Origin of the sequence: Streptomyces sp. NPDC005761, from assembly GCF_040630635.1 — a bacterium.
Taxonomy (GTDB): Bacteria; Actinomycetota; Actinomycetes; order Streptomycetales; family Streptomycetaceae; genus Streptomyces.
Genome location: NZ_JBEXXX010000021.1, coordinates 56,287 through 113,957, shown reverse-complemented (window position 1 = coordinate 113,957; position 57,671 = coordinate 56,287). Strand labels below are relative to the sequence as shown.

Sequence of the window (57,671 nt, the reverse complement as noted above, 5' to 3'; positions counted from 1 at the left end):
CCGGTGAGGTGCCCGAGCACCAGTCCCCAGGCGCCCTGGACCAGGGTGTTGAGTGTGAGCCGGTGGACGCGGGCCGTCTCTCGGATCCGGTGCGTCGTGGCGGCGTCCAGGTCGAGGACGAGGGTTTCGGGCAGCTCGGCGGAGGCGGCCGCACCCGCTTTGCCAGGCCCCGCGAGCAGGGTGGGGGCCTCGATTCCGGCCAGGGCGGTGGACCAGGCCGCCAGAGCGGCGGCGCGGTCCTGCTGCGCCAGCCAGTGGAGGTAGGTGCGATAGGGAGTGACGCGCGGCAGAGCGCTGTCATCGCCGTCCGAGGCGTACAGCTCGAACAGCTCCCGCACGAGGAGCGGCATCGACCAGCCGTCGAAGAGAAGGTGATGGCTCGTCATGACGAGGCGGTGGCGCCGGGGCGCGGTGCGCAGCAGCGTGAACCGCATCAGCGGCGGAGTGGTCAGGTCGAAGCGGCGGGTACGGTCGGCGGCGAGGAAGGCGGTGAGGCGTTCCTCCGTCGTGCCGGTGCCTTCCGTAGCGGTCAGGTCCAGTTCCTCCAGGGGAACGGGAACCTCGGCGGCGACAGCCTGTACGGCTTCGTCCAGATCCTCGTGGAGGAAACCGACCCGCAGGTTGGCGTGGCGGCGCAGCAGGCTGCCGATGGCGGCACGCAGGGCCCGGACGCCGACGACGCCTTCCAGTTCGAAGACGAACTGTGCGGTGTAGACGTCGACGGCGTGGGAGTCGTACAGGGCGTGGAAGTGCATGCCGGCCTGGAGCGGCGTCAGCGGCAGTACGTCCTCGAGTCGGAACCCGGTCACTTGCGTCCACCCCACTTGTTCTGCAGTCGGTCGATCTGTGCCTGGTCGAGAGAGACCAGAGGAAGGTCGGACGGCGTGTAGCCACCCGCATCGGGTCGTTGCGCGTGTTCCGCGATGGCGCGCAGCGCGCGGATGAACGCCTCGGACAGGGCACCTACGTCCTCCTCCTTGAGGAGGTCACTGGGCCAGGTCCAGCGGGTCACCAGACGCGGGCCGTCCGGGAGGTCCTCGGTGTGTGCGTTGATGTCGATGACGTGGTGCACGGGCATGTCCGGGTCCTGACTCCGTGGCTGGCCGCCGTCGAGCAGGACGTCCCAGTCGGCGCCTTCGGCGTTGCCCGCGGGATCCTGCGAAGAGACGTATCTTCCGAGGTAGTTGAAGCCGATCTGGGGTGCGGCCGCCGTGGCCAGCCGGGAACGTGTCGCCGGGTTGAGGTGGCGCAGCATTCCGTGGCCGACGCCGTGGTCGGGCACCGCACGCAGTTGCTCCTTGACGTGTTTGACGGCGCGTTCGACGAGAGCGGCGTCGAAGCGTCGGGGGTCGCGGGCGTCGAGAGGGCCGGGATCGAGCCGGACCGGGTAGAGGCTGGTGAACCAGCCGACCGTACGGGAGAGGTCGAGGTGGTCGGCGATCTGCTCACGGCCGTGGCCCTCCAGGTCGAGGAGCACGGCGGTGTCCTGCGGCCGGGGCTCGTCCCGGCGCGCGGCACGTTCCGTCCGCCAGGAGCAGACGGCGAGGGCCAGACCGGTGAGCAGGACGTCGTCCACGCCGGCGTGGAAGACGCCGGGGACAGTGGTGAGCAGAGATTTCGCCCAGGTGGCGGGCAGGTGCGTGACCAGGGTGCGCGTCCCGTCGGCGGTGTCCAGGTGCGGGTCGAGCGGCCGGTATCCCAGCTGGGGATCCGGGGTGCTCAGCACGCTCTGCCACAGCGGGAGCTCGGCTTCGCGTGCGGCGCCGCGAGCCTGGGACGCGAGCAGGTGCGCCCACGCTCTGTACGGCGTCGTGGCGGGGGGCAGCGCGGCGGCCGGGGCGGGGCGCTCGCCGCTGTCCGCGGCTTCCGTGACCGTCTGCCACGCGCGGGCCAGGTCGGCGGCGAGGATGCGCCAGGAGACCGCGTCGACGGCCAGGTGGTGCACGACGAGCAGCAGGCGCCCGCGGGTGTGCGGCCCGGCGTCGCCCCAGACGGCCTCGATCACGTTCCCGTGCGCCGGCCTCAGACGGCTGCGCGCCTGTTCGCCCGCCTCGGTGAGGGCGGCACGGGCGGCCGCCGCGTCGAGGCCGGCGATGCCGACGCGGGTGAAGCGGTGGCGGGCCTCCACCGCGCCGGGTGGCAGGGCTTCGAGGACGGGTTCGCCGTCGGCCGAGCGGCCGACTCGCAGCCGGAGCATGTCGTGGTGGTCGATGAGCAGTTGGAGGGCGGCGACGAGTGTGTCTCCGTCGGCGCCCGCGGGCGTGCGCAACACCCCGGACTGGTTGTAGCCGTCCGTGCTGCCGGGCCGCTCCAGGAGCCAGGCGGCGATGGGAGTAGGCGGCATCTCGCCGGTGCCCTGTTCGGCCGGCCCCTCGGCATCCTGGCCGAGTGCGGTGGCGACGGCCGCGAGGGCCTCGGGGGTGCGGTGGACGAAGACGTCGCGCGGGGTGATCCCGATCCCCGCCTCGCGGACGCGGCTGACGAGTTGGATGGAGAGGATGCTGTCGCCGCCGAGAGCGAAGAAGTCGTCGTCCGTGCGGACGGCCGGGCTGAGCAGGACGGAGGCGAACACGTCGCACAGAACGCGCTCCTGGGCGGTGCGGGGCTGCCCGCCGGGCCTGGTGGCGGCGGGGCGCTCCGGGGCGGGCAGGGCGCTGCGGTCGATCTTGCCGTTGGGCAGGAGCGGCAGCGCGTCCAGGGTGACGAAGGCGGCCGGCACCATGTACGGCGGCAGCGCCGATGTCAGCCGGGTGCGCAGTTCCCTGTCTGCCGGGCCTGCGTCGCGACTGTCGGGAACCGTGTAGGCAACCAGGCGCCGCTCGCCGGGCCGGTCCTCGCGGACGGCTGCGCAGGCGGCGGTGATGCCGTCGAGTGCGGTGAGGGCGGCTTCGATCTCGCCGAGCTCCATCCGGAAGCCGTGCAGCTTGACCTGGTCGTCCGCGCGGGAGACATAGGTGAGCAGGCCGTCGGCATCCCGTCGGACGAGGTCGCCGGTGCGGTACATGCGACTGCCTGCGGGGCCGTAGGGGTCGGCGACGAACCGGGCGGCGGTCAGGCCGGGGCGCCCCAGGTAGCCGCGGGCAAGGCCATCGCCCGCGACATGGAGCTCGCCGGTGACGCCCGGCGGCACCGGCCGGAGCCCGGCGTCCAGTACGTAGGCACGGGTGTTGTCCACGGGGCGGCCGAGCGGCACTCCCCCGCCCCCCGCGACGGCGTCCTTCTCCCCGCTGCGGTGATGGTGGGCGGTGGCGTCGATCGTCGTCTCGGTCGGGCCGTACAGGTTGTGCACCTCGACCCGCCAGTCCCGTCCGGCGCGCGCAGCCAGGGACCGGGTCAGGGGTTCGCCGCCGCACAGGACCGCCCGCAGGGTCGCGGGCACCTCGTCGGGGTCGGTCTCGCTCAGGATGAGCGAGAGGTGCGAGGGCACGAACTGCACCAGGGTCGCGCCGGCTTCGCGCATGCGGGCCAGCAGTCCGGCCGGGTCGTGGTTGAGCGCGGGCGGCACGGGGCATGTCGAGCCGCCGTGCAGCAGCGGCAGCCAGGTCTCCCAGACCGAGGCGTCGAAGCTCGGCGAGGTACGTGCCAGGACGCGGTCCTCGTCGGTGAGGCCGAGGTGGCCGGCCATCCACGCCATGTGGTTGACCAAGGACGCGTGGGTGACGACGACGCCCTTGGGCCGGCCGGTGGAACCCGAGGTGTAGATGACGTACGCGGCGTCGAGCGGATCCGGCGCGGCGACGGGCGGCGCTGCGCGCCGGGTGGACCATGCGGCCCGGTCGTCGAGTGCGAGGCAGGGTACGGAGGGTACGTGGCGCGCGGCGCGGGCAGTGCCGTGGGTGAGGAGCAGCGCCGGGCGGGCGTCGTCCAGCATGTAGGTGATCCGTGCCTGGGGGTATTCGAGGTCGACGGGCAGGTAGGCGGCCCCCGCCTTGACCACCGCGAGCATCGCGACGACCTGGTCGGCAGTGCCCTCCAGGGCAAGGGCGACGAGGTCACCGCGCCCGATGCCCCGGTCGTGCAGGTGGTGCGCCAAGTCGTCGGACAGAGCGTCCAGTTCAGCGAAGGTGAGCAGGCTCGATCCGTCCCGTACGGCGACCGCCGCGGGCGTTCTGGCGGACCGGGCGCGGAACGCCTCGGCCGCCGTGCACGCCGCGACGGGCCGGACCGGGCCGTGCGCGGCCCGTTCCAGGCTCTCCTGTTCCGTCTCGTCCAGCACGCCGACCGTGTGGACGCGCCGGCCGGGGCCGGCGGCGAGCGCGGAGAGCAGACGGGTGAGGCGCGCGGCCAGGGCGTGCGCGGTGGTGTGGGCGAACAACTCGGTGGAGAACTCGAGGACTCCGCCGAGTCCTGCGGGCCGGCCTGCGTCGTCGCGGGTCTCGGTGAAGGTGAAAGTCAGGTCGAACTTGCTGATCCCGGTGTGTACGGGCTGTTCCGTCACCGTGAGTCCGCGCAGACCGACGGTGGTGTCCGCCTGGTTCTGGAGGACCAGCATGGTCTGGAAGAGCGGGTGGTGGTTCTGCGCCCGTACCGGGCTGATGGCGTCCACCAGCCGCTCGAACGGCACGTCCTGGTGGGCATAGGCAGCCAGGTCGAACTCCCTCACCCGGTCTATCACTTCGGTGAAGGTGGGGTCCCCGCTCAGGTCGGTGCGCAGGACGAGGGTGTTGACGAAGAAGCCGACCAGGTCGTCGAGGGCTTCGTCGGTGCGTCCGGCCACGGCCGTGCCGAGCGGGATGTCCTCACCGGCGCCGTGCCGGGACAGGAGAACCGACAGGGCCGCCTGGAGCACCATGAAGAGGCTGCATCCGCGGGCTCGGGCAAGATCCGCGAGTGCGCGGTGGGTGTCCGCGTCGACGGGGAAGGCGAACGCGTCGCCGCGGTACTCGGTGACAGCGGGCCGCGGCCGGTCGTACGGCAGGGCGAGCAGGTCGGGGGCGCCGGCGAGTGCGGTGCGCCAGAAGTCCAGCTGGCGGGCGGCCTGGCTGGTGGGGTCGTCCTCGGATCCGAGCAGTGTGCGCTGCCACAGGGTGTAGTCGGCGTACTGGACGGCGAGTTCCGTCCAGGAGGGTTCCTCGCCATCGGCGCGCGCCCGGTAGGCGTCGCCGAGGTCGCGGGCGAGCGGGGCGAGGGACCAGCCGTCGCCCGCGATGTGGTGGACGAGCAGCACGAGAACGTGGGCCTCGGCGCCGAGCCGCAGCAACCGGGCCCGCACGGGCAGGCCGGCACTCACGTCGAAGGTGTGCGCCACCTGGGCGTTGACCTCTTCGTCGAGGCGGTCGGGGTCGGTGTCGCGGGGCGTCAGGTCGAGGTCGGCGCTCCCTGCGTCAAGGACCAGCTGGCGCGCCACGCCGTCGGTCTCCGGGAAGACGGTACGCAGGCTCTCGTGGCGTTCGACGACATCCCCGAGGGCGCTCTGCAGGGCGTCCGCGTCGAGCGGCCCGTCCAGGCGGAGCACCATCGGCACGTTGTACGTGGCGCTGGGCCCTTCGAACCGGTTGAGGAACCACAGCCGCTGCTGGGCGAAGGACAGCGGCAGCGGATCGGGCCTCCGCGGGGCCCGCTCCAGCGGGGCCCTGGCCTCTTCGGCGCCTTGCACAACGGCGGCGAGCGCGGCGGGAGTGGGGTGTTCGAAGACCGCCCTCACCTGCACCTCCACGGCCAGCGCGGCACGGATGCGTGCGGCGAGCCGGGTGGCGAGCAGGGAATGGCCGCCCAGGGCGAAGAAGTCGTCGTCGGCGCCCACCCCGTCCAGGCCGAGCACGTCGGCGAAGAGGGCGCACACGATCTCCTCGAGCGCGGTGCGGGCGGCACGCCCGCGGACCGGAGCATGCTGCGCGGGCACCGGCAGAGCGCGCTGGTCCACCTTGCCGTTGAGGGTCAGCGGAAGCGCCTCGATCAGGACGAACGCGGTGGGCACCATGTAGGCGGGCAGGGACCGGCCGACAGCCCGGGCGAGATCGGCGGGCTCGGGTCGCGCCCCGTCGGCGGGCACGACGTACGCCACGAGCCGCCGGTCACCGGGTGCATCCTCGCGGACGACGGCGAGGGAGTCGGCGACGCCGTCGCAGCAGGCCAGCACGCCCTCGATCTCACCGAGTTCGATGCGGTACCCGCGCAGCTTCACCTGGTTGTCCGCGCGGGAGACGTAGGCGATCTGCCCGTCACCCGTCCACCGGACGAGGTCCCCGGTGCGGTACATGCGCCCGCCCTCCGCGTCGAACGGGTCGGCCACGAAGCGCGCGGCGGTCAGGCCCGGAAGACCGGTGTACCCCCGCGCCACGCCGCGGCCGGCGAGGTAGAGCTCTCCCACCACCCCCGGCGGGACCGGGTTCAGGGATCCGTCGAGGACGTACCCCCGCATGCCGTCCAGGGGCCGTCCGATGGGCGGCGGGCCCGAGGGCAGGCCGGCCGCCACGTCGTAACGGGTGGCGAAGGTGGTCGTTTCGGTGGGTCCGTAGACATGGAGGACGCGCACGTCCGGCGCTGCGCCTGCCACGCGCTGCATCGCGTCCGGGGAGGCCAGTTCACCCCCGGCGCAGACGAGCCGGAGCCCGGCGAAGGCGCCCGGATCGGTCTCGGCGATCACGTTGAACAGGGCTGTCGTCAGGAAGACCGCGGTCACACCGTGCTCCTGGACGGCATCGTCGAGGCTGGCGGCCTCCAGGACGCCGTCCGGCGCGACCACGACCCTGCCGCCCCGCAGCAGCGGGGCCCAGATCTCGAACGTGGAGGCGTCGAAGACGTACGCCGAGTGCATCAGCACCGCATCGGCTGCGCCGCCCTGCCAGGCCGAGTCGGCCGTCAGCGCCACCACGTCGGCGTGCGTGACCCCGACGCCCTTGGGCAGACCGGTCGAGCCGGAGGTGAACATCACGTAGGCGAGAGTCCCGGGGCCCGGGACAGCGGCGGGGGCGCCAGGACGGTCCGGCGCGCCCCGCAGGATCCGGCCGAGCCGGTCCACGACGACGACCGGTACCTTCCGTGCCATCTCGGCCACCCACGGGGAGGCGAAGGCGTCCTCGTCGACGACGAGGACGCGCACGGCCGCCACCCCGGCGACCTGTTCGAGCCGCTCCGCGGGCCAGCGTGCGTCCAGCGGGACGTAGGCGCCGGCCGCGCGGACCGCACCGAGCGATACCGATACGACAGACGGCGACCGGGTGAGCAGGACGCCGACCGCCGACTCGGGGGCGATGCCGAGGCCCGTCAGGGCGCGGGCCAGGTCGGTGGAGATCCGGTCGAGTTCGGCGTATGTGAGGGCCGCGCCGTCGCCTGCCACCGCCACCGCCCGCGGTGTGCGGTGGGCCTGGGCCGCGAAGAGGGCGGGCAGCGTGGAGTCGTCGGAGGCGGGCAGGCCGCCGCCGGATCCCCAGTGGGTGACACGGCCATGCTCGCTCCGCGTCATGAGGTCGTAGCGCGAGACGGGCAGAGCGGGCTCGGCGGACGCCTGCTCCAGGAGCCGGATCAGTCGGTCCGCGAGTGCCTCGACGGTGGAGCGGTCGAAGAGGGCTGTGGCGTACTCGATTCCGACGCTGAGACCTGCCGCGCCCGGCCCCTCGGCGAAGGCGAAGGTCAGATCGAACTTGCTCAGCCCGTTGTGGACGAGCCGGTCCACCACCGTGAGGCCCGGCAGGTCGGGGCGGGCGGTCTCCTGGTTCTGGAGGACCAGCATGGTCTGGAACAACGGATGGTGGTTGCGTGCCCGGACCGGGTTGACGCTCTCGACGAGGCGCTCGAAGGGAACATCCTGGTTTGCATAGGCGGCGAGATCGAACTCCCTCACCCGTTGGAGCAGTTCGAGGAAGGTCGGGTTGCCGGACAGGTCCGTGCGCAGGACGAGCGTGTTGACGAAGAAGCCGACCAGGTCCTCCAGCGCCTCATCCGTACGGCCGGCGACGGGCGAGCCGAGCGGGATGTCTTCGCCCGCGCCGTGGCGGTGCAGCAAGGTGGCCACCGCGGCCTGGAGCACCATGAACAGGCTGCTGCCGGACTCACGTGCCAGACGCAGGAGTTGGGCGTACAGGGCAGGCGGCACGTCGAGGGTGTGGACGGCTCCCCTCGGGTCGGTGACGGCCGGGCGAGGACGGTCCAGTGGCAGGTCGATCAACCCGGGAAGGCCCGTGAGGGCGGTATGCCAGTGGTCGAGCTGCCGGCGCAGGACGCTGTGCGGTGCGATCCCGTCGCCCAGGACGGTGTGCTGCCAGAGGGTGTAGTCGGCGTACTGGAGCGGGGTACCGGCAGCGGCTTCGAGCTCCCGGCCGGTGAGGCGGGCCTCGTAGGCCTCGCCGAGGTGACGGGCGAGCGGGGCGAGGGACCAGCCGTCGCCCGCGATGTGGTGCAGGACGAGCACGAGGGCGTGGTGCCCGGGTGCGGAACGCAGCAACAGGGCCCGCAGCGGCGGGTCCGTGACGACGTCGAACGGCTCTCGCACGGCGTCCAGGACGGCCGCCTCCAGGTCGGCGGGCGCCGTGGTCACGACCGGCAGGTGAGGCGTCACTTCGTCGGCCGGAAGAATCATCTGGTGCGGCACGCCGTCCCGTTCGGGGAACACGGTGCGCAGTGCCTCGTGCCGCTCCATGACATCGCGCAGGGCGGCGCGCAGGGCGTCCGTGTCCAGGGCGCCGTCGAGTTCGAGGACGAGGGGGATGTTGTAGGCCGAGCTGGGGCCTTCGAGCCTGTTCAGGAACCACAGGCGCTGCTGGGCGAACGACAGCGGCATCGGATCGGGCCGCTGTGCGGCGGGCGACACCGGCGGGTGGGCTGGGCCCTGCAGGTCGAGGACGCGGGCCAGGCCCGCGACGGTCGGGTGTTCGAAGAGGGTGCGGACGGCGATCTCGACGCCCAGGACGGCCCGGACGCGGCTCACGACCCGCATGGCGAGGAGCGAGTGCCCGCCGAGGTCGAAGAAGCTCTCGTGCGGGTTCACCAGAGGCTGCTGCAGGACGTCGGCGAAGATGCCGGCGAGCAGGCTCTCCGGGAGGGTGTGCCGCTCCGCTCCGTCGACGGATTCGGGACGCTCCGACGGCTCCGGAAGGGCCCGCCGGTCCACCTTGCCGTTGGGCAGGAGGGGAAGGCCGTCCAGGATGACGACGGTGCCGGGCACCATGTAGTGAGGCAGGCTCTCGGCAAGGGCGTCGCGCAGGGTGACGGGGCGCAGGGCCGGGTCGCCGGTGACGGCGTAGGCGACGAGGTGGCGCCCGCCGGCCTCGGCCTCGTGGATCACTGCGCAGGCGGCCGTGATGCCGGGGTGTGCCAGGAGTGCGGCCTCCACCTCGCCCAGCTCGATCCGGAAGCCGCGAAGTTTGACCTGGTCGTCGGCGCGTGCCACGTGGTCGAGCAAGCCATGACGATTCCACCGCACGAGGTCGCCCGTGCGGTACATGCGGGCTCCCGTGCCGTCGAACGGGTCGGCGACGAACCGTGCGGCGGTCAGACCCGGCCGGTCCAGATAGCCGTGGGCGAGATTGGGGCCCGCCAGGTACAGCTCACCGGTGACACCGGCCGGCACGGGACGCAGCCGGCCGTCGAGGACGTAGGCGCGCATGGTGTCGACGGGGCGGCCGATCGGCACCGTCTCGTACGGCTCGACGGCCATCTGCCCGCTGTTCTCCCGGCCGGCCACGCGGTGGACGGTCGCGTCGATGGTCGCCTCGGTCGGCCCGTAGAGGTTGTGCACCTCTGTCCGCCACAGCTCGGCGACGTCGTCGGCGAGGGCGCGCGGCAGCGGCTCGCCGCCGCACAGCACGGCACGCAGGCCGGGCAGCGGCGCGGCATGGGCCGCCTCGGAGAGGACGAGAGTCAGGTGAGAGGGCACGAACTGGGCGATGGAGACGCCGAACCGGCTCATCCAGGTGACCAGGGCGCGGGGTTCCGTGTTCGCGCCGTCCGGCAGCACACAGACTTCTGCGCCGTGCATCAGCGGGAGCCACAACTCCCACACGGAGGCGTCGAAACTGGAGGAGGTCCGTGCGAGGACCCGGTCCTGCGAAGTGATCGTCAGGTGCCGTGCCATCCAGGCCATGTGATTGGCCAGGGCCGCGTGCGACACGATCACACCCTTGGGACGGCCGGTGGACCCCGAGGTGTAGATGACGTAGGCGGGGTCGGCCGGGCTGGGTGGCCCCGGAAGCGGCCCGGTGGGCCCGGTGGGCCGGGCCGCCCGGCCGTCGAGGGCAAGCCACGGGATGTCGCAGGTGGGCAGGCCCGCGTGGATGTCGCCGGTGGTGAGCAGCAGGACGGGACGGGCGTCGTCGAGCATGTGGCGGATCCGGGCGGGCGGGTACTGCGGGTCGACGGGCAGATACGCGGCGCCTGCCCGAAGCACGGCCAGCATGGCGACGAGGGTGTCCACGGACGGCGGTGCGGCGATGGCCACCCTGGTCCCGCGGCCCGCGCCGCGCGCACACAGGACGTGGGCGAGGGCGTCGGCGCGAGCGTCGAGCTCGGCATAGGTGAGCCGTGAGTGCGCGTCGCGCACGGCGACGGCGTGGGGAGTACGCACGGACTGCTCCCGGACCTCTTCGGGGGCGGTTCGGGCGGGCAGCGGCTTCTCCGCGCCACTCCCCTGGGCCAGGAGGTTCTCCCGCTCCTCCGGGGACAGCGGGTCCAGGTCGCCGATGGGCCGGCCGGGGTCGGTCACGGCCAGGGTGACGACGCGGGCGAAAGCGCGGCACAGGGCGCGGGCGGTGGCGGCGTCGAACAGGTCGGTGGCGTATTCCAGGTATCCACCGATGCCTCCGGCGCCGTTCCGGGTCTCCGCGGGGGAACGCCCTGCCGGGTCACTGGTTCCGCCGGGTCCGGGGACCTCTGCGGGCCTTCCGACCGGTCTCTCCGCGGCCTCGGTGCCGTCGGTGAGAGCGGTGACTTCGGTGAGCGAGAACGTCAGGTCGAACTTGCTGCCCCCGCGGTGCTGCGACCTGTCGTGGACGGTGACACCGGGCAGGTCGAGGACCGCCCGCTGCTGGTTCTGAAGGACCAGCATGGTCTGGAAGAGGGGGTGGTGGTCACTGGACCGCTCGGGGTTGAGGGCCTCCACGACCCGTTCGAACGGTATGTCGCCGTTGCTGAGAGCAGCGATGTCGAATGCCTTGACCTGGTCGACCAGGTCGCGGAACGTCGGGTCCCCGGACAGGTCAGCACGCAGGACGACCGTGTTGACGAAGAACCCGACCAGATCGTCGAGTGCCTCCTCGGTGCGCCCGGCCACTGCGGTCCCGAGAGAGATGTCGGTGCCCGCGCCGTGCGCCTGCAGTGTCACGGCAAGTGCGGCCTGGAGCACCATGAATGGGGTGCAGCCGGCGGTACGGGCGAACTGGATGAGCGCGGCGTGCGTGGGAGCGGGCAGTTCGAAGGGAACGGCGGCGCCCTGATGGCTGGGCACGGCGGGCCGGGGCCGGTCGAGCGGCAGGTCCAGCAGGTCGGGAGCACCGTGCAGGGCGCCCTCCCAGAAGGCGAGCTGGGATGCGGCCAGACTGTCCGGGTCTCCGGCGTCGCCGAGCAGTCGGCGCTGCCAGAGGCTGTAGTCGGCGTACTGCACGCGCAGCGGGGCCCAGTCGGGCGTGCCCGTGCGCCCGCTTCTGGCGCGGTAGGCGGCGCCCAGATCACGGCTGAGCGGGTCGAGGGACCAGCCGTCGGCCACGACATGGTGGAGAACGAGGGCCAGGACGTGGCGGGCGGGGCCCAGGCGGAGCAGATGGGCGCGGACCGCGAGGTCGGCCGTGAGGTCGAAGGGCCTGGTGGTCAGGCGGCGCAGCGTTTCGTCGGCCCAGGTGTGGGCGGTCTCCTCGGCCGGGGGGTGCTCGACGACGAGAGGGACGAGCGCTGCGGCGGCGTCCGCGTCAAGGACTACCTGACGGGCGATGCCGTCGTGTTCGTCGAAGACGGTGCGCAGGCTTTCGTGGCGTGCAACCACGTCGGCCAGGGCACCGCGCAGCGCATCCGTGTCCAGAGGGCCGTCGAGTTCGAGAACGAGCGGAACGTTGTACGTGTCACCGGGGCCCTCGGCCCGGTTGAGGAACCAGAGGCGCTGTTGCGCGAAGGACAGGGGTACCGCCTCGGGCCGTGGCTGCGGAGAGAGGACGGGCCGGGCCCCCGCGGTGGAGTCCAGGACCGCGGCCAGTGCGGCGACCGTCGGGTGATCGAAGAGCGTGCCCAGGCCGAGCTCGGCGCCCAGGGCGGCCCGCACCCGGCCGATGAGGCGCGTGGCAAGGAGTGAGTGGCCGCCCAGGGAGAAGAAGTTGTCATCGACTCCGACCGCGGTCACGCCCAGGATGTCGGCGAAGAGACCGGCCAGGACCTCCTCGTAGGCGGTGCGCGGTGCGCGGCCCGTGGTGGCGACGGCGCGGGGGGCAGGCAGGGCAGGGCGGTCGATCTTGCCGTTCGCGTTCAGGGGCAGCGCGTCAAGGGTGACGAACGCGGAGGGCACCATGTACGCGGGCAGGGTGCGCCCGGCACGGCGGGCCAGGGCGGAGCCGTCCGGCCTGGCGCCCGGAGCGGGCACGACATAGGCCACGAGCCGACGGTCCCCGGGTATGTCCTCACGGACGACGACGCAGGCGCCGTGCACGTCCGGGTCGGTGAGCAGAACCCTCTCGGTCTCGGCCGGTTCGATGCGGAAACCGCGGAGTTTGATCTGTCCGTCCGCACGCCCTACGTACTCGATGTGGCCGCCCGCGGTCCAGCGCACGAGGTCGCCGGTGCGGTACATACGGCCACCTCCTGTGTCGTACGGGTCGGCGACGAACCGGGTGGCGGTCGGCGCGGGACTCCCCTGGTAGCCGCGGGCGACGCCCTGACCGCTCACGTACAGCTCCCCCACCACGCCGGGCGGCACCAGGGCGAGGGAGTCGTCCAGCACGTAAAGGCTCATCCCGTCGAGGGCCCGGCCGATGGGCGGCACGCCCGCGGTGCCGGCGGCGACCGGGTGGCGGGTGGTGAACGTCGTGGTCTCCGTGGGGCCGTACACATGCAGGACGAGCGTCGCGGGGGCCGCGGCGGCCACCCGCTGCATCAGCCCGGGGGACGCGGCCTCACCACCCGCGGCGACCATGCGCAGCCCGGCGAACGCCTTCGGGTCCGCCTCGGCCACCATGTTGAACAGCGCCGTTGTCAGGAAGAGCGCGGTGACACCGTGCCGGTGCACCATGTCGTGGAGCGTCCGGGCGTCCACGACACCGCTGGGCGCGACAACCACGCGGCCGCCGTTCAGCAGCGGCACCCAGATCTCGAACGTGGAGGCGTCGAAGACGTACGCCGAGTGCATCAGCACCGCGTCGCAGACACCGTCCGTCCAGGTGCTGTCGGCCGCCAGCGCGAGAACATCGGCGTGGGTGACGCCCACGCCCTTGGGCAGGCCGGTGGAGCCGGAGGTGAACATCACGTAGGCGAGTCGGTCGCCGCGTGTCACGCGGGGCAGCGGGCCCGGCCGTGGCGGAGCGCCACGTAAGATCCCGCCCAGAGCGTCGACGACGATCAGCGGCAGTTCGGCGGCCGTCTCCTGCACCCAGGCCGCACCGGCCGTGGCCTCATCGACCACCAGGGCACGGACGTGCGCAGCCTCGGCGACGCGGTCGAGCCGTTCCGTCGGCCAGGCAGGGTCCATCGGTACGTACGCCGCTCCCGCGCCACCGGCGCCGAGCGTGGCGGACACCACCGCCGCCGAACGGCCTACGAGGACGCCGACGCCGTCCTCGGCACCGACACCCCAGCCCGCCAGAGCACCCGCCAGAGCCTTCGCCGTCCGCGCCAGCTCCTGGTACGAGAGCGTGGCGGCGCCGTCCACCACCGCGGGCGCATCCGGCGTCCGGCGTGCCTGCGCGCCGAACGCCTCCGTCAGGGTCGCGGCCGCGCCCTCCGCCGGGAGCGCGGAGCCACGCCCCTGCGCACGGAGGGCCGTTGCGGTGGTCTCGTCGAGGTACGGCAGGTCCCCCAGGGGGGTGTCGGAGTCCGCGCCGGCCAGAGCCGCCAAGAAGGAGACGACGGCCTGCTGGTGCAACCGCACGTCCTCGGCACGGTACAGCTCCGGGTTGGCGTCGAAGCCGATCAACGGCCCCGTGCCCTCGGCCCGTTCGGAGACGAAGAAGGACAGGTCGTCGACGGGGCCGATGGACAGCACACGGGAGGCGCCGGGGCTGCCGGCGAAGTCGAGGTCGTAGTCGTAGCCCATGATGTTGACGACGACAGCGCTGAGGCGGGCCGCGTCGTCGGCCATGTTGAGTTCACGGGCGAGCTGTTCACGGGAGAAGCGACGGTGGCGCAGGGCCGCGCGCATCTCTGCGGCGACGGCGCGGACGAGCGTGCCGACAGTCATGTCGGAGGTGACGCCCAGGCGCAGCGGCAGGATGTTGGCGGTCATGCCGACGATGTGCCGCAGTCCGCCGTGCCGTCCGTTGGAGGCGAGGCCCACGGTGACTTCCCGCACCCCGGTGACCCGACCGACGTAGGCGGCAACCGCGCTGACGAGGACGGCGCTCCACGTGGTGCGGTTGGCGGCGGCGAGCCGACGCAGACTGTCGAAGACGGCGACGGGCAGCGTCTCACCGGTGTGCAGCCTGACATCCGGCCCATCGGAGGCCGCCGGCGGAAGAGCGCCGGTACGCCGCCGGATGAGCGCCCGGCCACCGTGCGCGTCCGCTTCGTCCCCGGCCGAGTCCTCTCCGCGGTCGGCGGCCCGGTCCGCGAACCGGCCTGTCCAGTAGTCACGGTCGGCCTCGTACCGGTCCGATCCGCGATAGGCGATCTCGTCGGCGACGAGATCGCGCAGGGGCGCGGCGGGCAACTCGGCCTGGGCGAGGTTCTCGCCTCGCACGGCACGTCCGTAGAGATCGGCCACGGTGCGGGCGAAGACGGCACCGCCGAGGCCGTCGACGACTATGTGGTGGAAGCGCACGTACCAGTAGTGCAGTCGGCGGCCGAGACGCAGCAGCGCGAAGTGGTGGTGCGGGGCATCGAGCCTGTGGACGGCGGCCATGTCGTCGGCCAGGTAGCGCTCGGCCTCGGCGACGGGATCGTCGGCCAGGGACAGGTCGACCACGCGGAGCCGGCTGATTCCGGCCTGGGATCGACGGACGACATGCTGGCGGACGGTCTCGTCGCTGACGACGAACTCCACGTTGAGGCTGTCGCACAGAGCAACAGCCCGGTCCAATGCCGCGGCGAACAACCCTTCGTCGAGGCCTCCGCGGATCTCGAAGCACTCTCCGATGTTGTATTTCGGACTGTCCGGATCCACCAGTTGTCCGTACCAGACACCCTGTTGAGCCTCAGTGATCCCAAAGGATTCTTCGGGAACCGTGTGCGAGGAGGGGAGGGAGTCGTTTTCGCGCATTCCGAGTCACACCTTTGGGGAGAGGTCTTTCGGGGGCGGGGGGACGAAGAACGCCGACCGAAGCCGGGCACGCCGACGCAGCGCCCGTCCCGGGCAGCGGGCCGGCTTAATCGCGGGGGTGCATCCGGCGTCCATGGCAGCAGGAAGGCAGCACCGGAATCCTTGCCGCCTCAGGCTCCCGGCAAGGCACTTCGTCGTCTTCACGAATCACCGACGAACGACGCGGCGGTCCGCCAATGATTCACGACAGCCAGAGAAAGCGATATGAGAAAACCAGGGGCGGGACATGACCGATTACCACTCCCGTCTGATCGATTCTGCTCACATGAGAGCGAACCCGATCAGACAGAAGCGTCCGAGCTCGACCATCACCCCGTAGGAAGAGGCGATATCCCGCCGCCCCTGCAACCCTTACCCGGTGCCGGATTCCATCGCCCGCACCAGACTGGTGGGCCGCATGTCCGTCCAGGCGGCCTCGATCGCATCCAGGCACTCCTGGCGCGACCCCTCCGGTCCGCCCACACTCCAGCCGCCCGGGATGTCGATGTGCGCCGGCCACAGCGAGTACTGACCCTCGCCATTCACCAGCGTCACGAACCGTCCCGACTCGTCATCGAAAGGATTGCTCACTACCGCCCCCTGACTTGTACTCACACTATCTACGACATGTTCATCAGCGGTTTTCAGGCAAGCTGGCGCGAATCAATTCTCAGCACCCCGCCACCGAGCCATCCACTCCTTGCGGTGCACTCTCGGCCACGCATGGCGGGAATGCATCAGTCCTTGAGATATCGACGTCACACCAACGGACCTAGGACACTTTCCCCGGATCCGCCCGAACACTCCAAACAATAGAGGACCCCCGATGACCAAAGATGCGAACTCAGTCCATTACTTACGAGTAGCCAATGGGGTGACGAGGAAGCGGGTCGCCCGAGACATATGCCAACTCGCCCTCGACACAAATATCCGGCCACCCCATGCCCTTCTTGTGCGCGTATCACTGAATTCGACCCGCTCAAATCCGGATAGCGCCGGCGTACGCCAGCGGACTCTGGGACATGGACAGATCGCGCCGCGCCCCCATGCGCCGGTCAAGCGCCCCGCCTCATTCCCGCCGGACCGGGCCGGCCCGGGCCCGGTGACGACAGCAGCTGGCTCCATGGCGCAAGCCGGTCCGGCACTGCCGAAGGCCGACAGGGCGGAGCCACGGGCTGCCGTCCGGGACGACGGTGACGGAGGGGAACGTGGAGACGGCATGGCAGCGACCCAGCCGCGAGAGAACAGCGGCCGCTCCCGCAACGGCACCCTCGCGAAGGGCGGGCTGACCGACATCGGCCCGGTGGGGACAGCAGCGCCCCGCGACCGCGGCGGCAGGTTCGAGCCGAGGACTGCCATGAGAGGTCAGCCGCCGTGCAGACCCCACGAATCGAGGCCGCCGTAGATGTGAGCCTCGAGGCATTGAGGTGCGTCGAGGCCGACGGCCTCGCCGCGGTAGAGGGCGATGAGTGTGTCCTCGCCCCGCCACCAGGTGTCAGTCAGGCCCTGCACTTCGGACACCTGCTCGTACCCGCCCAAGTCCAGGGACTCGACGGCTCTGCCGGTGGTCCTCGTGATGGTCTTGGCCCAGCGTCGCGCGTGGGTGGCCAAAGCCAGCGATTCCACCCAGCCGTCCGTACTGGCATGCAGCGGCGCCCAACGGGAGCCGTGGATCCCGAACTCGCCGCCAGGGCCGATCATGAACCCGTAGGCCATCGACACCCGACAGTCACCGGCCGGAATCCACCAGCCCTCCACTGCCGAGCCCTCGGGAACGTCCGCATCGAGGATGCGGGGGCCGCTCTCGTAAAACGGGGCCGGAGGCAGCGCGAGACCGCCCCAGCGGTCCTGAAAGGCAGAGGCACGATCGATCTCCGCGGCTGGGATGCCGCGTCTGATCCACGCGTCGCGGCGGCGTCCGACACCCTGCCGGGGAACGCGAATTCCCTCTACTTCCACGAACCTCTTGGCCCTGCTGGTCAGACCGTCAGGCGCGACCGGGATAGGCGATACGGGAGTGGTGGCCGTCATGGTGCCGAAGTCTAGGGGCGGGGCTCACCTCACCCCGGCGAGGGTCCCGCCCGCTGTCTCGAGGTCCAGGAATCGCGCGCGGGGACAACTCATGTGCTCGTGGGCCGACCATGGCGCTCAGTCAGGCTTCGCCACTGGGCTCGGCATCGAGGCTCTTGCTCCAACCGACCGGGATGCAGCCACGGCACGATTCGCTTCGCGAAGGCCATGGCCACGGCCACGGCTGACGTAGGGCCGATCTCCGGGGCTGACCTCGCCGTGCCCCCACGTTCCCCGAGCCGCCACCGGAAGCAGCGGTCCCGGACTCCGGTACGCGGCGACGCGCACGAGCAGCGCACGGGCAACCGCTCGCCGGGCCACTACCGGCCCACCGACAAGATCCTCGCCTTCCTCGACCACCTGAGACCGCGATCGGCCTGGCTGCGGGGCGAGCCTCGGCTCGACGAAACGCAGTCAGTCCTCCCACGGCCACCGGCTGAAGTGCCACCAGCGACCGCGCGGTGAAACGGTGTGCCTCAAGGCCGGGTGATCGAGGATTCTGTCGTCCAGGAGCCCGACGATGCGGGCGAGCTCGCGCGCGGACTTCAAGGACAGGGCGTGTACGGCGAGCTCCAGGAGCTCCCGCCATTCGTCCGGCTCCGGTGGGCAGCAGGACGGTTCACCGCAGCCCGTGCGAACGTCAGGCGCACGCCGTCGCGGCGTACGCGCCACTTCACTCCAGGCAGCCAGGGCTTTGCCCAGGTCACCTGGCGCGAAGCGAGTTCGCTCCAAGCGGATGATCTCAGCCTGTGTCGATCCGGAAACCTGACCGATCTTCGAATATCGTCCACGCTCCCCCGCGAACCTCCGGCGGGCCGAGCGCAGGTCCGACGGACGCCTACGCGGCATGGCCCTTTCGTTGCACTGTCACGGCACCAGTGTGTCAGAGGCCGAGCAGTCAGTCCGCAGCAGGAGGCCGCGACTGTGACGGACGAGCAATCCCCTCACCGGCTGCAGCCAGCAGCGCTGACCCTCGCTAGGCGCAGTCGCGGTCTCCCCATCTGCCTCCGCCAATGCAGAAAGGAATGGACACCCCCTCGTCGGCAGCCGCGACCAACTCGTTCCCGAAACGGGCTGCCGGCACGTAGCGGACGCGGACGTCGCGCCTTGCGACCTCCGCGCCCAGGGCGATTGGTGGCTGCGACTTGCCGGTGCCGCGGCTCGCAGGCTTGCCCCGGTCGCGTTCACGAGGGTGTTGACGATGGCCGGGCCGATGCGGGGTTGGCGTCGAAGCCGACCGCCCTCAGGCAAGTGTCCCGCGGAGAGGACGCGGCCTCGACCGGGCGTTCGGAGCGCCAACCGGCCCGGTCGTCGCACTCGGCCGGCAGCAGTTCGCCGCCAGGAGAACACGTGCCTATGGACGCAACGAAGTCCTCCTAGGGCAGCATCGAGCAACGTGTGCCCTGTCGTGTGTACGGTCGTTCCATGAGCGCCAGTGGACAACCCGGGGCAGAGGAGATTGAGGAGCACTTCCTCGCAGTCCTGGATGGACGTCTGAGCCGGGACGAGGTGGATCGGTGGGCGGGAGAATGGATGGCCGTCGACGATCTCGTGTGGGATGACTTGGCGTGGTGGGCGCTCGATCGCCTCAGCGGCATTGACCTCCCTGCCGGGCCGGACGGCAGCTTCCTGCACGATGAGAAACAGATCCGCGAGTGGTTGCGCGAACTGCGTCTTCGCCGGCCACTGCGCTGAACTCGCGTCATCGGAGGGCTTGTGCAACGTGGCGAAGTCTGGTGGGTCCAGTTCGACGAGCGGAAGTTGGTCGTACTGCTGTCGGGAGACGACACGTCCGGGATCCGGGTGATGCAGGTCGTCGCTCCGGCGGGCGCCGACATCAGCGGTCTGGGCATCGAAGTGACGGTCGGCGCCGGTGAAGGGCTGCCGTTCGATGGCGTGCTGCGGCTCGCGTTCCCGCGTCCAGGCTTCACCCCTTGCACGTGGCTGACCACTGTTTCCCGTGACGACCTGATAGAGCGGGCGGCCGTCCTGTCCTCCGTGAAGCTCGGAGAGATTGACGATGCCCTCCGACTCGCTGACCAAGCGCAGGAGCGGACCCCGGCAACGACCGCGAAGCTCAGCGAGATAAGGGACGCCCTCCGTCGCGGTGAACTCGGGTAGACGGAGAAGGAGCCGACGCCCTCGAGGCGTGGGCTGTCTCGGGCGAGATGATCGACGCCGGCTACCCGTCTCCTCGGCGCCCCTCACCATCGAGGCGCCCCTCACCATCGAGATCACGATCTACGGCTGGAATACTAGTCGGTTGAGCTGATCATGTGCCGGCGCGCGTGGAGCGCACGAACCTGCTCGCTGAGCTCCGCTTCTGGCCCTGCCACCTCGACGGACGGAGCAACCGCGCTGACGGGCAGCGGTGCCACCGGCCCCGCAGGGATGCCCCATTCGCGATGCCACTGGGTGAGTTGTTGGCTGCTGCTGGCGTATACGATCCGTCCCAGACCGACCCAGGCGTGCGCAGCAGCGCACATCGGACAATGCTCGCCTGACGTGTAAACCGTCGCCTGCGCGCGCTCCGAGGGGGAGAGATGCTGCGCAGCCCATCGGGCGATCTCAAACTCCGGATGCCGTGTGTGGTCACCGCCGGCGACTCGGTTTCGGTCTGCGAACCTCTGCTCGCCCTTCGCGTCGACGAGGATCGAGCCGAACGGCTCATCACCGGCATCCAACGCCTCGCGGGCCAGATCGATACAACGGAGCAGGTGTCGGTGGTCCTCGTCGGTGAGCGCACTCTCCAAGGTCATACTCCACTTCATCATGCTTCAACCGTCGAGGTCGCGTCCGGGCCGCGCCAGGGCCTGTTGAGAACGTGCTGGCGAGTGAGGTCCGGGCGTGCACAGGGGGTGTCGTCGTCAGGGCAACAACCGTGCTGCCGGGCCCGGACATGACCCCGGCCGGCGGTGGGGGCGGAAGTGGTTGCGGCGAGAGACCGGTCGGGCCGGGTTCCTCCGTGACCGCCCGCCGAAGCCGAGTGAAGACGGGCGGGCGGGGTGGGACGGGGAGGCGCGCGGCCGTGCTGTGCACGCGTCCGCCACTGCTTGCGCCAGAACAGCCAGCAGCGCGTTGCGCATACTTTCAACGAACTTTCTTCACACGATAGTCACATGTTTCGGTATGCTCCAGCACGCTCCATCCGCACCATTGAGGGGGGAATCCTCATGAACGCCCGTCACACCCTTGCCACCGCCGCGGCTTCCGCTTCGGTCATCGCGCTCGGCCTCATAGCCGCCGCTCCCGCGCAGGCTGCCGAGTACTCCTCCGCTCTGAAGATCAAGGGCGTGCAGTACGACGCTCCGGGCAAGGACTCCAACAAGTGCTCGGGTGGCAACACCAAGAGCGAGTACCTGACGATCAAGAACTACTCGCGCACCGCGACCGTCAACCTCAAGGGTTACGTCGTCAAGGACGCCGTCGGCAACAAGTTCGTCTTCAAGGCGTCCCACTACCTGCAGCCCGGCGACTACGTCAGCCTGCGCGGCGCACACGGCACCGATTCCGACGCCAAGAACGTCGTCTACCGCCAGAACTGCAACTTCATCTGGAACAACGACAAGGACACCATCTACCTGTACAAGCCCACCGGCGCCCGCGCCGACGTCCACACCTACACCAAGAAGTCCAACGACCGTGACGGCAACGGCTACATCACCTACCACGGCTGAACCACCGGCACCCAGCGTCACGGAGCTTGGGCACGTGCCTGCATCGGAGAGTTTCGACAGCGGCCTCCAGCCCAAGCTCCGCAACACAAAGGGACGGCGCAGAAGCCGTGCCGCGGCCGCACATGGGGTGGTGCCCGCGCCGCGATGGCCGGCTATGTGGTGGGTCCCCGCGGAGTGGTGATGACCAGTCCCGCCGAAGTCGAGAGTGTGGCGGGCCCGGGCGCCTGCGGCATACGCGAGCCCGGCTTCGGCAATGGGACCGGGACAGGCCGGCCGCGGCGTCCTTCTCGTAACCGTCGCGATCTGGTTCACCGCGCTGGCGCGCAGTCGACTCCGGTCCTGACGCTCACCCATCGGCGGCCTTCGGACCGGTGGGACGTCGCGACGGCGACGTCAGCAGTGTCCTCTGCGTCGGGACGGTCGACGGCGTTGAGGATGGCCTCGGTGCCGTGAGTGCCGACCATGTCGACGAGCGGCTGGAGGTTGCCTCCGACGGGGTCGTTCTGCGTAAATCTGCACATCGCCCCAGGTGGAGAGCCTGGCCAGGCTTGCGGGAACCGCTAGAGACGTGTCGCAGTCCGGACCAGGTCGGCGACGGCTCTGGACCGGCTGTGCGGCGGCCAGGCGATCACGGTGGTGACTGTCGGCGCGTCCAGCACGGGCACGGCGGCGAGATCACCGTGCAACTGGGCCCGGCACGACTCCGGTGAGACCGCACAAGCACGGCCGAGCGCGACGAGTTGCAACAGCTGCGCGTGGTCCCGGACCTGCGGGCCCGGGCCGGGCGGATAGGTGCCGTCGGGGTCGGGCCAGCGCGGCAGGGGCAGGCCCGGCAGCCCGGTGATGTCGGCCATGTACACATGGGTCCGGACGGTGAGGGGATGCCCGGCAGGCAGGACCACAACCTGGCCCTCCGTGCTGAGCTCCTCGGTGTGGAAACCGGCCGTCGAGTCGAACGGCCGGTGCAGCAGCGCCACGTCGGCCCGTCCTTCGCGCAGGAACCGTTCCTGCTCGGCCGGGCCGCACAGGACCACTTCAACAGGGACCGCGCCGGGTTCGGTGGCGTAGGCGTCGAGCAGTTTCGCCAGCAGTTCTCTGGACGCGCTGGCTTTCGTGACCAGGACCAGGCCGGGACGGTCGCTCGCAGAAAGGGCTGCACGACGGGTCCGCCGTTCGGCGGCGTCGACCGCGTCGAGGGCCGCCCGGCCCTCTACCAACAGCACCGAGCCGGCCTCGGTCAGCGTGACGGTGCGGCTGGTCCGATCCAGCAGCGCCGCACCGAGCCGGCGTTCGAGCTGCTGAATTGCCCGTGACAAGGGCGGCTGCGCCATTCCGAGCCGTTGCGCGGCGCGCCCGAAGTGCAGTTCTTCAGCGACGGTGACGAAGTATCGCAGTTCCCGGGTCTCCATGACGCGCCACGGTATCCCGGATCAATACCCTGAAGGTATCGTCGATCACCCGATCGGTCTTGGACCCCCGCCGGGACCCGAGGGCAGCATGGTCCCCATGAGCGAACGAACGATTGCGCTGGTCACCGGCGCCAACAAAGGAATCGGCTACGAGATCGCCGCGGGCCTGGGCGCCCTCGGCTGGCGCGTCGGCGTCGGCGCCCGCGACGACGAGCGCCGTGCGGCCGCGGTGGAGAGACTGCGAGCGCGCGGCGTCGAGGCGTTCGGCGTACCGCTGGACGTGACCGACGACACGAGCGTGAGTGCCGCCGCGCGACTGGTCGAGGAAAGAGCCGGGCGCCTCGACGTGCTCGTCAACAACGCCGCCATCACCGGCGGCATGCCGCAGGAACCCACCAGGGTCGATCCCGCCACCATGAGGGCGGTCATGGAGACCAACGTGATCGGCGTCATCCGCGTCACCAACGCGATGATGCCGCTGCTGCGCCGCTCCGCCTCACCGCGGATCGTGAACATGTCCAGCAGCGTCGGCTCCCTCACCCGACAGTCAGGAACCGCCGCCGAGCAGACGACGGGTCCGGTGGCCGTGGCCTACGCACCGTCGAAGACCTTCCTGAACGCCGTCACCCTCCAGTACGCCCGGGAGTTGCTCGGCACGAACATCCTGATCAACGCCGGCTGCCCCGGCTACGTCGCGACCGACCTCAACGGCTTCCGCGGGGTGCGCACCCCCGAACAAGGGGCGGAGATCGCCATCAAACTCGCGACCCTGCCCGACGACGGCCCGACCGGCGAGTTCTTCGAGGACTCCGGTGTGGTGCCCTGGTGATGAGCGCGGCGGTCGTCACCCACCGGACACGTGGCAATTCACTGCAGGTTGCAAGCAGCGTGACCATTGGGTTCCGACAAGCGTGACCTGCAGGGTCCGAATTGCAGAATCTCCTCACCCTCATGGTTCCCACTACCGCTTAGCGGCACAGCATCGCGTCGCCGAACCCCATCCCTGCCGGCGCCGAACCCGCCGGACCCGACCGGCCGGGTCTCCTGCCGCGACATGAACTCCCGACCGACCGGTCCTCCCCCGCCGTCGCAGCCTCCCCGTCCATCACGTTGAGGGCAGCGTGACCACGCGCACCGGACGGACGTCACGTCGCCGAGGTACCTGGCCGCGCAGCGAGGCCGGAGCACCCACAGACACGCCGCCGGGCATACCGCCACCACCGTCGTCCTCGCAGCAGTGCACGGCTTCTCGAGCTGTGGGCGGCGAGGACGACGTCCGCGATGGCCAACCGGCGGGCGGCTGTGGGAAATCGCTGTCCGATCACCGCCGCACGGTGATAGACATCCGGCGTGGAAAAGAATCTTGAGTTCCCTGACCTGCTGCAACTGATCGATGAACGGTCGACCGCCTTTCGCGCCGCTGTCGCCGCCGCGCCCAGTCTCGACGCACCGGTGCCGACCTGCCCAGGGTGGACGCTGTTCGACATGGCGAAGCACCTGGGTGGGGGAGACCGTTTCTGGGCCGCCATCGTCGGCGCGGGACCTGCCGACGCTCCCCCGGCCGAGGCCGCCGCCGCGCGCACCGCTCTGGAAGTGCCGCGGGAGCGTGAGGCCCTGCTGGCCTGGATGGCCGCCTCGACGCAGGTTCTGCTGAGCGCCCTGCGGGAGGCGGGCCCGGATGCCGGCTGCTGGGCGTGGTGGAGTGCCCTGCAGACGCCGCGGACCTCTGGCGGAGTCGCCCGGCACCGGGTCCAGGAGAGCGCAATGCACACCTACGACGCCCAACTCGCCGCGGGCGCCCCGCAGCCGCTGCCGGCCGAGGTCGCCCTCGACGGTGTCGAGGAGTTCCTGTTCACCTGCGTGGCGACGCCCAGCGCCTGGCCGCACAAGCCCACGACCTTCGACTTCCACAGCGCCGAGGGCCGTTCCTGGCGCCTCACCGCCGACGGCGACGGCGCACGCTCCACCCGCATCCCCGCGCCCACTGCCACGACCAGCGAGGACTCTGACGCAGCCGGCGTCTCCATCCATGGCACAGCCGGTGAGTTGGTCATCTACCTGTACGACCGAATCCCGGCCGATTCCCTGCACGTTGACGGAGACCCAGGGCTGCTCGACCTGCTCCGCGCCTGGGAACCGGAGGAGTAGGACGTGGCGGCGGCGGTTGGCCGCGCATCGAGCCGGTAGGACGCGACTCTTCGCCAGGCTCGTCAGGCGCGGCACCGGGCTCGAACCCGAGAAGCGGCCTCGGGGCGTCACCAAGCCCCGCACGAGGGGGCTGACGGCGCATCATGCCCTTGTCCAGCGGTGGCCGCGCGACTGCCGGTTGCCGGTCGCACTTCGTCGAGGGCGGTTGCTCCCGGCATCGAGGTCACCTCCCCTTCACCGCACACCCCGTACGCCGTCAGCGCCCAGGAGACTGTCGAGTACCTGCGGATGCTGGCACTGGAGCGCCTGATCGGCCCTCTCTGCCCCGACGGACCACCGGGACATGACCTCGCCCCGCACCCCACCACTGAGGAGCGACCCGATGCCCGCTCTCAGCGAAGTCGCGTACGGCCTGAGCCCTTCAGTTGGCCACTGCGCGTCCCGGTCGGCCGGCCTGCTGTTCAAAGCCGGCGTCGCGGGGTCGGTGGCGCAGCCAAGGCGCAAGCTGGACGATGCCCCACACGATCTCGACAGTGAGGAACGGCCACAGGATTCGCGAGGCACCTTCGGCCAGTGCGTACGCCATCCACGCGGAGAACAGGATACGCGCGACACCGTCGAACAATCCGTGCACAGGCAGCACCCGGACGATGCGCAGGGTGGCCCAGACAACGACGACCGAGCCCATCAAATTCGCGTACAGGGTCTGCCACGGCTCGGGTTCGGGCAGCATGCCCCACCCGAGTCTGTCGCCCAGCGACGACAGGGCGCCGTGCACCAGGGCGTAGGTCCACGGTGTCACGAAACCCGCGGTGACCGCGAGGTCGTACCAGGCGCTGGCGCGTACGACCTGAAGATAGGCGGGACGTGCGGGGGCGGAGAGACGGATCATGGATGAGGCTCCTGTTCGTCAGAGGGCTGACCGACACCTGACGCTAAACAGTGGAGTACGGTCCAAGGTCAAGTCCGTCATCCGAAAGAAGGGGGCGCTGGGGTATGCGCATCGGTGAGCTGGCCGCGCAGACGGGGATGACCAGGGACACGCTTCGGTTCTACGAGAAGATGGGACTTATCGCAGGTCGGCGCCTGGCCAACGGCTATCGAGACTTCGCCCCCGGGACGGTGGCCTGGCTGCACTACGTGCGGACCGCACAGACACTCGGATTCTCTCTGGCGGAGATCGCACAGACCGGCGAGAAGCTGAGCGGGGCACCGGACGTCGCGGAGGCGCTGTCCGCGCTGTTCGAGGAAAAGATCCAGCTCGTCGACGCACGCATGGCCCAACTCGCAGCCCTGCGCGCCGACCTTGCCGAGCGCGTCGGCACCGGCTGTCCGTTGCGGGCCGGTCAGCGGACCGATCGCAGGCCGTAGGCAGCGGCCGTCACGGTGTGCCGCCGCAGTGACAGCGGCACACCGCACCCAGGCCGCCCGGTGGCGACGGTGCGCCGGGGCGAGCCACACAGCGCGCGGCTGCCTGGCCGCCGCTCCCCCTCCCGACTGCCATGGCAACGTCGTCGACTGCCTGGCCTCCAGCCCGTCGTGTCAAGCAGCAGCCCGCCCACGAGCCCGTCGTACGCGTGGCTCTGGAGACGGGCTGACAGACCGGTGTCGCCTCGGCTCGTTCCAGGGCTGGTAGCCGACCTCGTCGATGACTAGGAGACCGGGCCCCAGGTAGGCCTCGGAGCTAGCCGCCAGACGCCCCGGCGGCCTCGGCGGCCCTGAGGCTGCGGTCCATGTCGTCGAGACGGGTGAAGTATCGAGTAGCGGCCCAGCAGGCCGCGACAGCCAGGGTGACGGAGATGTGCGTCTTGCTGACTCCTGGCGGCCCATGCACCGTCGCCCGTCACCCGAGCCTCCCCGACCTTCTCGAGCACACCGCAGCCCCAACCGGAAACCCAGGCCGTGGGGAATATCAGCGGTCCGAGCAGAGTGCCCCTCGCCCGTGGATCAGTTGACGAAGTCGCTCTTGTAGAAGACGCTGGCCTCGAAGTGGTCGGTGTCGGTGCTCTGCCTGGAGGAGTAGCCGAAGGCGAGACGTGGGGCACCCGAGGCCATCCAGATGGCCATGCCCTGGGCCTCGCGGCCGTTGAGGGAGGCACCGGCGCCCGTCGCGAACTTGTCGTAGTACGTGCCGCCGGTGGCGTTCAGGTCGAGGGTCACGAGGTACGAGGTCCGGTTCGGGCCTCCGTACAGGAGGTACGCGAACCGACCGCACAGCGCTATGCCCTGGAAGAGGTCGGCGTCGGTCAGGCCGAGTTCGTCGTTGTTCGGGATCGCGCGCTCGGCGATCCGGTTGCCCTGGCCCAGCCGTCCCGCGACGGCGTCCGCCATCGAGAACACCGCGATACGCCAGACGCGGTCGGCCGGCTCCTGCGTCGCGTAGCGGATGAGGAGGCGGTTGGCGTACGGGTCGATCGCAGGCCGCGGGAGCTTGGCGAAACTGTCGAACGTCGGGGTCCGGTTCCAGATGGGGGTGACCGGGTCCGTGTACTTCAGAACCATCCCGTCCGCGTACCGGAAGCGCGCGAGCGTCTCACCCGCCCCGTTGTCGTCGGAGTCGCCGCCCTCGATCCACAGGTAGGGCAGCGCGCCGGCGCCGGCCGGCTCCACGCCCATGGAGGAGCCGTGGCCGAACCCCTGGATCGTCGAGGCGCCCAGGACGTTGCCGGCCAGGTCCGTCCGGGAGATCCACAGGTCACCGTTGTGACCCGCGCTGGTACCAACCCGGTGCTGGGCGAAGTACATCTGGGCGTTGACGTGGTCGTAGGCGAAGGACTGCATCGCCCAGTACGGCTGGTGGAGGGTGGCCCTGAGAACCGGGTTCCCACCGTTGCCGGCCAGGACGAAGTGCGGGGAGACGAGAGGGTCCCCGGCAGCTGCGGGGGACGCCGCGATCAGCGGGGCCCCGACGCCCGCCGCGAGCGCCGCGAAGCCACCGCCCGCGCGAAGAAGCTGCCGTCTGCTCCATCCCCGACCGCTGACATCGTCCATGCGTGTGTCGCTCATGGCGCTCCACTCCCCACCCCGCGGGCCCGGTCATTCCGGGCTCGGACAACTGAGTGTATCGGTAACGGAGTTGGCAGAGACCGGAGGGCTTCCTGCAGAGATTCCCGACCTCAAGTGGCATTCTTCTCGTCGCTGTCGCGAGGCGGCGCGTAGGTTCTGTCCGGTCGATCATGTGCGGAGCCAGATGACGAGTGCTGCTGCGGTGACGGTGCCGAGGTAGATGTATCCGCGCTTGTCGTAGCGGGTCGCCACGGCTCTTCGCGATGTTGCTGGCGAAGAACGGTGCTCTGGCCCGACGCAGACACATTCTTTGCCGTGATGCCCGGCTGATTCGGCTTGGACCGCACCGGCCTTCAGCGTTACTGACCTTGAAGTCGTCTTGTCGTAGGGGCTGACGGTTGGTGATCGTCGCGGTATGCCGGAGGTATGAGGTATCCGCAGGGTGGGGGTCTGACCGCGGAGAGGCAAGCATTTCGCGAGCGGGTCCGGATGGAAGCGGTCGCCATGTTCGCCGACGGACGTGGCAGTACGGAGATCGCGAAGGAGTTACGGGTCAGCGTCCGGTCGGTTCAGCGGTGGCGGCGGTCCTGGCGGGAGGCTGGCCAGGACGCGGTCCGTTCCCGCGGCCCGGTGTCCCGTCCGAAGCTGAATGACCGACTGTTCGCGGTGCTCGAGGAGGAGTTGGCCAAGGGACCGGTCGCTCACGGCTGGCCGGACCAGCGGTGGACGCTCGCCCGGATCAAGACGCTGATCGGCCGACGGTTCCACCAGTCCATGACGCTGTCGGGGATCTCCCAGATGCTGCGGCGCCGTGGCTGGAGCCATCAGGTTCCGGCCCGTCGTGCCGTCGAGCGCGACGAGGCAGCCGTCGCCGGCTGGGTGAAGGAGGTGTGGCCGCACCTGGAACCACCGCGGCGGCGCTCGGGGCCTGGATCGTCTTCGAAGACGAGGCCGGATTCTCGATGACGCCGCCGACCTCACGCACGTGGGGCAGACGCGGATCCACCCCGGTCATCCGCGTCCGGGGCCGTTCCCAGCGTCGCTTCTCCGTCGCAGCCCTGTGCTGCTACCAGCCCGGCGAACGATCCCGCCCGATCTACCGGCCCAAACGGCATACCGACCACAAGAGCGGCGGCCGCAAGAGCTCGCCTGGACCGAGTACCGCGACCTCCTCATCGCCGCCCACCAGCAGCTCGACGGACCCATCGTCCTCATATGGGACAACCTGAACGTCCAAAGACCGCCGCATGCGGGCCTTCAACTGGATCACCGCCTACCACCTGCCGCCTTACGCACCCGACCTCAACCCCTTCGAAGGCATCTGGTCAGTACTCCGTCGGACCACCCAGGCCAACACCGCCTTCACCGACCCCGACCACCTCATCCGCCGGCTACGGCACGGCCTCCGCCAGATCCAATACCGCAGCGACATCATCGACGGATGTCTCACCGGGACCGGCCTCACACTGACGACACCACGCCTAGAACCTCAGTAGTGACCCGGGTTCCGCCACATCACCCGTTCGATCCGGTCTTCACACTGATGAAGCATTCCCAGATCAGTCCTCCGGTCGTTACAGATGCTGCCGCGTGTGCCGCGGCATCTGACGGACAGAGAGGACACCATGAGGGTCAAGCGTTTTACTCGCGCCATCGCCGCGACCGTCGCCCTGGCCGCCTTCGGTCTTGTTGCCCCCGCCGCCGCGTCGGCCGATGACGGGGACACCGCCGAGGTCGGCAGTTACTGCAGTCCCTGGGAGGGGTTCTACGGCGACGGCCGCACCACGTACACCGATCTCCGCACCTGCGTCGATGTCCTCAACCGCCAGGGTGCATACCACTTCACCATCGAAACCAAGAGGACCACCTACCGGGATTGGGGAATCTGGTACTCCGCCAGCGAGAACTACCCGGCCGGCGCGAGTGCAACGGTCCGCATCAAGCCGACCCCAGGGCAGGAGGGTCCTTCAGAGGGACGCTTCAAACTCTGGACGCTGGTGTCCCCCAGCTACCGCACCAGCCTGGGCGCCATGAACGAAGCGATCACGTGCGGGACCTACCGCCTCGACGTGCACTACGAGCAGACCGGCCCCTACTACGGGGACGACCGCCTGCTCACCGCCGTGCGTTCCTTCGACAACTTCGTCATCCCCTGCTCCTGAAACCGGGCAGCCGCCGAGGCATCTGACCTCCGCGCCCGGAAGGGACCTGCGTGCCGGGCGAGGGCCCCCGGCGACCCCGGCTCGCCACGAGTGTCCGAGCGCAGGGCCGGCCGACTCGCCGGCCGGGCCCCGGCAACGTGCTGATGGGCACGGGCGATGGTGGAGTCGACCGCGACGCCCCAGTCGGGGTCGCCTTCGGTGTCGGCCTAGGTGTGTTGTCCGGGGACGTTGGTGACACACCTGGGTTCTCTCCGGTCGATCATGTGACTTTCGCTTGTCCTGGTCGTTGGTTCGGGTATGGCGCGGGGTGACCTGACAGATGCCGAGTGGGAACGGCTGCGACCGTTCCTGCCGGTCAGCAACAGGCGTTGTGGCCGGTGACGGGACCACCGGCAGGTGATCGACGGGATCCTTCACCGCGTGCGGACCGGCGTGCACTGGCGCGACCTGCCCGAGCGGTTCGGCCCGTGGAAGACGGTCTACGAGCGCCACCGGCTGTGGTCCGCGGACGGAACGTGGGAGCGCCTGCTCCAGCAGTTCCAGGCTGAGGCGGACGCGGCCGGTGAGATCGATTGGGACGTCTCGGTGGACTCCACGATCGTCCGGGCACATCAGCACGCGGCCGGCGCTCGCAACGATCCGCCGCCGGCCCTTTCCCCAAAGAGGGCTGGGGCGGCAGAACACCAGGACGAGACGCCGTGGCAGTGCCTCGTCGCCCACCTGGCGGAGGTGGTGCTGGAGGCGAGGGCCTGGGCCGCTCGCGGGGTGGGTTCACCAGCAAGTCCACCTGAGCGCGGATGGCCGCTGCCGCCCGCTGTCCCTCGTCCTCACCGCGGGACAGCGAGCCGACTGCTCGCAGTTCGAGCTTGTGCTGGAGAAGATTCGTGTCCCCCGCACCGGTCCGGGCAGACCTCGGAAGAAGCCGGACGGCGTGGCCTGCGACAAGGCTTACAGCAATGGCCCCTGCCGCAACTACCTGCGCAGACGCGGCATCCGGCACACGATCCCGGAGAAGACAGACAGCCGGGCCGCCCGCCTACGCAAGGGCTCACGCGGGGGACGGCCTCCAGGCTTCGACAAGGACCGCTACAGGAAGCGCAACACCGTCGAACGGGCCATCAACAAGCTCAAGCACGCCCGAGCCGTCGCGACCCGCTACGACAAGCGCGGATACATCTACCTCGGCACCGTCACCGCAGCAGCACTCGTCATCTGGCTCCGCACATGATCGACCGGACAGAACCTAGACTAGTCGGCTGCGACCTCACGCTCCCCTATAGCGAGCGAGTGGTGGGCAGGCGGGGAAGTTGGCCCGCCGCCGTTTCGAGGCGATGGGGTTCGCTTTTCTCGGGAGGCCGCGCTGCGGCGACGTCGCCGTAACCGGCTCCGAGGTCTACGGCGGCTGGGCCCGCGTGATCCTGCGCGTCCTGGGAGCGGCAAGCGCCTCTTCCATCATGGTCTGCCGGCCAGACGCAGGGTGCGGCACGCTTCGCCTTCCTGCGGATGGTCTCTGACAGGGGCCGCTGAGGTCTCATGGTAGCGAAGCACTACTGGTGTGGGGACGTGGAGGTTCCGCCAAGCGTTCCAGCGGACTCGATCATGTCGCGTGCGGCAAGGACGAGTGAGGCGTTGTCATCGGCGGCGGTCCCGTCGGGCAAGTGGAGCACGTCTTCCAAGCCGATGCGCATATACAGGTCGTGGGAGGAGGCCATGAGCAGGACAGGCCACGAGGCGGGTCCTTCGCCGTGGAGGAGGAGGGGTGCTTCAGCGGCCGGTGAGAGTTCGCTGATGAGTCCGGCCGCCGTGGCTGCGGCAGTCCGCGGATCAGAATCGGTGACCTCCGCCAGGATGCGCAGCACCCGATGGGCCCGGGGCCAGGCAAGGAATCGTTGCGCCGCCCGGGTTCCGGAGTAGATGCCGGCTTCGATGCCGATCCCACGCTCCAGCAGTGCTGCTGCGACTTCGTCGGCCCCGTCCTCGTGCCAGTTCACTGAGGCGTGGTCGGGAAGGACGGTCCAGGAGCGGATCTGGGCAGCACGCTGAGCGGGGTCGGGGAGGGTCCAGGCGCCGGTGGTGACGCCGACGGGGATGTTCGAGACCGCTGCTCGGACGGCGGTGACCGCCGCCGCCACGATGTGCGGTTCCAGAGTGTCTTCACCTTCCGGGGTCTTGGCATGGAGATGGATGTCCTGCGCGCCCGCCGCGACCGCGGCCCGGGCAGCACGCGCCAATTCCGCCGGAGATATCGGGAGCACGGGGCACTCGGTGCGGGTCCGCGCACCGTTCAGACAGACTTGCAGCATGTGCGTGATCTTCGCAGACCGCACTGGCCGCACGGCAGTACCCGCCCCGGCTTGTGACACGGTGCGGGTGCCGATGCGGACCTCGGAACCGTCCTCCGGCACTGCGCCACCGGCTTTGATACCCGGTCCCTCCGCGGAACGTTGCAGTTCGACGAGCGCCAGGAGGCTTTCACTCGGCTCGATGCCGACGGCGACGGCTCGATCGGCCTCCAGGAAAGTGATGGAGGGTCCGACCCGCATCCGTTCCAGCACAGACCCGAAGGCTGTGGCGGTCTGGGCACTTTTCGGCGTGCGGTACGGCCCCGGCACATGGCGGTGGTGTCGAGGCCGCTGATGCTCGAGGCTCGCCGGCGGGGCGTGCCTGTCAGCAGTCCGCTCCACCCTGACCGCGGCGACCCGTTGGGCGTGCTTGAGGTGGTACATCGCAGGGGCAGGTGGGTGCCGTCGGATCCGGTCATGATGTCGCGGGCGCCGGGCCAGGTGTAGGTCTGCTGGGCGCTGTCTCCGACCAGGACGACTTGCGCGTGAGCTTTGGCCTGGGGGTGGCGGCTGCCATCCGCCTGAGATTTCAGCCGTACGCGATGACCGCAGTCCGCTATGCCGCGTCGGCAGAATCGTGACAGAGGGAACTGGCAAGTCCCTATGGGTAATGCGCCCTTATGCACTGAGGTCGCGCCGGTGCACTGAGACACCGAGTTCTTCACGCGTCTGGTCCTGGCCTGCAGAGTTCGCCGTTGCGTCGATGCCGGTGGCGACCACGGCTCCCGTCGAGCCGACCCGCTCGGCCAGCCCCAGGGGTACGGAGAGAGAGCCGGCGCCGAGGCGCTGCGCCGTATGGTCCGGGCGCTGCGGCCAGGCGGCCGACTGCTCCTGGAGCTGCCGACACCGACGATTGTGACGTTGCTGATCTGCTTGAGTTCGATCACACCGGCCGCGGGCCTGGAACGAGAGCCGGCCGGTGATGGTCTTCGACCACCCGGACACGGGCGTGGCCCTCGCGCCGCGCCCGGCTTCGTCACGTTCCACCACAACCTGTAGCCGACTCCTCACCCGCGTCGACGCGGACGCCTTGAAGCAGGCAGTAGGGGCCTGGCCAGCAGATCGTCAGAATGGGCCCGATGGCCTGGTCCGGTGAAGGTAGCCGGGTCGTCAATGCGCGGCGCCGCCCGCGCCAGGCCGTGTCTGACAACGGCGGGCGGGCTCGCGGAGCCAAGGTATGAGCGAGGCGAGCTGAACTCCCGCTTCGTAGCGCGTGGTCAGTTCATCGAAGCGGGCAGCGATTGCGCAGAACTGTCTGAGGCGGGCGAAGCAGCACACGACCACGATGCGGTCGTGTGAAGGTCGCGGTCGAAGGCAGGCGGTCTGCCGCATGCCTGTCCGCGTCATTGCGGCATGTGCGTGGTCGCGGGGCCGTGCAGGTGTTACGCGTTCTGCTGTGGCGGTACGGCCGGTTGGGGCTCGGGAGCGGTGGGCTCAGGCAGGGCGCGGAAGAGCAGCCAGCTCAATGCGGGCATGGCGATCAGGGGTGTCAGGGCGGTCTGCAGGGAGGTGGTGTCGGCCAGGCGTCCGATCAGAGGGCTGATCAGGCCGCCGATGCTGACGGTGAGGCCGAGGGTGACGCCGCTGGCGGTGCCGATGCGGGAGGGCAGGTAGTCCTGGGCGAGGGTGACCTGCAGCGAGAAGGGGACGTAGAGGCCGGCGGAGGCAAGGGCCACGAAGAAGAACAGGGCCGGGCCGGGCGTGCAGATCACTCCGGCGACGGCGACGATCGAGACCAGGTAGGACCAGCGCGAGACACGGACCCGGTCGTAACGGTTGGCCAGGGAACCACCGAGGAGCGAGCCGACGGCGCCGCCCAGGAACAGCAGGAACAGAGCCGCGGTCCCCGCGGTGGTGCCGCCGTGCATGCGCTGCTGGGCATAGAGGGAGATGAAGGTGCTCAGACCGGTGAAGACGATGGAGCGGAAGACTACGGCCAAGGAGAGTTTCACGAACGAAAACACGTCGTCGGGGCCGGTGACCGGCGTCGATGGGGAGACCCCGACCTGACTGCGACTCAGCATCTGGAGCACCGGCACGCAGAGCGCGGCGCCTGCCAGGGCGGGCAGCACCAGCACGGGCGTCCAGCTCAGGGAGCCGTGCCCGATTGCGACCGACACCATGATCGGGGCGAATGCGAAGCCGATGTTGCCGCCCAGGGAGAACCAGCTCATCGCGCTGTGGCTGCCCCGGCTGACGAGCCGGGCCGCGCGGGCGGACTCGGGGTGGTAGGCGGCGACCCCGAGCCCGGAGATCGCGACGAAGCCCAGGGTGAGCCCGTAGGAGCCGCTCAGACCGCTCAGCGCGATGCCTATGCCGCTGAGCAGCGTACTGACCGGCAGCAGCCACGGCATCGCCCATCGGTCGGTGAGCGCGCCGAACACCGGCTGGGCCACCGACGACAGCAGGGACGCGGCCAGCACGATGCCGGAGGCGACGGCGTAGCTGTAGTGGCGGTCGGCAACAAAGAACGGGATCAGCGCCGCGACGGCGCCCTGGTAGATGTCGACGCAGGCATGCCCCACGGACAGCAGAGAGATCGTTGTATTCCTTCGCACCCGACCATGCTGGAAGAGGCGACAGCTGTCCCGCTTTCGATAGATTGCCAGATGATGAAGGAAATCCGCCACGAGTCCGTTGCGCCGACCCGGACCCAGCGTCTTGCGTCCGGCGGCGAGATCGACACGCACCGCCACGACGATCACCAGATCGTCTACGCCAGCCAGGGCACCATCGCCGTCACCACTGACGCCGGCTCATGGATCGCTCCAGCCACCCGTGCGCTCTGGATTCCTGCAGGCACTGTCCACCACCACCAGGCCCACGGTGAACTCGACCTCCACCTCGTCGGTCTGCCCGTCACCGAGAATCCCCTCGGCCTCGACACCCCGGCCGTCCTGACCGTCAGCCCTCTACTGCGCGAACTGATTGTTGCCTACACACGCGACCCCGAGGACGACAGCCCGTCCCACCTGCGTCTGCGCGCCGTCATGCTCGACCAGCTCAGGATCTCCCTCGAGCAGCCGCTGTACCTGCCCACCCCCACCAGCCCTCTGCTCCGTGAACTGCACGACATCCTGCGTGCCGACCCGGCGGACAACCGTTCCCTCGACGACCTCGGCCGGCAGATCGGCGCCAGCGCCCGCACCCTCTCCCGCCGCCTCCACGACGACCTGGGCCTCACCTACCCCCAATGGCGCACCCAGGTCAGGCTCCACCACGCACTGATCCTCCTCGCCGACAACAGCCCCGTCACCACCGTGGCCCTCCGATGCGGCTGGTCATCCGCGAGCACCTTCATCGACGTATTCCGCCGCACGTTCGGACACACCCCAGGCAGCCGCCCCCCCACTCTGACGTACGGCCCAGCCGACTCACAGGTCGTCAAGATCCGTTGTCAGACTGGGCCTAGCGGACGGAGAATCCATCCTGGCCGCGTGTGATCACGTCAGCGGCCTGGTGCTTGTTCAGATGGTCGTCGGCAAGAAGCCCGACGAGATCACCCGTTTCCAGCCCCTCCTGGGCGCCCTGCCCGACCGGGTGGGGACCGTAGTGACCAGCGACGCACTGCATACCCGGCCCGCCCGCCCATAGGACAACGCGGGAGAGAGCGTATCCACCCTCTCCCTTCAGCCGGTTGAACCGCTGCTGGCGCGTACGTCCAAGCGGTGAGGGATCACGATGTCGAGGGGCGGCACCGCCGAGGCGGGGCTGTAGATCCGGTCCGCGAGGCATTGCAGAACCCGCTCGGCGATCTGCGGCTTGTCCGGGACCACAGTGGTCAGGGGCGGATTGGCGTACCGTCCGTCCTCGATCCCGTCGAATCCCACCACGGCGAGGTCCTGCGGGACGCGAACGCCTCGCGCGATGGCGATGTGAAGCGCGCCCAGAGCAAGTTCGTCACTGAAGGCGAAGACGGCGTCCGGCCGGTTGTCCGCGTCCAGGAGAGCGGTCATCGCCTCCGCTCCGTCCTTGCGGTGCAGCGTTGTCACCGACTGTTCCAGGGTGGGGTCCGGTTCCAGCCCGGCGCGACGCAGTGCCTGTCGGTAGCCTGCCAGCCGCTGCCGGGCGGTCTCGTTGCGCAGGTGGGGTTGCGCGCCGATCGCGGCGATTCGCCTGCGCCCGGTTCGTAGCAGGTGCGTCGTGGCTTCATCGGCGGCGAGGACGTTGTCAACGGCGACCCGGTCCGCGAGCCCACGCGCCTGCTGCTCGCCGAGCAGCACGACCGGCACATCCCGTGAACGGCCGGTCAGCTCCTCCGGGCCGAGCGACCACGGGCTGATGATGAGACCGTCGACCAGACGACCGCCGGTGCCGTCCAGCAGCCTTCTCTCCGCCTCCCGGTCTCCGAAGGTCTGATCGATGACGACGGTCCACGAGCGCTGCTGGGCGGCCTCGACGATCAGCCCGGCGAGTTCGCCGAAGTAGGGCGAGTGGAGCTCCGGGATGGCCAGGCCGATCAGGCCGGTACGGCCGGCACGCAGGTTACGGGCGGCGACGTTGGGGCGATAGCCCAGTTCGTCCAGGGCCACCTGGACCCGCGCACGCGTCTCCTCCGCCACGGCCCCCGAGCCACTGACCACGTTGGAAACGGTTCGCGTAGATACCCCGGCGAGGGCGGCGACATCCTTCAGACGGCTGCTCACGGTCCACATCCTCCCACGTGACGATCACGGAAACCAGAATCCTGAGACAGCTATTGCAACGTCGCATTCATCGTTGCAGCATGGACGCAGTCATCGAAGCGCAAGGAGGCGCAACATGAGCGCGCAGATCTTCCCGGGCATCGCCGTCAGCGAACTGGACGTCGACGTGTCACCGGACACGGAGGCCCTCTACAGGGACGGCATCACCGCACGTAAGGGAGCCTTCACCAAGGCGTGGGCGGATCAGCTCGGCGAGGACGTGGACAAGGCGTTCAAGGACGCCTTGAGCCGCCCCGGCGGCGCCGTCGGCCGTGGCCCCAACCGGTTCTACGTCGAGATCCACCCCGAGCAGATCAGGGGCTTCGTGGAGCTGGTGGAGCATCCCTGGGTACGTTCCCTCTGCGCCGCTACGCTGGGGCCGGACTACCGCATCGTGGAGCTCGGATTCGACGTACCGCTGAAGGGCGCGGTCAACCAGCCTTGGCACCGCGACTTTCCCATCCCCGACGAAACACGACGTGAACAGCGCCTCACCTCCCTCGCGTTCAACGTGACCACCGTCGACACGGCCGAGGACATGGGACCGTTCGAGATCGCCCCGGGCACGCAGTGGGACGACAGCCCTGAGTTCGAGCACGGCATGTTCCCGCCCAGGTCGCACTATGCCCGCTACCAGGAACGAGCGGTCCGCAAGTACCCCCGGCGAGGCGACATTTCCGCCCGCACCGCCCTGACCATCCACCGCGGGACGACCAACCACTCCGCCAAGTCCCGCCCCGTCCTCGTCCTCGGAATCGACGGTCCGGAAGCCAACAACGGCGACCGCCACGACACCGCCGTCACGCGCACGTACTGGGAGGCCCTGCCCGCGCGGGTGCGCCGGCACCTCGACTGTCCCGTTGTGGACGAACTGACACCCATGACGCAGAAGCACACCATCGAGGGTCTGGTCATGGGAGATGCCTGAGCCGCTACGGCGACACCGGAGGCCACGCCGGCCCCGCCCGTCAGCCCCGGCAGGCCTACTCGACAGCAGCCGCGTCCGCCCTGGGTGGACCGCTCTTCGGCTACGTCTCCGGCGCCCTGCTCCACCTCCGTGCGTTCCTGGACCTGTCGTCGTGCGGCCAGGAGATCGTCGTCGGAGTCGCCGTAATCGAGGGCTCGCTCGCCCGCCCGCCTGACCTTCGCCAGGGCGCCCAAGAGGGATGCACGTGCGGTTTCGGTGAGATCCGCGGTGACTTCTCCTCGATCAACCGCCGTTCCGCTTCGACCGGTTTAGGCAGTGCACGCCCCGCGTCGGTGAGCCGGAGCCGGACGAGGCGGTCGTCCTGGCCGTCGCGGCGACGGGTGAGCAGCTCGGCGGCCGTCATCCGGTCAGCCAACTTGACGACGGTGGGCGCCGTGGCGTTCAACGCGGCGGCGACCTCGCCCTGCGTGCTGCCGTCCCGCTCCCACAGCGCCGCGAGCAGGCAGTTCTGTCCGACGTGCAGACTGCCCACCATCCAGGTGGGAAACCACGTCCTCGACCCCGTCGGCCCGGGCCGCTATGCGCCGATCGCGCCGAGGACATCACCGCGGTCGCGCCCTCGCCCTCACCGAGGCCGGTGACCAGGACACGGGCACCACCTCACCGGCGACGAGACGTTCGACGTCACCGCGCAGCTCCGGGTCATCTCCGAGACGCTCGGCCGCGACATCGAGGTCCTGGAAGTGACCACACCGGGCGAGGCCGTACGATTCCGTTTCCCACCGGGGCACCCCAGGCGCTGTCCGACGCCGTCACCGAAGACTTCAGCCGCATGCGCGCCGACACCGTCGGGTTCCGGATGGACACCGTCGAGCGACTGCACGGACCCAAACCGCGGACGTTCAGGCACTGGTGCACGCGTGAGCCGACTCGTTCCGACGGCCAGAAGCCGCCTGAGCCGAGACGCCCCCTGCCCGCCAGGATCGGCGAGTGCAAGACCCGCTCGGCACATTCCGAACGATCAGTCAGTGGGAGACGGGTGCTTCCCGGCCGGGCGCACCGTCCAGCTCGTCCCTGGCTTCCCAGCGCAACAGGTCACCCGGCTGACAGTCGAGCACCTCGCAGAGCGCGGCGAGTGTCGCGAAGCGCACGGCCTTGGCGCGGCCGTTCTTGAGAACCGCCAGGTTGGCCGGTGTGATCCCGACGCGCTCGGCGAGCTCGCCCACGGACATCTTCCGCCTGGCCAGCATCACGTCGATGTCGACGGTGATCGGCATCAGATCACCTCGTCCAGCTCGGCCTTCATCTGCGACGCCTCGACGTCGCGTGCAACAGCCTGAGCCAGCAGCATCCGCAGTACGAGCACGACGAGCGCGATCCCGAGTACCGCCAGGCCGGTCCCGCCAATCAGGAGGACGACCCCCGGAGCGACGGCTTCACCCGGCGCCAGGACGACTCCGAGCACCCACAGGAGGATCGCGGCTCCTGCAAACGCGCCGGTCGCGAGGTCCACGTACCGGAAGGCGGAGTGGGAGAACACCGTTTCACGCCGAACCATCGTCACCAGGCGCCACACGCAGGTCAGGACGGTCTCGGCGCACACGATTCCGAGGATGAAGATCACCAGGACCGGAACGCGGGGGATGTCCGCAGCATCACTGTCGGCGCCCCCCGGCCCGCGGGAGAGCAGCAGCACCATCACCACCTGCAGGAACACGAAGCTGGCGAGCAGCGCCCCGACCACCGAACGCAACGCGAGCATTGTCAGTTTTCCCATGAGCTCTCCCTCTATCGAAACACAATCATAATCTATCGTTTCTCGATAGGGAACCTGGGGGCGTCACCGCAACCGCCCAGGCGCGTCAGCGCTTGCTCGCCACAGCGGCCACCGCGGGAAGCGCCGAGGCGAACCACCAAGTCCTCAAGTCTCGATCGGTTGGAGTTTTCACTTTTTTTCATCTCAGTGGCTGTCTCTTGCGCGAACATGTCCATGCCAATACGCTCTTCCGCGTCAAGTTGCAGCGCCTGCCGACCGCCTGGCAGCGAAGGAACACCCACCGAAGGAGCTTCCATGGGTTTCACGCGGCGCACGTTCCTGCGGGTCGCGACTGCGGCCGGGGTGGCCGGAGCCGTCGGACTCGGGGAAATCACCCTCGCAAACCCGGCCCCGGCGGCCGACGGGCCCGGCGATGTGGTCGGCAAGGTGACGACCGGGTATCAGGGCTGGTTCGCCTGCGCGGGAGACAACGCCCCGATAAACGGCTGGTGGCACTGGGCGCAGAACTGGGGCCAGGCACCGTCCCCCTCCAACCGCGCCATCGTGGCCTGGCCCGATGTCCGTGACTATCCGACCACGTACCCCACCGCCTTCGCCCACCTCGGCAACGGTCAGCCGGCCTCGCTGTTCTCCTCCTACGACCAGCCGACCGTCGACGTGCACTTCCGCTGGATGAAGCAGTACGGCATCGACACCGCCGCCCTGCAGCGATTCAACCCCACCGGCGGGGAGGGGCCGACCCGCGACGCGATGGCGGGCAGAGTGCGCGCTGCGGCGGAGTCCGAGGGCGTCAAGTTCTACATCATGTACGACGTGTCCGACTGGACGACCATGCAGACGGACATCAAGGCGGACTGGATCGGCAAGATGCGTGCGCACACCGACTCGTCCGCCTACGCCCGGCAGAACGGGCGACCAGTGGTGTGCATTTGGGGCTTCGGCTTCAACGATGCCCAACGGCCGTTCGCCCCGGAAGCCTGCCTGGACGTGATCAACTGGTTCAGAGCGCAGGGCTGCTACGTCATCGGCGGGGTGCCGACCTGGTGGCGTACGGGCGACCGGGATTCCCGGCCGGGGTTCACCGGTGTCTACCACGCCTTCGACATGCTCTCGCCGTGGCTGGTCGGCAGGATCGGCAACGTCGGGGACGCCGACAACTTCTACAACGTCGCCACCGTGCCCGACCTCGCCGAGTGCGCCGCGCACGGCATCGACTACCAGCCGTGCGTCCTGCCCGGTGGGGTCACCGACCGACAGCGCGCCCACGGCGACTTCATGTGGCGGCAGTTCTACAACATGGGCCGGGCCGGGGTTCCCAGCGTCTACATCTCGATGTTCGACGAGTACAACGAGGGCAACCAGATCGCCAAGACCGCGGAGTCCCAGGACTGGGTGCCGGCCGGATCAGGCCTTCTCGCACTCGACGAGGACGGAACCGCCTGCTCCTCCGACTACTACCTGCGCCTGACCGGCGACGGCGGCCGCATGCTGAAGGGGCTGCTTCCCCTCACCGCCACCCGCCCGACCCCACCGGTCGTCGGCGGCGGCGACACCCAGCCCCCGACCGCCCCCGGAAATCTGCGCGTCACCGCCACCACCGGCACCACCGTGGCGCTGGCCTGGACGGCTTCGGCCGACAATGTCGGCGTGACGGGCTACCGCATTCGCCGGATCACCGACGGCACTGCGACCCCGGTCGGGACCGCTGCCGCAGACGCCAGGACGTTCACGGTGACCGGGCTCTCCCCCTCGACGTCCTACGCCTTCGACATCCAGGCGCTCGACGCGGCGGGCTCGGTCTCCCAGCCCTCCGGCCGGGTCACTGTCTCCACCACGGCCGACGGCCCGGCAACGGACGATCTGGCCCTTCATCGGCCGGCTTCGGAAAGCAGCCACACACAGACCTACGGCGCGGGCAACGCCGTGGACGGCAATCCGAACACCTACTGGGAGAGCGCCAACAACTCCTTCCCGCAATGGCTCCAGATCGACCTGGGCTCCACCACCGGTGTCCGCCGTATCGCCCTCACTCTCCCACCCGCCACCAACTGGGCCGCGCGTACACAGACCATCACCGTCCAAGGCAGCACCGACGGCACGTCCTTCGGCCAGCTGCTCGGAGCCACGAACTGCGCGTTCGATCCGTCCACCGGCAACACCGCCACCCTGGCCCTGCCCTCCGGCACGAAAACCCGACACCTCCGGCTCGCCATCACGGCCAACACCGGCTGGCCGGCGGGCCAACTCTCCGGGCTTCAGGTGTACGGTGCCTGATCTCGACCGCCATCACCGGCCCACCGGAAGCTCGGAAGAAACCCTCAGCAGGAAGGGACCGCCGTCCGAGACGGCCGTCAACTCAGCAGCCTTGTGCTGCCGACGCCCGCCGGCGCCCGCTTGAGTCCGTGAAACTCTTCCCACGTCAATTCGACGCCCTTCGGGGCCTGGTCCTCAGGACCTGATGCTCTCGCTCGCGTCAGAGCGACAGCTCGAAGTCCACGGCGTCGAGGGCACCCAGGCGGAAGTCGGCGAACACCTGGGCAGCGCGGCGGATCTCGCGCTCGTTGCCGCTGTTGTGGACGCACGTGAATCCGTACGGCCGGTTCGAGCAGGACATGAACAGCCGCTCGACCTGGCCCTGCCCCCGGGGTGGCAATTGCCTGGCCCCGTACCTCTCACGATGAGGCAGCCGCGACCGGCACGAGGAGGGCGTTCAGCTCCGCGGAGCCAGCGACAGAAGGTCCGCGGTCAGGCGCCTTCCAAGGCCGCGAACCACCGTCATCGGCTCCCGTAGCTGATGCCCGCCCTGCACCGAGCGACCCGCTCCGCCGATCATCCGGCCGCTGCCGCGCCCTTGCCCGCACCCCTACCGACTCCGAACTCGAGATAGCGGCGCAGGGCCTCCCGCCCTCCCGGAACGAAGAGCCATTCCTCTGCGACTTCCAACAGTTCGTCCACTGTCATCCAGGCGTGCCAGGCGATCTCGGCCGGGTCCGGCACCACAGCATCCGACACGCCGGCCTCATGCACCCCGAACCAGACGGGGCCAATCCCTGCACGGCAAAGAAACTTGAACAGGAACCGCACCGGCACACGGACGCCCAGCTCTTCAGTGAGCTCGCGGACTGCCGCCCGTTCATACGACTCGCCCACGTTCACGGCGCCGCCGACCATCACGTCGTAGTGGCCAGGGAACCGGGACATTGTCTCGGCCCGTCGAAGCACCAAGATCCGGCCCTCGCGATCACGGCAGATCGTCGTTGCTATGCGATGCGGCCAGCTCTCACGCACCGCCTCATCCCGGTCGACGACTCGCAACACGTGGTCATTCTCATCGACGTGCTCAACCAGTTCGCTCACGGAGACACGATCTCAGGTCCCACTGACAACCCTGCCCGACCGTTTCTGGTCACGGGCCTGTCGCTCCGACCTGACGTCGGCAGAGGTAGAACAGCTCGGGGTCGCCCTCATCGAGGCCGTGGAGCAGTCCGACCGGGCTCCACCCCGCTCGCTGGAGGAGTCGCTGCATGGGTTGATTGGAGACGTTGGTCGAGGTGAACAGCTTCGGGGTCGTACACGAGGCCGCCACGGCTTCCAGCAACCGATGGCCAACGCCCCTGAGACGGGCGGAAGGCGCCACCATCAGCATCGTGACGAAGCCCTGATCGAAGAACGTGTACTCCACCACGCAGTAGCCGAGCGGGCCGGACGCATCTTCGGCCACGACCGCCAGGCCCTGCCGGCACCACCTCCGGATGGTCGCCTGCCGCTCCTCGTCACCGGCGCTCGCGATGGCGTCGATGCCGATCAATGCGTCCGCCTCGGACTCACTCACGCGGCGTACGACGAACTCGCACGGGCCCACTGCATCCATGCGGCCATGCTGTCACCTCGCAGCAGGAGGCGGGCCCCGCCCTCTGTCGCGGACGACTTCGTTAGGGTTGTCGATGTCGCCGTGGGCCGCCGCTCTGCACGAAGCGACGCACCCTCGGCCTGCGGCGTGACGGGAGACCTGATGGGCTCGTTCGATGTGCCGTTGGACGACGAACGCGCCCAGCTCGACGCGTTCGTGACGGAGTATCGCAGCGCCGTCGAGGCAACCCTCGACGGCCTCACCGAAGAGCAGGCACGCCGTCGTCTCGTCTCGTCGGCAACTACGCTGCTCGGGCTGCTCAAGCACGTCACGTGGATGCAGCGGGTGTGGTTCGAGGAGTGCGTCGGCGGCACGTCCCGCCGGGATCTCGGCTTGGTTCAGAGCCCTGACGAGTCATTCCGGATCAACCACGACGACACCGTCGCGTCCGTCACGTCGGCCCACCGTGAGGCCTGCGCGACGGCCCGGGCGGTGGTCACCGGCCTGCCCCTGGACACCGTCGTGACCGGCCACCGGGCCGGACCACGCACGCTGCGCTGGGTGTACTTGCAGGTCCTGCGTGAGCTGGCCCACCACTGCGGGCACGCCGACATCCTGCGCGAGCAACTACTTGCCGCCGACTGAGTTCTGAGACCGGACTGTCATCGTGACGGCCGATACCCATCCTATGGGCCCTCCCCACGGGATCGCCGGTCCACAAAAGCTCAACGGCTGCTGTGGGAGTGGACGGCCTCCACCGTGATCACGGTGGACGCAGAACCACCCCTGTCGTTCGAGCCCCATCGGAGTCATGGTGCGGACCAGTCTGACGTGCCGCTGAGCCACCCGGCTTGAGATCGCGCACCGATGAGTTCCCCGCGCCGCGCCGGTCTGCACGCGTGAGACCCACTCACGAGAGGCTGGCGCCATGCGGAAACTGATCTACGGCATGAACCTGACCCTGGACGGCTACATCGCCGCGCCCGGTGACGACATCAGCTGGAGCGTGCCGAGCGACGAGCTGTTCCAGTATTGGTCCGACCAGTTGGAGGCGACCGACCTGTCCCTCTACGGCGGCAAGCTGTGGCGGACGATGAGCTCCTACTGGCCGACCGCCGACCAGCAGCCCGACGCCACCTCGGCGGAGATCGAGTTCGCGCACCGCTGGCGGGCCATGCCGAAGGTGGTGTTCTCCTCGACGATCGACAAGGTCGACTGGAACACCCGCCTGGCCACCGGCGACGCGGTCGCCGAGATTGCCCGGCTCAAGGCCGAGGACGGCGGCCCGATGGACATCGGGGGCGCGACTCTCGCCGGGGCCGCCATGCGGGCCGGGTTGATCGACGAGTACGTGCTGGCCACCGCGCCGGTACTGGTGGGCAGCGGCACGCCGTTCTTCGCCACGCTGGACATTTGGGTGAATCTGAATCTGGTGGAGACGCGGACGCTTCCCGGCGGCGTGATCCTGACCAGGTACGAGACGCGGCGCTGAGCGCCCGTCACACGACTACGTCAATCGTAAGGACGCCTCCTACTCAGGAGTAACGGTGCAGCTCAGGTTGTGTGATCCGTCCACCATGAGTAACGACTCATGCCCTCCTGGCTGCGCTCTCCCGCTGATCTTCCGAATGCGGGGGCGAACGGCCGTGTTCCAGGGGGGTGCGCCGGTTCGCCTGCCGGCACGCCGGATGCAGGCACCGTACGCTCGCCGAGGTACCCACCCTGGTGCATCGTCGTCACCGGACGACTCGATGCACCAGGCCCGGGCATGCGCCCGCCGAGCCCTGGCGCTTCAAGGCGACTGGCAACCCATCCGGACGAGCTCGGGAACCGTTCTCTCAGATCCTGCGTCAGCTCCTTTGTTGCCGACTGCTACTGAGGGGGCTGGATGCGAGTTCGGACGATGGTGGGCGTGGCGGTATCGACGTGCGTGGTGCTGGGGGCATGCGCGTGCGGTCCGGAGAAGTCGGAAGAAGACACGTCCACGGCCGCGAAGCCCTCCCATCCGTCCGCACCGGCGCGGTCCGAGGAACCGTCCGCGTCACCGCGGGCCGAAAAGCCGTCAGCCGAGGCGCCGGCCGAGCCGACCGGTGACCAGTCCGCGCCCAGGACGAAGGAGGGCGCGGTCCAGCGGTACGAGCAGTACCTCCATGCTGTGGGGCGTGAGGACATCACCACGGTCTGCGAAGTGGCCGGACCGGCCGCGAAGCAGGCGGAGGACCAAGGGTTCGGACCATGCACGTCGACGTTCGTCGTCACGTTCCAGATGATCTCGCCCGCGCAGAAGAAAGCTTTGCGAACCGCGACGGTCGACCCGCAGCGCGTCGAGGTACTGACTCCCGCCAAGGTCGAGATCCCGACCGACGCGATCAAGGCCTCCGTCACGTTCTCCGAGAGCGACCTGGGCAGCAGCACTTTGGAGTACCTCAAGAACAACTGGTACATCACTGACTGAAGCTCGATCGCCGTCAGTACCGCCGCAACAGACGGATGGCTGATCCCCGGCGTCGGGCTCTCATGAGCGTGCTCGTCCCCGACTTGGACAAGGCTGGGTCGTCGGCAGACTGGCTGCCCAGCGGGCGCGTGCAAGCTCCTCAAGCGAGCGGTCACGAATCAAGGCGTATCACCGGTCGGCTGTCCTGCGGACAGAGCCGAACGCGGTCTCAGATCGGCCTGCACCACATCGTGGTCCGAGTACGGAGAGAGATGCACACCGTGCTTCAGCGGGGCGAAGCCGCGCAGGAAGATGTAGTCGAACTTGCTGCGCCAATCGGTGGTCGGCTTGCACATATTGGTTGCCGAGGTGCCGCACTCAGGGTCCGCGTCCGCGGCCACGCGCCACATTTCGTTGAGTTCGGCGGCGTCCGGCACCGCGTTGAAGTCACCGAGAACGATCGTGCGGTCATGCCCGGCGACCGCCTTCGCCAGTACGCCGGCCTGTTTCGCGCGGACTGATTCCTGCCTCCGCTGGGCCAGGTGTGTGTTGAAGACCCGGACGGGCCGGCCGTCCACGAGGGTGGTGACAGCCATGTACCCGCGGTCCTCGGAACCGCCCTCGGGGTACTCCACGTTCACACGGTCGGTCATCGGTGCGGCCGAGAGGATTGCCTGGCCGAAGCCCCCCGGGCTCCATGGCGCTCCCCCGCAGCGGCTCCAACTCTGCAGAACCGATCCGTACTCGACGTGGTAGACCAGCCCGTACAGATACTGCAGATGGTCTCGGATCCTCTCGACATCACCCACACACGCTTCTTGCAGACCGACGACCTGAGGCGCGTACGTGGCAATCTCCGCCGCCCGGCCGACGTTCTGGCCGCTCCCCTTGCAGGGGTTGCAGATGTTCCACGTCATGACGCGGTTGGCCACGACCTCCTTGGGGGCGTCGGCCGGCAGCGGCTTGGCGATGTCGCCGCCGTTCGATGCGCTGGGACCGGCGAGCAGCACACAAGCCACGATCAGCGTGCCCGCGAGCCACCGCGCGCCGGTTCCGGTCACCTTCGCCTCCTCGAAGTGGAGAACACCATCGAGTGATTTCTCCCCGCACGAGGTTATGTGACGGGTTGTATGCAACACATCAAGTGCCTCGCCCAGAAGCTGCTTCGCCGTGTGCCGACGATCACGGGTTTCCACGATCCCGGCAGCGCGTCATGGTCGTGCGGGAGACATCCGTGTCGGTGTCTGCTCTCAAGGGAACGAGACCTCCGTGTGCGGCGGACCACGTCCATCCGCGGCGCATGCCGACACCGGCGTGGCATGCGCTTCGACCGCCTGAAGCCACGCCGGCCACCGTGCACGCGACGCACCCACCGCGCACCGGTGCCCGCCGTCCGCGCGGCGCAGTCTCTCGCCCGTCGGCTGATCGAGCGCTCCTGTCGCGAGCGGCAGCGGCCACTCTCGAACTGTGGTGCGGCAATCGGGGGCACGTTAGCGTGCCCGAATGACATTCGAAGATCATGATCGGTGGGCCCTTCGCACCAACGACGCCTGGGCCGACGCCCTGGCCCGCGCGGTGACGCTCGCGCTCGCCACGCTGCGGCCGGCGTCCGCAGGGGCGGAGGTGTGGGACGCGAAGGCTGGATCGCTGGAGTGGACGTGCTGGGAGACGGCCGAGCACCTGGCGGACGACCTGTTCTTCTACGGCATGCAGATCGGGACACCCGGGCTGCCGCCCGGCACCTATGTTCCCCTTGAGATGCACCGCCAGCGGCCCGATGGGCCGGTCAACATGCTCCAGGTCGATCGGGCGTCGGGCCCGTCCGGGCTGCTGACGGCCCTGGAGGGGTGCGGTGCGATGCAGGTCTCCCTGACTCGTACGACTCCCCCGTCGGCCCGGGCCCACCACGCCTCGGGTACCTCGGACCCGGCCGGTTTCGCAGCGATGGGCATCGTCGAGACCCTCGTCCACACGTACGACATCGCATCCGGTCTCGGCTTGGAGTTCACCGCTCCCGACGATCTGTGCGCGCCGGCCCTGGGACGGCTCTTCCCGCATGTGGAGCGCGGCAAGGAGCCGTGGCCGACGCTGCTGTGGGCAACCGGGCGGGGAGGGCTCGCGGGACGGGAGCGGCTGGAGAAGTGGCGCTGGTACGGGGAGGTGCGTGAGGCGGAGTGAGTCTCGCTCTCGCACGGAGTCCCGCCAGGCCGGTGGAGCCCCGGGCCCTCCTGAGCTGGTGCTGAGCCTGACGTGCAGGTCACGGGAGTCGCGTGGGGTCGTACTCGTGCTGGCCGTCGGGCCTATCTGACGTGAGGATCGTCGGTCGGACCAGGTCGGCGAGCACGATGCGATTCGGATCGGCCACAGGGGCTAACTCTCGGTCATGGAGGGTGCGTTGAGCCGAGTTGAAGTCACCCCGCCGGCCGGGCTGCCTCGCCCCACTCCCCGCATGGCTGTGGACCTGATCCACCGGGCTGTCGGTTGAGGACGCCGAACTCGCCAGTGGGCGGTCTTGCGTCGGTTCGATCTGGAGCCCACTTCCGGATGATCAAGCAGACGCTGGGCTGGACCACCCGAAGCTCCGCACACCCGCGGCGGCGGCACGGTGGCCCTGGCCGACCATCGCGGCCCGAGCAGCAAGAGGCCGTCGGGGTGGCCAAGGACTGTCCCGCAATTCCTGGTCGATCAGCGCGCGGCGTCAGATGCGGTGCATCACAAGGCGGAGAGCCGCCCGGATACTGGACACGTATTCGGGTGTTTCGGCAACGCGACGAGGTGCCGTGGCTGTCGTCGTGCACCCGCCAGGAATTACGGGACAGCCCTGAGGAGAGTGGGACTCAGACATCGCTGTCGATGCCGGTCACAGCCGGCGGGCCGAGTGGGGCGTCGGCCTCTTCGATGTCCGCTTCTTTCAAGGCTGTGGCAAGAAGCCTGCTGGCATTCAGTTCGGCCTCATAGCGATCCGGGGCTTCGACTTCGAGACGGACGGAGAAGGTGCCGTCTTCGTTGACTGAGAGCAGGTTCAGACCCTCACTCTCGCTCACGTCTGTGTGCTGTGAAGCAAGTGCACCCTCGAGGGCGGCTCGTGTGCCGTCACTGATACCGGTGACGAACGTGCCGGGAACGGTGATAACAAAGGTGGTCATTGTGGCTCCTGTTATCGCGCGGCGCTTGTGCAGTCCCGCACAAGGCATACGTTGCTCCGTGTGCCCTGCCCATGCGCCTCGTAGTCCTGTCAGCGGCCCAGCAGAGCGGCGGTGGTGGCGGGGTGCCGGGCAAATGCAACGGACGCGCCCAGCCACCAGCTCCCAGGCAGCGCCCTGCCCCACACCTGCTCCTACTGGTCCCTGTCCTCGAATACGCGCCGTGCCACTGCTGCCTCGTCCTCCGTCAAACCCGCCGCATCGGGCAGCCCCAGAGCAGCACCACAGTGATCGCACAGCTTTCCGTCCCCAGCAGGTGTTCCGCACGCCTTACAGAACCGCTGGGATTCCCGGTGCTCTATTCCTTCGGTCATGACGCTTCCTTCCTCTGGTGCATACGGGTGGGTACGCAGGCCGCATACCCACCCGTCGCCGTCTAATTCCTATCGATCCGCATACAGCCCGTGCCCTCACTCGAATACCGGATAAAATCCGCACTCGAAACACTGCGCCACCAGAGGCCGGTACCGTCCTCTGTCGACAAGAACCCGTGAAACCGCGCAACCAGGCCGGCTCCAGAAAACATTGCAGGTCAGACAGCTACTCAATTTGAGTGGGTAAGGTCGGCCCGGATCTCTTGACAGCGGCGCCTGCCGGCTCCGGTAACTCCTGGAGAGTGAGATGCGCGCGGGGCGGGGCTGACCCACGCGGAGAAGACGGCGCGGGAGCAGATCCGGTTGCAGGCTGCCGCCCGCCTCGAGGGCGGGAAGACGAATCGTGAAGTCGCCATGGACCAGCGGGCAGCGTCCCGATTCTCTTCCAGCCTCACGAGCTGCGTTTCGCTGAGCGGGCCCGCCCCGGAGCGCCCTGCGGCAGGGCCCCGGCTTCGCCGCGCTTCTCCGCGCTTCTCCGCGAGCGCGGCCCCCTCAAGGCAGCTGCCTAGGCACCGGACCGCCGGAAGCGCTGTACGCCGGTGCGAGAGCGCGCGTTCCGGACCGCCGAGAAGGGAACTACACGGTCCGGGCCGAATCCGCAGGTGGGCAGCCCGGAACAAGGGCGGCTCTGCTTCACGCCGACCTATGTCTCCTCAAGGCTGATCATGACAGTCCAGCCCGGGTTGTCGAGCGTGCCGATCGTCACGCCCCACTCGTGCTCCCAGCCGCCATCGCCGTGTGAGGCATACCAGTGCTGCAACCAGTCGACGACGTGCTCGGCTCCGGACATGGATGCAGATGTCAGGCCAGCCGAGCGTGGACCGAAGAACCCGGTCACGGCACAAGGTTCACCTCTCGGTGCTGAGCGACGTCGACCAGTATCCGCCCCTCGCACCTGGTGTGCCCCGCGATTCCGTTCATAGGGACGGCAGTTAGACTCGCGGCGTTCGAATCGGACGTACGAGCGACTCGGACCGGTCGGACCTGCGCGCTTCGAGCCGATCCAGCTCGGTGCACCTGTACAAACAGGCAACCGGTCCCGTTGCCGCCGTCGGCTCGGCACCCGGTCGCCGCGTCCCATCGCGGCAGTCGCACCCATGGGGGGTCGTCATGTCTTTCACCTTGAACAGCACGCACACGCACCGTCGCACCCGTCTGCTGACGGTCTGCACCCTCACCGCTCTGTCGACGAGCGCGTTCGTCCTCGGCCCTGCCGTCGTAGCACAGGCCGACAGCGGCGCGCCTCACCGCAACCTCTCCATCCAGCAGCTCGAGCCCGAGCAACCCTCGGTGCCCACGCCACCGCACTCCACCGGGGAGCCCGCCGACGGGAAGCTCTCCGGCGCCGCGAGGGCCGCCGCGGCGGCGGGCTCCGACGCACCGCTCTAAGACGTCGACGGCGACGGCAACGCCGATGTCCTCATGCGGGACTCGACCGGGGCGATCTTGGAGTGGTTCAGCGGCTTCGATACCCCGTCGGGCAAGGGCGGCTCCACCGAGTACCTCGATGTCCTCACCCCCGGCGAGGAGAGCACTTCCCTCTCCGGCCCCGAGGTGCTGTCCCTCACGGCCTCGGGCCAGCTGTCGCTCTGGGGCAACGAGTCGTTCCCGGAAGGCAGTCCGCTCTGGAGCGGCCGCGGCTGGCAGACGTACAACAAGGTCGTCGCCGTGGGCGACGTCACCGGCGACGGCCTGGGCGACCTGCTCGCCCGTACGCACACCGGTGACCTGTACTTCTACCGGGGCACCGGCAACCCCACCGATCCCTTCACCGCCCGCGTCAAGGTCGGCACGGGCTTCCAGATCTACGACCAGATGACCGGTGCCGGCGACATCACCGGCACGGGCCACGGCTCGCTCGTCGCCCGCGACCTCGACGGCAAGCTCTGGTACTACGCGCTCGACGGCAACGCCGCCACGCCGGTGGCCAAGCGGGTCCAGATCGGCACGGGCTGGAACGCCTACAACCAGATCATTGGCTTCCCCGGCGCCCACCCGGGCGCACACGGCGGCCTCCTCGGCCGGACCACGGCCCTCGGTGGCGCGTACTACTACGAGGGTGACCCCGAGGGGTCCGGCCTCACCCAGCTCACCGCCCGCCAGGCCACCACGGGCACGGCCCTGCCCCCCGGCTACTGGCTCGATCACCACCTGGTGGCGGGCATGGGCGGCAACCCGGCCTGGGGCAAGGCAAATCTCCTGGGGCTGACGTCCACCGGCGATCTGTACGTCTACTTCTCGAACGACGACGGCACCGTGTCCGACCGCAGCTTGATCGGAAGCGGGTTGAAGGGCGCCAAGATCGTCAACTCCGTCTCCCTCGGCGACTCAGGCGATCCGGTAGTGATGGAGGTGTACAACGGAACCCTCTACGACGACACCGTGGCCGGCGGCGCCAACGCGCTGGCCACCGGGTTCGGCGACTACAACCTGGTTCTCGGCCCCGGCGACCTGAGCGGCGACGGACGCAGCGACCTGCTTGCCCGCGACAGCGCCGGGGTGCTGTGGCTGTACCCCGGCGAGGGTGACGGCACCTTCAAGGCCCGGGTGAACGTGGGCGGCGGCTGGGGTCAGTTCAACCAGCTCGTCGGCGCCGGCGACGTCTCCGGCGACGGATACGCCGATGTCGTCGCCCGCGACAGCAGCGGCACCCTGTACCTCTACCAGGGCACCGGCACCGCTTCCGCCCCCTTCACGGCCAAGGCGGCGATCGGCCAAGGCTGGAACACGTACACGAAGCTCGCAGCCCCCGGTGACCTGGACGGTGACGGCAAGGCGGATCTCGTCGGCGTCAACACCGCTGGAGAGCTCTACCGCTACAGCGCCACCGGGCGCGCGGGGGCTACGTACAAGGCAGCGGCGAAGATCGGCAACAGCGGCTGGAACACGTACACCTGGCTGCAGTGACTCTGTTCCGACCTGGCGGACGATCACAGCACTGGCTCACCCCTCGACGAACAGCTGGTGAGGAAGGCGTCGCGTTCGTCGTTCCTCGCAGCAAGTCGGGGTCGAAGGGGCGTGCGAGCCCGCCCAGGAGAGCGGTAGAAGCAGGCAGCGTCGGCCACGACAACGGTCGCCCTGCCTGCTACACGCCCCTGTCCGCCTCAGCTGGGGCGGCATTGGCATCCGCATGCGGATGCGCAGCCCTCGAGAAACGCTAGAGGCCCTGTGCCTGTCGGCCCTTTGAGCGGCGGAACGGAGCATTGAGCAGAACGACCGGCAACTGGGTCTCGTCGGTGCCTGTGAGCAGCCGCTTGGGCACGATCAACAGGACGGCCTTCCAGCCGAGGCGTCCGGTCACGATGTAGACCCGCTCCGTCTCTTCGAAGCGGTACATGGCCTCCCACGGCCCCCGCACGAGTTCCTCCGAGCCGCGGGAGACGACGAAGCCGGCATCGTCGATGACGGCCTGCTTCTCCCCTGCGGCCTGGTCGGCACGGAACATGCGACCGGCAAGCAGTGAGCTCAGGAACAGGCCGAGCACTCCGTAGATCAGCGCGAGTATCAGCAGGCCGGCGTTGATCGGGCCGCCGTGAACGGCGAGCCTCAAGCTCAGCGTCACCATGAGGGCCGCGGCAACGCCGAAGAGCCACCGCAGGCGCCTGAACCACCCGGTCGCCGCGAGGCCCTCGTCGAACTCCTCCCGTGTCAGAGTTCCGCTGAAGGTGATGGTTGCCCGTTGCATGTCGTCCACGGGCGGGGAGCCTACAGTTGTATGCCCGGTCTGTTGGCCTCAGCTGTCACTCGCACATGGCGACGACGCCTGGTCACCCCTCCGGGCAGGTACCGGGCAGGCTGACAAGCGCCCGTGGGCCCGCAGCGGTGAGTACCCCCGCCGTTCAGGCCACGGAGTGGCTGTCGCGTGCGGGGTGTCCCCCGCCGTGGGCAGCGTCCAGCTGTGTCTGGAGCGCTGCGAGTCCGGTGGCCAAGGCGTGGCGTGCGGTGGGGGGCATGCTGTTGATGGCCTGGTGGAGCATGGCGTCGCGCTGTTCACGGATGCGTTGCAGGTGTTCCTTGCCGGCGGGGGTGAGTCGCAGGACGACCTCGCGGCGGTTGCCGGGGCAGGGCAGGCGTTCAAGGAAGCCGATGGCCTGGAGGCGGTCACACATACGGGTCACGGTCGGCGGGGCTGAGGCAAGGCGTTGGCACACCGTACGCATCCGGATGCCGTCTTCGCGGTCGACGACGTACATCAGCCGTAGCTGGGATGTGGAGCTGGGGGCGGTGGTGTCGTTGGTGGAGTGTCTGGCGTGTTCCCACATCACGTCGAGGAGTTCGGTGATGGTGCTGGCGGACCGGGTCGCCTCGTGCCACGTCTGGCTGGGTACGACGTCTGGTGCGGTCACGTTCTTCCCCGTCGGTGGGTGCGCTGCCGGATGGATGGCCGGGCCGTGGGTCAGGTGTTGCCGTCCGGCCCGGTGGGGCGGGCCGGCATGGCGCTGTCCTGGGTCATCGTCTCCGAAGCACCGTTGGCCGGGGGAACGGTGAGGTAGGTGCGGGTCCCCGTGAGATCCAGGAGCCGGTCCAGCTTCGCAGGTCTGTCGTCCAGGTGCAGACGCACGCCTGCCGCGGTGGTGCGGCGGCCGATCATCAGCAGGGCCGACAGGCCCATGGAGTCGACCGCGCCGAGGTCCGCGCACTGCAGATGCAGGTCCGCCAGGGCGGTCCGGCCCGCGAGTTGGGCGGTGACCTCTTCGATGAGGAGGTCGGCGCCGGTGTGGTCGAGGTCTCCGTGGATCTCTATGCGGATGCTGTCCTGGGTGTCGACCGTGGTCAGCTGCAGGTGGCGGTACAGGCGTGTGGTCATACGGTGTTCCCGGCGGCGGTGGAGTGGGCGGTGGTGAGGGTGCACGTGGCGGCTCGGAGGATACGGCCGGCCCGGGGGAAGTCCTTGAGTTCACGGGCCAGGAGGTCAAGTGCGGGAGGCAGGCTGTAGGCGGGGACACCTCGGGCCGTAAGGATCTGCGCGGTCCAGGCGAGGAACCAGGTGAAGAGTTCCTCGTCATCAAGGTAGAGGGCGGTGGTGAGGAACTCCACGATGTGCGCGAGGTCTTCCGCAGTGCGGTCACGCTGGAGATCACTGTAGGAGCGCATGGCGGGGAAGGCGTCTTCCAGTGCGGTGAAGACGGTGCGCACGAGTGTGGCGCTGTTGCGGGCGACCATGGTGTATTCCTGGTCGGCCAGGTGCGGCAGGTCGTCGAACTGCTGATGGTCGGGTTGCGGTCGCGGCAGCGGCCTTCGGCTGAGGTGTGCGGCGGCGGCGCGGGCGTCAGGTGCCCAGGCGTCGGCGCCCAGGAGTTTCGCGTACCGGCCCTCGGGTCCGAAGGCGGCGCCGCCGACGAGCACGGGGACGCCGACGGCCTGGCAGGCGGTGATCGCCGCGTGCGCGGTCGGCAGCCTGGTGGCGATGGAGCTGGAGAGCGCGACCGCGTCTGCCCGGGTGTTGTGGAGGTGGGCGATGAGGTGCGGGGTGGGTACCTGGGCGCCCAGGTAGTCGACCTGCCAGCCGCGCAGCTTCAGGACCTCTGCCAGGAGCCGGGCCGGCAGGGCGTGCCATTCGCCGTCCACGCAGGCCACCGTGATCCGGCCCCGGCCGGCGGTGGTGGTGCGGGCGGCGGGATGCATGCTCACCGTGGCGACGGCACGTTCGTTGATGGCGGTCGCCGCGTGCTCCTGCGCGACGCTGATCCGGTTGGCGGCCCACTCCTCACCGACGCGGCCCTGCACAACGGCGATCACATCGAGCAGGACGCTCTCCGGATCGGCCCCCTCGTCGAGCATGCGCAGCACGAGGTCGGTCGCCCTGTACTCGTCCACGGCCGAAACTGCTTGCCACAACTGCTCGACCAGCTGCTTCACGTGCCCGGTGTGGGCGGAGCTGGACGAGCTGCTGGTGCTGGTTGTGGTGCTCATGCGGTGTACCTGCCCCGGGTATGGCCGTTCACCGCGCTGAGGTGGTGGGTGCGGGGGGCGGAGATCACGACGACGGCCATGTCGTCGTGGGGACGATTGCCCAGCCACTGGGCGGCCAGCATCTGCACGTGTTCGACGATCCCCTCCGCGGGCATGCCCGCGCACCTGGACAGAGCGCGCTGGAGGCGTTCCTCCCCGAACATGTCGCCGCCCATCGGTCCGCCCTTGGCCTCGGTGATCCCGTCGGTGTAGAGGACGCAGGACTCGCCGGGGGCGAGGGAGACGGCGGCAGTGGTGGCGAAGATGTTTGGGATGGCTCCGATCAGGGTGCCGTGGGTGTCGGCTTCCTCGATGGTGCCGTCCGTACGGATGATCAGCGGGCTGGGATGGCCGCCGCTGGTGAGCCTGAGGTCCACCATGTTCCCGCGTCGTACGGCGGAAGCCAGGACCATGGTGGCGAAGCGGGTGTGGTGGGAGCTGAGCAGTGCGGTGTTCAGCAGGCTGAGCATCCGCTGGTGATCGTCGGCCAGGGGCAGCAGGGCGTGCAGCGTGTTGCGGATCTTGCCCGTCAGCACGGCGGCTTCCAGGCCTTTGCCGCACACGTCCCCGAGGGAGACCAGCGAGGCTTCGCCCTCGACGGCCGCGGGGTGCACGTCGTAGAAGTCGCCCCCGACGCGCTCGTGGTCCGCGGAGGGCCGGTAGCGGCCGGCGAAGTCCACCCCGGAGATCTGGTGCAGGACAGGCGGCATGAGCTCACGCATCAGCGCGTCGGTGATCGCGGTCTGCTCCGCGTACAGGCGGGCGGCCGCCATCGCCGCCCCGGCACGGGCAGCGAACAACCGCGCGAAGACTTCCTCCTCGCCGCTGAAAGCAGCGGTCTCCGCCTTGCGCAGCAGGATGAGCGCTCCGGCCGGCACGCCCTGCCCGGGCAGCGGGGTGATCACTATCGAGCCGACCGGCCCGAACGCCTCGGGGACCATCCACTCGGGGGCGGTGGACGGGTCGATCCACCGCGAGGGCACCGGCGGGAACCCGCGCAGTGCCTCGCCCAGGCCTGGCACGTCGTCGGGGTCCATCGTCACGTTGGACCGGGCTGGAGTACTGCCGCGCAGGCAGGTCACCACCGGCAGCCGGTGCCCATGAGCCGGTGCGACAGCCAGTGCCGCATCCGCGAGACTCTCGGCAGCCATCTGCGCGGTCACCTCCATGCAGCGTCCCAGGTTGAGGGAGGAGAGCAGGGCGCTGGACGCCTTCGCGAGGAACGCGGTCCGCTCCTGCTCCATGTGCAGGGCTTCGCGGACCAGCTGGTTGTCGGTGTCATCCACCAGCCACCACGCCACCGAGCCGTCCCTCCGCACGCTGGGGCGCGCCTCGAAAAGCCGTCCGCGGATCTTCCCGCGCGGTGGCTTCCCGGAGTCCCGGGCGGCGTGTGGTCCGGGGGAGATCAGCGTGGCGTGCGCGGCACACAGCCAGGCCGGCGCCACGTCTGCCAGGAGTGTCCCCGGCGCGGCGCCGGGCAGGAGGAGAGCTGCGGCATCACTGTGCCGCACCACTGCGCCTTGTACGTCGGCGATCAGTACCGGATACGGGGCCCGGCCCCAGGAGAGGTCCGGCCCCGTGTCCGAGACGGTTTGCGCGTGAGTGGAAACCAAATGTCGAGGGTCCGCTGGGCGGACCCCTCACCTCATCAACTAGACGATTGCCTAAAGGCAACCATCACTCCTGCGGCCACTGCTTGGCAACCCACACCCCTCCTCGTCCAGACTTTCCTTGCGCCGACCGCCGGATCTCCACGGAAAGGCCACATTCCCCGCGCATGTGGGCTCAGCGATCACGGGAGGCGCTGGGGCCGTGCCAGTCGAGACACATCACCAGGGCGTCATCGGCCGCCGGGCCGGCACCCCGGTGCCCCAGCAGCTCCTGCAGCAGCAGTCTCGGCACCTGAGCGGCGGGCACCAGGCTGGTGCTCTTGATCGAGGCGGCCAGTGCGCGAAGGCTGTACTTCTCACCTCCCGGCGACAGCGCGTCGTAGACGCCGTCGCTGATGAAGAGCAGGCGGTCACCGGGCTCGACCTGCATGTGCTGCGGCTCGTAGACGGAGTCCTCGAACATACCCAGAGGCATCTGAGCCTCCAGCTCGATCGGCTCGACCACCCCCCTTCGCATGCGCCAGACCTTCGGGGAACCGGCATCGACGATCTCCACGTGCCCGGTCGGGAGGTGAAAGCGGAACAGCAGAGTCGAGAGGTGCTGGCTCCCCTTGTGCTGGCCGTACACCGCCTGATCCGCCAGGCATGCCTGATCGCTCAGGCTCAGCCCGGCGCGGCGG

The 57,671-nt window shown here is 69.4% G+C and carries 44 protein-coding genes and 4 pseudogenes (2 of these 48 only partly in view); 20 read left to right on the top strand and 28 right to left on the bottom strand.

Annotated features, from left to right (window positions below):
* The 4 genes from ABZ434_RS20560 to ABZ434_RS20545 all read right to left on the bottom strand — a co-directional run.
* A protein-coding gene (locus ABZ434_RS20560; protein ID WP_359138574.1) for an amino acid adenylation domain-containing protein crosses the window boundary here: on the bottom strand, positions 1-809 show its 5' end (the start). Its footprint begins 6,766 nt before the window's first position; the window shows 809 of its 7,575 coding nt (coding positions 1-809); the start codon lies at positions 807-809; its stop codon lies off the left edge, out of view.
* Complete coding sequence (locus tag ABZ434_RS20555) at positions 806-15,325, bottom strand: amino acid adenylation domain-containing protein (RefSeq protein ID WP_359138571.1); 14,520 nt, start codon at positions 15,323-15,325, stop codon at positions 806-808. Before ABZ434_RS20555 ends, ABZ434_RS20560 begins: the two co-directional genes overlap by 4 nt.
* Before the next feature lie 411 nt (positions 15,326-15,736).
* Positions 15,737-15,955, bottom strand: a complete 219-nt coding sequence (locus ABZ434_RS20550; RefSeq protein WP_359138568.1) for an MbtH family NRPS accessory protein — start codon at positions 15,953-15,955, stop codon at positions 15,737-15,739.
* Positions 15,956-16,729: 774 nt separating this feature from the next.
* Positions 16,730-17,395, bottom strand: coding sequence for a hypothetical protein (locus ABZ434_RS20545; protein WP_359138565.1), 666 nt, complete (start codon positions 17,393-17,395; stop codon positions 16,730-16,732).
* A 1,464-nt stretch (positions 17,396-18,859) separates the two neighbouring features.
* Between ABZ434_RS20545 and ABZ434_RS20540 the strand changes: the two genes are divergently transcribed.
* Positions 18,860-19,129 carry a hypothetical protein gene (locus ABZ434_RS20540; protein WP_359138563.1) on the top strand — a complete coding sequence of 90 codons (270 nt, stop codon included), beginning with the start codon at positions 18,860-18,862 and terminating at the stop codon, positions 19,127-19,129.
* Positions 19,130-19,150: 21 nt separating this feature from the next.
* Positions 19,151-19,555, top strand: a complete 405-nt coding sequence (locus ABZ434_RS20535; protein ID WP_359138560.1) for a type II toxin-antitoxin system PemK/MazF family toxin — start codon at positions 19,151-19,153, stop codon at positions 19,553-19,555.
* Between the two features lie 134 nt (positions 19,556-19,689).
* On the opposite strand, the gene ABZ434_RS20530 is transcribed toward ABZ434_RS20535, so the two are convergent.
* Positions 19,690-20,208 (bottom strand): nucleoside deaminase, encoded by a 519-nt coding sequence (locus ABZ434_RS20530; protein WP_359138557.1) that lies wholly within the window; start codon positions 20,206-20,208, stop codon positions 19,690-19,692.
* Between the two features lie 399 nt (positions 20,209-20,607).
* On the opposite strand from ABZ434_RS20530, the gene ABZ434_RS20525 reads away from it, so the two are divergent.
* Positions 20,608-21,111, top strand: a complete 504-nt coding sequence (locus ABZ434_RS20525; RefSeq protein WP_359138555.1) for a lamin tail domain-containing protein — start codon at positions 20,608-20,610, stop codon at positions 21,109-21,111.
* 560 nt (positions 21,112-21,671) lie between these two features.
* Here ABZ434_RS20525 and ABZ434_RS20520 read toward each other — a convergent pair.
* The gene (locus ABZ434_RS20520; RefSeq protein ID WP_359138552.1) at positions 21,672-22,520 is read right to left on the bottom strand and encodes a LysR family transcriptional regulator; all 849 of its coding nucleotides are present in this window, start codon (positions 22,518-22,520) and stop codon (positions 21,672-21,674) included.
* A gap of 97 nt (positions 22,521-22,617) precedes the next feature.
* On the opposite strand from ABZ434_RS20520, the gene ABZ434_RS20515 reads away from it, so the two are divergent.
* Together ABZ434_RS20515 and ABZ434_RS20510 are read left to right on the top strand one after the other, a co-directional pair.
* Positions 22,618-23,349: an SDR family oxidoreductase gene (locus ABZ434_RS20515; protein WP_359138549.1), complete on the top strand. Its 732-nt coding sequence runs from the start codon at positions 22,618-22,620 to the stop codon at positions 23,347-23,349.
* A gap of 521 nt (positions 23,350-23,870) precedes the next feature.
* Positions 23,871-24,668 (top strand): maleylpyruvate isomerase family mycothiol-dependent enzyme, encoded by a 798-nt coding sequence (locus ABZ434_RS20510; RefSeq protein WP_359138546.1) that lies wholly within the window; start codon positions 23,871-23,873, stop codon positions 24,666-24,668.
* A 421-nt stretch (positions 24,669-25,089) separates the two neighbouring features.
* On the opposite strand, the gene ABZ434_RS20505 is transcribed toward ABZ434_RS20510, so the two are convergent.
* Positions 25,090-25,560 carry a hypothetical protein gene (locus ABZ434_RS20505; protein ID WP_359138543.1) on the bottom strand — a complete coding sequence of 157 codons (471 nt, stop codon included), beginning with the start codon at positions 25,558-25,560 and terminating at the stop codon, positions 25,090-25,092.
* A 104-nt stretch (positions 25,561-25,664) separates the two neighbouring features.
* Here ABZ434_RS20505 and ABZ434_RS20500 point away from each other — a divergent pair, with 104 nt between their 5' ends.
* On the top strand, positions 25,665-26,039 hold the full coding sequence (locus tag ABZ434_RS20500) for a MerR family transcriptional regulator (protein WP_359138540.1): 375 nt from the start codon (positions 25,665-25,667) through the stop codon (positions 26,037-26,039).
* 211 nt (positions 26,040-26,250) lie between these two features.
* On the opposite strand, the pseudogene ABZ434_RS20495 reads toward ABZ434_RS20500, so the two are convergent.
* Positions 26,251-26,508: pseudogene (locus tag ABZ434_RS20495) on the bottom strand (ATP-binding protein); the annotation flags it as partial.
* A 107-nt stretch (positions 26,509-26,615) separates the two neighbouring features.
* A complete protein-coding gene (locus ABZ434_RS20490) occupies positions 26,616-27,674 on the bottom strand; it encodes a hypothetical protein (protein WP_359138537.1) in 1,059 nt (352 codons plus the stop codon).
* Between the two features lie 426 nt (positions 27,675-28,100).
* Here ABZ434_RS20490 and ABZ434_RS20485 point away from each other — a divergent pair, with 426 nt between their 5' ends.
* The 4 genes and pseudogenes from ABZ434_RS20485 to ABZ434_RS20470 all read left to right on the top strand — a co-directional run bounded on the left by ABZ434_RS20485 (position 28,101) and on the right by ABZ434_RS20470 (position 31,064).
* The gene (locus ABZ434_RS20485; protein WP_359138534.1) at positions 28,101-28,640 is read left to right on the top strand and encodes a winged helix-turn-helix domain-containing protein; all 540 of its coding nucleotides are present in this window, start codon (positions 28,101-28,103) and stop codon (positions 28,638-28,640) included.
* A pseudogene (locus ABZ434_RS20480) lies at positions 28,637-29,170 on the top strand (transposase). The gene ABZ434_RS20485 and the pseudogene ABZ434_RS20480 overlap by 4 nt, the downstream one beginning before the upstream one ends.
* Positions 29,171-29,299: 129 nt before the next feature.
* Positions 29,300-29,836, top strand: coding sequence for a hypothetical protein (locus ABZ434_RS20475; protein WP_359138532.1), 537 nt, complete (start codon positions 29,300-29,302; stop codon positions 29,834-29,836).
* Between the two features lie 297 nt (positions 29,837-30,133).
* Positions 30,134-31,064 (top strand): annotated as a pseudogene (locus ABZ434_RS20470) (IS5 family transposase).
* Between the two features lie 319 nt (positions 31,065-31,383).
* Here the strand turns inward: ABZ434_RS20470 and ABZ434_RS20465 are convergent.
* The 3 genes and pseudogenes from ABZ434_RS20465 to ABZ434_RS20455 all read right to left on the bottom strand — a co-directional run bounded on the left by ABZ434_RS20465 (position 31,384) and on the right by ABZ434_RS20455 (position 34,736).
* Positions 31,384-32,139, bottom strand: coding sequence for a 3-keto-5-aminohexanoate cleavage protein (locus tag ABZ434_RS20465; protein ID WP_359138529.1), 756 nt, complete (start codon positions 32,137-32,139; stop codon positions 31,384-31,386).
* Positions 32,140-33,288: 1,149 nt separating this feature from the next.
* A pseudogene (locus ABZ434_RS20460) lies at positions 33,289-33,521 on the bottom strand (hypothetical protein); the annotation flags it as partial.
* A gap of 39 nt (positions 33,522-33,560) precedes the next feature.
* Positions 33,561-34,736 (bottom strand): MFS transporter, encoded by a 1,176-nt coding sequence (locus ABZ434_RS20455; protein ID WP_359138526.1) that lies wholly within the window; start codon positions 34,734-34,736, stop codon positions 33,561-33,563.
* Positions 34,737-34,787: 51 nt separating this feature from the next.
* Here ABZ434_RS20455 and ABZ434_RS20450 point away from each other — a divergent pair, with 51 nt between their 5' ends.
* Positions 34,788-35,621, top strand: coding sequence for a helix-turn-helix transcriptional regulator (locus ABZ434_RS20450; protein ID WP_359138523.1), 834 nt, complete (start codon positions 34,788-34,790; stop codon positions 35,619-35,621).
* A 16-nt stretch (positions 35,622-35,637) separates the two neighbouring features.
* On the top strand, positions 35,638-35,772 hold the full coding sequence (locus tag ABZ434_RS20445) for a hypothetical protein (protein WP_359138520.1): 135 nt from the start codon (positions 35,638-35,640) through the stop codon (positions 35,770-35,772).
* A 35-nt stretch (positions 35,773-35,807) separates the two neighbouring features.
* Here the strand turns inward: ABZ434_RS20445 and ABZ434_RS20440 are convergent, their stop codons facing one another.
* Entirely contained in the window at positions 35,808-36,824 is a 1,017-nt protein-coding gene (locus ABZ434_RS20440; protein WP_359138517.1) for a LacI family DNA-binding transcriptional regulator, read from the bottom strand.
* Between the two features lie 115 nt (positions 36,825-36,939).
* Between ABZ434_RS20440 and ABZ434_RS20435 the strand changes: the two genes are divergently transcribed.
* Positions 36,940-37,791, top strand: coding sequence for a phytanoyl-CoA dioxygenase family protein (locus ABZ434_RS20435; protein WP_359138514.1), 852 nt, complete (start codon positions 36,940-36,942; stop codon positions 37,789-37,791).
* 100 nt (positions 37,792-37,891) lie between these two features.
* Here ABZ434_RS20435 and ABZ434_RS20430 read toward each other — a convergent pair whose 3' ends face one another.
* The 3 genes from ABZ434_RS20430 to ABZ434_RS20420 all read right to left on the bottom strand — a co-directional run bounded on the left by ABZ434_RS20430 (position 37,892) and on the right by ABZ434_RS20420 (position 39,568).
* Entirely contained in the window at positions 37,892-38,326 is a 435-nt protein-coding gene (locus tag ABZ434_RS20430) for a MarR family transcriptional regulator (RefSeq protein WP_359138511.1), read from the bottom strand.
* A gap of 490 nt (positions 38,327-38,816) precedes the next feature.
* Positions 38,817-39,068 carry a helix-turn-helix transcriptional regulator gene (locus tag ABZ434_RS20425; protein WP_359138508.1) on the bottom strand — a complete coding sequence of 84 codons (252 nt, stop codon included), beginning with the start codon at positions 39,066-39,068 and terminating at the stop codon, positions 38,817-38,819.
* Entirely contained in the window at positions 39,068-39,568 is a 501-nt protein-coding gene (locus ABZ434_RS20420) for a DUF2975 domain-containing protein (RefSeq protein ID WP_359138505.1), read from the bottom strand. Before ABZ434_RS20420 ends, ABZ434_RS20425 begins: the two co-directional genes overlap by 1 nt.
* Positions 39,569-39,862: 294 nt before the next feature.
* Between ABZ434_RS20420 and ABZ434_RS20415 the strand changes: the two genes are divergently transcribed.
* Positions 39,863-41,842 carry a discoidin domain-containing protein gene (locus ABZ434_RS20415; RefSeq protein ID WP_359138502.1) on the top strand — a complete coding sequence of 660 codons (1,980 nt, stop codon included), beginning with the start codon at positions 39,863-39,865 and terminating at the stop codon, positions 41,840-41,842.
* 199 nt (positions 41,843-42,041) lie between these two features.
* Here the strand turns inward: ABZ434_RS20415 and ABZ434_RS20410 are convergent, their stop codons facing one another.
* The 3 genes from ABZ434_RS20410 to ABZ434_RS20400 form a co-directional block, all read right to left on the bottom strand.
* Positions 42,042-42,221 (bottom strand): hypothetical protein, encoded by a 180-nt coding sequence (locus ABZ434_RS20410; protein WP_359138499.1) that lies wholly within the window; start codon positions 42,219-42,221, stop codon positions 42,042-42,044.
* A gap of 176 nt (positions 42,222-42,397) precedes the next feature.
* Positions 42,398-42,925: an NUDIX domain-containing protein gene (locus ABZ434_RS20405; RefSeq protein WP_359138496.1), complete on the bottom strand. Its 528-nt coding sequence runs from the start codon at positions 42,923-42,925 to the stop codon at positions 42,398-42,400.
* A gap of 49 nt (positions 42,926-42,974) precedes the next feature.
* On the bottom strand, positions 42,975-43,439 hold the full coding sequence (locus tag ABZ434_RS20400; protein WP_359138493.1) for a GNAT family N-acetyltransferase: 465 nt from the start codon (positions 43,437-43,439) through the stop codon (positions 42,975-42,977).
* A 141-nt stretch (positions 43,440-43,580) separates the two neighbouring features.
* Here ABZ434_RS20400 and ABZ434_RS20395 point away from each other — a divergent pair, with 141 nt between their 5' ends.
* The 3 genes from ABZ434_RS20395 to ABZ434_RS20385 all read left to right on the top strand — a co-directional run bounded on the left by ABZ434_RS20395 (position 43,581) and on the right by ABZ434_RS20385 (position 45,873).
* Positions 43,581-44,063, top strand: a complete 483-nt coding sequence (locus ABZ434_RS20395) for a DinB family protein (RefSeq protein ID WP_359138490.1) — start codon at positions 43,581-43,583, stop codon at positions 44,061-44,063.
* A gap of 283 nt (positions 44,064-44,346) precedes the next feature.
* The gene (locus tag ABZ434_RS20390; RefSeq protein ID WP_359138487.1) at positions 44,347-44,910 is read left to right on the top strand and encodes a dihydrofolate reductase family protein; all 564 of its coding nucleotides are present in this window, start codon (positions 44,347-44,349) and stop codon (positions 44,908-44,910) included.
* A gap of 420 nt (positions 44,911-45,330) precedes the next feature.
* Positions 45,331-45,873, top strand: a complete 543-nt coding sequence (locus ABZ434_RS20385) for a hypothetical protein (protein ID WP_359138484.1) — start codon at positions 45,331-45,333, stop codon at positions 45,871-45,873.
* 158 nt (positions 45,874-46,031) lie between these two features.
* Here the strand turns inward: ABZ434_RS20385 and ABZ434_RS20380 are convergent, their stop codons facing one another.
* Positions 46,032-46,913 (bottom strand): endonuclease/exonuclease/phosphatase family protein, encoded by an 882-nt coding sequence (locus ABZ434_RS20380; RefSeq protein WP_359138598.1) that lies wholly within the window; start codon positions 46,911-46,913, stop codon positions 46,032-46,034.
* Between the two features lie 442 nt (positions 46,914-47,355).
* Here ABZ434_RS20380 and ABZ434_RS20375 point away from each other — a divergent pair, with 442 nt between their 5' ends.
* A complete protein-coding gene (locus ABZ434_RS20375) occupies positions 47,356-48,030 on the top strand; it encodes a hypothetical protein (protein WP_359138481.1) in 675 nt (224 codons plus the stop codon).
* Between the two features lie 659 nt (positions 48,031-48,689).
* On the opposite strand, the gene ABZ434_RS20370 is transcribed toward ABZ434_RS20375, so the two are convergent.
* Together ABZ434_RS20370 and ABZ434_RS20365 are read right to left on the bottom strand one after the other, a co-directional pair.
* Positions 48,690-48,998 (bottom strand): hypothetical protein, encoded by a 309-nt coding sequence (locus tag ABZ434_RS20370; protein WP_359138478.1) that lies wholly within the window; start codon positions 48,996-48,998, stop codon positions 48,690-48,692.
* Positions 48,999-50,072: 1,074 nt separating this feature from the next.
* Entirely contained in the window at positions 50,073-50,267 is a 195-nt protein-coding gene (locus tag ABZ434_RS20365; protein ID WP_359138475.1) for an Imm53 family immunity protein, read from the bottom strand.
* 272 nt (positions 50,268-50,539) lie between these two features.
* On the opposite strand from ABZ434_RS20365, the gene ABZ434_RS20360 reads away from it, so the two are divergent.
* Both ABZ434_RS20360 and ABZ434_RS20355 read left to right on the top strand, forming a co-directional pair.
* A complete protein-coding gene (locus tag ABZ434_RS20360) occupies positions 50,540-50,818 on the top strand; it encodes a hypothetical protein (protein WP_359138472.1) in 279 nt (92 codons plus the stop codon).
* Positions 50,819-50,851: 33 nt separating this feature from the next.
* Entirely contained in the window at positions 50,852-52,336 is a 1,485-nt protein-coding gene (locus tag ABZ434_RS20355; protein WP_359138469.1) for a VCBS repeat-containing protein, read from the top strand.
* A 250-nt stretch (positions 52,337-52,586) separates the two neighbouring features.
* On the opposite strand, the gene ABZ434_RS20350 is transcribed toward ABZ434_RS20355, so the two are convergent.
* The 6 genes from ABZ434_RS20350 to ABZ434_RS20325 all read right to left on the bottom strand — a co-directional run.
* Positions 52,587-53,123, bottom strand: coding sequence for a YcxB family protein (locus ABZ434_RS20350; protein ID WP_359138466.1), 537 nt, complete (start codon positions 53,121-53,123; stop codon positions 52,587-52,589).
* A gap of 145 nt (positions 53,124-53,268) precedes the next feature.
* Positions 53,269-53,775 (bottom strand): MarR family transcriptional regulator, encoded by a 507-nt coding sequence (locus ABZ434_RS20345; protein ID WP_359138463.1) that lies wholly within the window; start codon positions 53,773-53,775, stop codon positions 53,269-53,271.
* 50 nt (positions 53,776-53,825) lie between these two features.
* On the bottom strand, positions 53,826-54,236 hold the full coding sequence (locus tag ABZ434_RS20340; RefSeq protein ID WP_359138460.1) for an STAS domain-containing protein: 411 nt from the start codon (positions 54,234-54,236) through the stop codon (positions 53,826-53,828).
* Positions 54,233-55,342, bottom strand: coding sequence for a cobalamin-dependent protein (locus ABZ434_RS20335; protein ID WP_359138457.1), 1,110 nt, complete (start codon positions 55,340-55,342; stop codon positions 54,233-54,235). The genes ABZ434_RS20340 and ABZ434_RS20335 overlap by 4 nt, the downstream gene beginning before the upstream one ends.
* Positions 55,339-56,892: a PP2C family protein-serine/threonine phosphatase gene (locus tag ABZ434_RS20330; protein ID WP_359138595.1), complete on the bottom strand. Its 1,554-nt coding sequence runs from the start codon at positions 56,890-56,892 to the stop codon at positions 55,339-55,341. Before ABZ434_RS20330 ends, ABZ434_RS20335 begins: the two co-directional genes overlap by 4 nt.
* A 274-nt stretch (positions 56,893-57,166) precedes the next feature.
* Positions 57,167-57,671: the 3' portion of a PP2C family protein-serine/threonine phosphatase gene (locus ABZ434_RS20325; protein ID WP_359138454.1), read on the bottom strand. Its footprint extends 686 nt past the window's final position; only the last 505 of its 1,191 coding nucleotides appear in the window; its start codon lies off the right edge, out of view — the gene reads right to left on this strand; its stop codon occupies positions 57,167-57,169.

Bases quoted from the DNA above. Each gene is read 5' to 3' on its own strand.
- ABZ434_RS20555 (WP_359138571.1), bottom strand. From the start codon at position 15,325: ATGCGCGAAAACGACTCCCTCCCCTCCTCGCACACGGTTCCCGAAGAA.
- ABZ434_RS20545 (WP_359138565.1), bottom strand. From the start codon at position 17,395: ATGACGGCCACCACTCCCGTATCGCCTATCCCGGTCGCGCCTGACGGT.
- ABZ434_RS20540 (WP_359138563.1), top strand. From the start codon at position 18,860: ATGAGCGCCAGTGGACAACCCGGGGCAGAGGAGATTGAGGAGCACTTC.
- ABZ434_RS20530 (WP_359138557.1), bottom strand. From the start codon at position 20,208: ATGATGAAGTGGAGTATGACCTTGGAGAGTGCGCTCACCGACGAGGAC.
- ABZ434_RS20525 (WP_359138555.1), top strand. From the start codon at position 20,608: ATGAACGCCCGTCACACCCTTGCCACCGCCGCGGCTTCCGCTTCGGTC.
- ABZ434_RS20520 (WP_359138552.1), bottom strand. From the start codon at position 22,520: ATGGAGACCCGGGAACTGCGATACTTCGTCACCGTCGCTGAAGAACTG.
- ABZ434_RS20515 (WP_359138549.1), top strand. From the start codon at position 22,618: ATGAGCGAACGAACGATTGCGCTGGTCACCGGCGCCAACAAAGGAATC.
- ABZ434_RS20505 (WP_359138543.1), bottom strand. From the start codon at position 25,560: ATGATCCGTCTCTCCGCCCCCGCACGTCCCGCCTATCTTCAGGTCGTA.
- ABZ434_RS20500 (WP_359138540.1), top strand. From the start codon at position 25,665: ATGCGCATCGGTGAGCTGGCCGCGCAGACGGGGATGACCAGGGACACG.
- ABZ434_RS20490 (WP_359138537.1), bottom strand. From the start codon at position 27,674: ATGAGCGACACACGCATGGACGATGTCAGCGGTCGGGGATGGAGCAGA.
- ABZ434_RS20485 (WP_359138534.1), top strand. From the start codon at position 28,101: ATGAGGTATCCGCAGGGTGGGGGTCTGACCGCGGAGAGGCAAGCATTT.
- ABZ434_RS20475 (WP_359138532.1), top strand. From the start codon at position 29,300: ATGAGGGTCAAGCGTTTTACTCGCGCCATCGCCGCGACCGTCGCCCTG.
- ABZ434_RS20465 (WP_359138529.1), bottom strand. From the start codon at position 32,139: ATGCTGCAAGTCTGTCTGAACGGTGCGCGGACCCGCACCGAGTGCCCC.
- ABZ434_RS20450 (WP_359138523.1), top strand. From the start codon at position 34,788: ATGATGAAGGAAATCCGCCACGAGTCCGTTGCGCCGACCCGGACCCAG.
- ABZ434_RS20435 (WP_359138514.1), top strand. From the start codon at position 36,940: ATGAGCGCGCAGATCTTCCCGGGCATCGCCGTCAGCGAACTGGACGTC.
- ABZ434_RS20430 (WP_359138511.1), bottom strand. From the start codon at position 38,326: ATGGTGGGCAGTCTGCACGTCGGACAGAACTGCCTGCTCGCGGCGCTG.
- ABZ434_RS20425 (WP_359138508.1), bottom strand. From the start codon at position 39,068: ATGCCGATCACCGTCGACATCGACGTGATGCTGGCCAGGCGGAAGATG.
- ABZ434_RS20420 (WP_359138505.1), bottom strand. From the start codon at position 39,568: ATGGGAAAACTGACAATGCTCGCGTTGCGTTCGGTGGTCGGGGCGCTG.
- ABZ434_RS20415 (WP_359138502.1), top strand. From the start codon at position 39,863: ATGGGTTTCACGCGGCGCACGTTCCTGCGGGTCGCGACTGCGGCCGGG.
- ABZ434_RS20400 (WP_359138493.1), bottom strand. From the start codon at position 43,439: ATGGATGCAGTGGGCCCGTGCGAGTTCGTCGTACGCCGCGTGAGTGAG.
- ABZ434_RS20395 (WP_359138490.1), top strand. From the start codon at position 43,581: ATGGGCTCGTTCGATGTGCCGTTGGACGACGAACGCGCCCAGCTCGAC.
- ABZ434_RS20390 (WP_359138487.1), top strand. From the start codon at position 44,347: ATGCGGAAACTGATCTACGGCATGAACCTGACCCTGGACGGCTACATC.
- ABZ434_RS20375 (WP_359138481.1), top strand. From the start codon at position 47,356: ATGACATTCGAAGATCATGATCGGTGGGCCCTTCGCACCAACGACGCC.
- ABZ434_RS20370 (WP_359138478.1), bottom strand. From the start codon at position 48,998: ATGACCACCTTTGTTATCACCGTTCCCGGCACGTTCGTCACCGGTATC.
- ABZ434_RS20360 (WP_359138472.1), top strand. From the start codon at position 50,540: ATGTCTTTCACCTTGAACAGCACGCACACGCACCGTCGCACCCGTCTG.
- ABZ434_RS20355 (WP_359138469.1), top strand. From the start codon at position 50,852: ATGCGGGACTCGACCGGGGCGATCTTGGAGTGGTTCAGCGGCTTCGAT.
- ABZ434_RS20340 (WP_359138460.1), bottom strand. From the start codon at position 54,236: ATGACCACACGCCTGTACCGCCACCTGCAGCTGACCACGGTCGACACC.
- ABZ434_RS20335 (WP_359138457.1), bottom strand. From the start codon at position 55,342: ATGAGCACCACAACCAGCACCAGCAGCTCGTCCAGCTCCGCCCACACC.